The sequence below is a fragment of the Hydrogenophaga sp. NH-16 genome (assembly GCF_004006415.1).
Taxonomy (GTDB): domain Bacteria; phylum Pseudomonadota; class Gammaproteobacteria; order Burkholderiales; family Burkholderiaceae_C; genus Hydrogenophaga; species Hydrogenophaga pseudoflava.
In genome coordinates this window covers 3,421,427-3,477,118 of sequence record NZ_CP029344.1, presented here as the reverse complement: position 1 = coordinate 3,477,118, position 55,692 = coordinate 3,421,427, and the positions used below count along the sequence as shown (strand labels likewise).

At 66.7% G+C, this 55,692-nt stretch carries 54 protein-coding genes and 1 other RNA gene (2 of these 55 only partly in view); 36 read left to right on the top strand and 19 right to left on the bottom strand.

Going from position 1 to position 55,692, the window contains the following annotated elements:
• From DD542_RS16745 to DD542_RS16705, 9 genes are all read left to right on the top strand, one after another.
• A protein-coding gene (locus DD542_RS16745; protein WP_004629250.1) for a helix-turn-helix domain-containing protein crosses the window boundary here: on the top strand, positions 1–327 show its 3' portion. Its footprint begins 135 nt before the window's first position; the window shows 327 of its 462 coding nt (coding positions 136–462); its start codon lies off the left edge, out of view; the stop codon is at positions 325–327.
• A gap of 4 nt (positions 328–331) precedes the next feature.
• Positions 332–904 carry a PIN domain-containing protein gene (locus DD542_RS16740; RefSeq protein WP_115044013.1) on the top strand — a complete coding sequence of 191 codons (573 nt, stop codon included), beginning with the start codon at positions 332–334 and terminating at the stop codon, positions 902–904.
• Between the two features lie 19 nt (positions 905–923).
• A complete protein-coding gene (locus DD542_RS16735; RefSeq protein ID WP_004629245.1) occupies positions 924–3,176 on the top strand; it encodes a hypothetical protein in 2,253 nt (750 codons plus the stop codon).
• Positions 3,173–4,390 carry a hypothetical protein gene (locus DD542_RS16730; RefSeq protein ID WP_115044009.1) on the top strand — a complete coding sequence of 406 codons (1,218 nt, stop codon included), beginning with the start codon at positions 3,173–3,175 and terminating at the stop codon, positions 4,388–4,390. The genes DD542_RS16735 and DD542_RS16730 overlap by 4 nt, the downstream gene beginning before the upstream one ends.
• A gap of 104 nt (positions 4,391–4,494) precedes the next feature.
• The gene (locus DD542_RS16725) at positions 4,495–4,686 is read left to right on the top strand and encodes a hypothetical protein (RefSeq protein WP_127806420.1); all 192 of its coding nucleotides are present in this window, start codon (positions 4,495–4,497) and stop codon (positions 4,684–4,686) included.
• Positions 4,686–5,135, top strand: coding sequence for a DUF2924 domain-containing protein (locus DD542_RS16720; protein WP_009238673.1), 450 nt, complete (start codon positions 4,686–4,688; stop codon positions 5,133–5,135). The genes DD542_RS16725 and DD542_RS16720 overlap by 1 nt, the downstream gene beginning before the upstream one ends.
• The gene (locus DD542_RS16715) at positions 5,132–6,511 is read left to right on the top strand and encodes a recombinase family protein (protein ID WP_127806419.1); all 1,380 of its coding nucleotides are present in this window, start codon (positions 5,132–5,134) and stop codon (positions 6,509–6,511) included. Before DD542_RS16720 ends, DD542_RS16715 begins: the two co-directional genes overlap by 4 nt.
• A complete protein-coding gene (locus DD542_RS16710; protein WP_127806418.1) occupies positions 6,511–6,882 on the top strand; it encodes a site-specific recombinase resolvase in 372 nt (123 codons plus the stop codon). The genes DD542_RS16715 and DD542_RS16710 overlap by 1 nt, the downstream gene beginning before the upstream one ends.
• The gene (locus DD542_RS16705) at positions 6,879–7,352 is read left to right on the top strand and encodes a hypothetical protein (RefSeq protein WP_127806417.1); all 474 of its coding nucleotides are present in this window, start codon (positions 6,879–6,881) and stop codon (positions 7,350–7,352) included. Before DD542_RS16710 ends, DD542_RS16705 begins: the two co-directional genes overlap by 4 nt.
• A gap of 307 nt (positions 7,353–7,659) precedes the next feature.
• Here DD542_RS16705 and ssrA read toward each other — a convergent pair.
• From ssrA to ompA, 5 genes are all read right to left on the bottom strand, one after another.
• Positions 7,660–8,048: a transfer-messenger RNA gene (ssrA, locus tag DD542_RS16700) on the bottom strand.
• A 14-nt stretch (positions 8,049–8,062) separates the two neighbouring features.
• Positions 8,063–8,734 (bottom strand): phosphoglycolate phosphatase, encoded by a 672-nt coding sequence (gene gph, locus DD542_RS16695; RefSeq protein WP_079365239.1) that lies wholly within the window; start codon positions 8,732–8,734, stop codon positions 8,063–8,065.
• Positions 8,731–9,438: a bifunctional 2-polyprenyl-6-hydroxyphenol methylase/3-demethylubiquinol 3-O-methyltransferase UbiG gene (gene ubiG, locus DD542_RS16690; protein ID WP_127806416.1), complete on the bottom strand. Its 708-nt coding sequence runs from the start codon at positions 9,436–9,438 to the stop codon at positions 8,731–8,733. The genes gph and ubiG overlap by 4 nt, the downstream gene beginning before the upstream one ends.
• A gap of 17 nt (positions 9,439–9,455) precedes the next feature.
• Complete coding sequence (locus tag DD542_RS16685) at positions 9,456–10,412, bottom strand: hypothetical protein (protein ID WP_127806415.1); 957 nt, start codon at positions 10,410–10,412, stop codon at positions 9,456–9,458.
• Between the two features lie 800 nt (positions 10,413–11,212).
• Positions 11,213–11,875 carry an outer membrane protein OmpA gene (ompA, locus tag DD542_RS16680; RefSeq protein ID WP_127806414.1) on the bottom strand — a complete coding sequence of 221 codons (663 nt, stop codon included), beginning with the start codon at positions 11,873–11,875 and terminating at the stop codon, positions 11,213–11,215.
• Positions 11,876–12,125: 250 nt separating this feature from the next.
• On the opposite strand from ompA, the gene gyrA reads away from it, so the two are divergent.
• The 9 genes from gyrA (at position 12,126) to lapB (ending at position 23,629) form a co-directional block, all read left to right on the top strand.
• A complete protein-coding gene (gene gyrA, locus DD542_RS16675; RefSeq protein ID WP_079365242.1) occupies positions 12,126–14,762 on the top strand; it encodes a DNA gyrase subunit A in 2,637 nt (878 codons plus the stop codon).
• Positions 14,759–15,868: a 3-phosphoserine/phosphohydroxythreonine transaminase gene (serC, locus tag DD542_RS16670; RefSeq protein ID WP_066155791.1), complete on the top strand. Its 1,110-nt coding sequence runs from the start codon at positions 14,759–14,761 to the stop codon at positions 15,866–15,868. The genes gyrA and serC overlap by 4 nt, the downstream gene beginning before the upstream one ends.
• Positions 15,865–16,965, top strand: coding sequence for a prephenate dehydratase (gene pheA, locus DD542_RS16665; protein ID WP_066155788.1), 1,101 nt, complete (start codon positions 15,865–15,867; stop codon positions 16,963–16,965). The genes serC and pheA overlap by 4 nt, the downstream gene beginning before the upstream one ends.
• Before the next feature lies 1 nt (position 16,966).
• Complete coding sequence (locus DD542_RS16660) at positions 16,967–17,863, top strand: prephenate dehydrogenase/arogenate dehydrogenase family protein (RefSeq protein WP_066155785.1); 897 nt, start codon at positions 16,967–16,969, stop codon at positions 17,861–17,863.
• 13 nt (positions 17,864–17,876) lie between these two features.
• Complete coding sequence (locus DD542_RS16655) at positions 17,877–19,895, top strand: bifunctional 3-phosphoshikimate 1-carboxyvinyltransferase/cytidylate kinase (protein WP_127806413.1); 2,019 nt, start codon at positions 17,877–17,879, stop codon at positions 19,893–19,895.
• Positions 19,896–20,076: 181 nt separating this feature from the next.
• The gene (gene rpsA, locus DD542_RS16650) at positions 20,077–21,753 is read left to right on the top strand and encodes a 30S ribosomal protein S1 (protein ID WP_066155779.1); all 1,677 of its coding nucleotides are present in this window, start codon (positions 20,077–20,079) and stop codon (positions 21,751–21,753) included.
• Positions 21,754–21,783: 30 nt separating this feature from the next.
• Positions 21,784–22,158 (top strand): integration host factor subunit beta, encoded by a 375-nt coding sequence (locus DD542_RS16645; RefSeq protein WP_347232055.1) that lies wholly within the window; start codon positions 21,784–21,786, stop codon positions 22,156–22,158.
• A 33-nt stretch (positions 22,159–22,191) separates the two neighbouring features.
• On the top strand, positions 22,192–22,494 hold the full coding sequence (locus DD542_RS16640; protein WP_066155775.1) for a lipopolysaccharide assembly protein LapA domain-containing protein: 303 nt from the start codon (positions 22,192–22,194) through the stop codon (positions 22,492–22,494).
• Positions 22,484–23,629: a lipopolysaccharide assembly protein LapB gene (lapB, locus tag DD542_RS16635; protein WP_066155772.1), complete on the top strand. Its 1,146-nt coding sequence runs from the start codon at positions 22,484–22,486 to the stop codon at positions 23,627–23,629. The genes DD542_RS16640 and lapB overlap by 11 nt, the downstream gene beginning before the upstream one ends.
• Here the strand turns inward: lapB and DD542_RS16630 are convergent.
• Positions 23,599–24,303, bottom strand: a complete 705-nt coding sequence (locus DD542_RS16630; RefSeq protein ID WP_127806411.1) for an aspartate/glutamate racemase family protein — start codon at positions 24,301–24,303, stop codon at positions 23,599–23,601. The two genes, lapB and DD542_RS16630, sit on opposite strands and share 31 nt — an antisense overlap.
• 50 nt (positions 24,304–24,353) lie before the next feature.
• Between DD542_RS16630 and DD542_RS16625 the strand changes: the two genes are divergently transcribed.
• Positions 24,354–25,622, top strand: a complete 1,269-nt coding sequence (locus tag DD542_RS16625) for an FAD-binding oxidoreductase (RefSeq protein WP_127806410.1) — start codon at positions 24,354–24,356, stop codon at positions 25,620–25,622.
• Positions 25,623–25,631: 9 nt separating this feature from the next.
• Here DD542_RS16625 and DD542_RS16620 read toward each other — a convergent pair whose 3' ends face one another.
• Genes DD542_RS16620 through DD542_RS16610 form a run of 3 tightly spaced genes read right to left on the bottom strand, consistent with a single transcriptional unit; the run spans position 25,632 to position 28,415 of the window.
• Positions 25,632–26,927, bottom strand: coding sequence for a TRAP transporter large permease subunit (locus DD542_RS16620; RefSeq protein ID WP_127806409.1), 1,296 nt, complete (start codon positions 26,925–26,927; stop codon positions 25,632–25,634).
• Positions 26,920–27,426, bottom strand: coding sequence for a TRAP transporter small permease (locus DD542_RS16615; RefSeq protein WP_127806408.1), 507 nt, complete (start codon positions 27,424–27,426; stop codon positions 26,920–26,922). The genes DD542_RS16620 and DD542_RS16615 overlap by 8 nt, the downstream gene beginning before the upstream one ends.
• A gap of 14 nt (positions 27,427–27,440) precedes the next feature.
• On the bottom strand, positions 27,441–28,415 hold the full coding sequence (locus tag DD542_RS16610; RefSeq protein WP_127806407.1) for a TRAP transporter substrate-binding protein: 975 nt from the start codon (positions 28,413–28,415) through the stop codon (positions 27,441–27,443).
• A gap of 169 nt (positions 28,416–28,584) precedes the next feature.
• Between DD542_RS16610 and DD542_RS16605 the strand changes: the two genes are divergently transcribed.
• From DD542_RS16605 to DD542_RS16590, 4 genes are read left to right on the top strand one after another with little or no spacing between them, the layout of a single operon-like run.
• Positions 28,585–29,133 carry a winged helix DNA-binding protein gene (locus DD542_RS16605; protein ID WP_066155760.1) on the top strand — a complete coding sequence of 183 codons (549 nt, stop codon included), beginning with the start codon at positions 28,585–28,587 and terminating at the stop codon, positions 29,131–29,133.
• Between the two features lie 5 nt (positions 29,134–29,138).
• Entirely contained in the window at positions 29,139–29,882 is a 744-nt protein-coding gene (gene pxpB, locus DD542_RS16600; RefSeq protein ID WP_127806406.1) for a 5-oxoprolinase subunit PxpB, read from the top strand.
• On the top strand, positions 29,879–30,931 hold the full coding sequence (locus DD542_RS16595; protein ID WP_127806405.1) for a biotin-dependent carboxyltransferase family protein: 1,053 nt from the start codon (positions 29,879–29,881) through the stop codon (positions 30,929–30,931). The genes pxpB and DD542_RS16595 overlap by 4 nt, the downstream gene beginning before the upstream one ends.
• Positions 30,928–31,695, top strand: a complete 768-nt coding sequence (locus tag DD542_RS16590; protein WP_127806404.1) for a 5-oxoprolinase subunit PxpA — start codon at positions 30,928–30,930, stop codon at positions 31,693–31,695. Before DD542_RS16595 ends, DD542_RS16590 begins: the two co-directional genes overlap by 4 nt.
• 37 nt (positions 31,696–31,732) lie before the next feature.
• Here the strand turns inward: DD542_RS16590 and DD542_RS16585 are convergent, their stop codons facing one another.
• A complete protein-coding gene (locus DD542_RS16585; protein WP_127806403.1) occupies positions 31,733–33,100 on the bottom strand; it encodes an XVIPCD domain-containing protein in 1,368 nt (455 codons plus the stop codon).
• The gene (locus DD542_RS16580; RefSeq protein ID WP_127806402.1) at positions 33,097–33,663 is read right to left on the bottom strand and encodes a hypothetical protein; all 567 of its coding nucleotides are present in this window, start codon (positions 33,661–33,663) and stop codon (positions 33,097–33,099) included. Before DD542_RS16580 ends, DD542_RS16585 begins: the two co-directional genes overlap by 4 nt.
• 337 nt (positions 33,664–34,000) lie before the next feature.
• Here DD542_RS16580 and DD542_RS16575 point away from each other — a divergent pair, with 337 nt between their 5' ends.
• The 13 genes from DD542_RS16575 (at position 34,001) to DD542_RS16515 (ending at position 47,289) form a co-directional block, all read left to right on the top strand.
• Complete coding sequence (locus DD542_RS16575; protein WP_066155745.1) at positions 34,001–34,999, top strand: recombination-associated protein RdgC; 999 nt, start codon at positions 34,001–34,003, stop codon at positions 34,997–34,999.
• Positions 35,000–35,021: 22 nt separating this feature from the next.
• Positions 35,022–35,405, top strand: a complete 384-nt coding sequence (crcB, locus tag DD542_RS16570) for a fluoride efflux transporter CrcB (protein WP_127806401.1) — start codon at positions 35,022–35,024, stop codon at positions 35,403–35,405.
• A 43-nt stretch (positions 35,406–35,448) separates the two neighbouring features.
• The gene (locus DD542_RS16565; RefSeq protein ID WP_127806400.1) at positions 35,449–36,327 is read left to right on the top strand and encodes a restriction endonuclease; all 879 of its coding nucleotides are present in this window, start codon (positions 35,449–35,451) and stop codon (positions 36,325–36,327) included.
• A gap of 168 nt (positions 36,328–36,495) precedes the next feature.
• Positions 36,496–36,876, top strand: coding sequence for a hypothetical protein (locus tag DD542_RS16560; protein WP_127806399.1), 381 nt, complete (start codon positions 36,496–36,498; stop codon positions 36,874–36,876).
• The gene (gene nosZ / locus DD542_RS16555) at positions 36,873–38,807 is read left to right on the top strand and encodes a TAT-dependent nitrous-oxide reductase (protein WP_127806398.1); all 1,935 of its coding nucleotides are present in this window, start codon (positions 36,873–36,875) and stop codon (positions 38,805–38,807) included. The genes DD542_RS16560 and nosZ overlap by 4 nt, the downstream gene beginning before the upstream one ends.
• A gap of 164 nt (positions 38,808–38,971) precedes the next feature.
• Positions 38,972–41,545, top strand: coding sequence for a NosR/NirI family protein (locus tag DD542_RS16550; RefSeq protein ID WP_241559806.1), 2,574 nt, complete (start codon positions 38,972–38,974; stop codon positions 41,543–41,545).
• Positions 41,546–41,586: 41 nt separating this feature from the next.
• Positions 41,587–42,837, top strand: coding sequence for a nitrous oxide reductase family maturation protein NosD (locus DD542_RS16545; protein WP_241559805.1), 1,251 nt, complete (start codon positions 41,587–41,589; stop codon positions 42,835–42,837).
• A complete protein-coding gene (locus DD542_RS16540) occupies positions 42,818–43,762 on the top strand; it encodes an ABC transporter ATP-binding protein (RefSeq protein ID WP_127806396.1) in 945 nt (314 codons plus the stop codon). Before DD542_RS16545 ends, DD542_RS16540 begins: the two co-directional genes overlap by 20 nt.
• Positions 43,759–44,586 carry an ABC transporter permease subunit gene (locus DD542_RS16535; RefSeq protein ID WP_127806395.1) on the top strand — a complete coding sequence of 276 codons (828 nt, stop codon included), beginning with the start codon at positions 43,759–43,761 and terminating at the stop codon, positions 44,584–44,586. Before DD542_RS16540 ends, DD542_RS16535 begins: the two co-directional genes overlap by 4 nt.
• Positions 44,583–45,140, top strand: a complete 558-nt coding sequence (locus tag DD542_RS16530; protein WP_127806394.1) for a nitrous oxide reductase accessory protein NosL — start codon at positions 44,583–44,585, stop codon at positions 45,138–45,140. The genes DD542_RS16535 and DD542_RS16530 overlap by 4 nt, the downstream gene beginning before the upstream one ends.
• 2 nt (positions 45,141–45,142) lie before the next feature.
• Positions 45,143–45,775 carry a nitrous oxide reductase accessory protein NosL gene (locus tag DD542_RS16525; RefSeq protein ID WP_127806393.1) on the top strand — a complete coding sequence of 211 codons (633 nt, stop codon included), beginning with the start codon at positions 45,143–45,145 and terminating at the stop codon, positions 45,773–45,775.
• An 82-nt stretch (positions 45,776–45,857) separates the two neighbouring features.
• Positions 45,858–46,274, top strand: coding sequence for a c-type cytochrome (locus tag DD542_RS16520; protein WP_066155725.1), 417 nt, complete (start codon positions 45,858–45,860; stop codon positions 46,272–46,274).
• Between the two features lie 19 nt (positions 46,275–46,293).
• On the top strand, positions 46,294–47,289 hold the full coding sequence (locus tag DD542_RS16515; RefSeq protein WP_127806392.1) for an FAD:protein FMN transferase: 996 nt from the start codon (positions 46,294–46,296) through the stop codon (positions 47,287–47,289).
• A 21-nt stretch (positions 47,290–47,310) separates the two neighbouring features.
• Here the strand turns inward: DD542_RS16515 and DD542_RS16510 are convergent, their stop codons facing one another.
• From DD542_RS16510 to DD542_RS16475, 8 genes are all read right to left on the bottom strand, one after another.
• Complete coding sequence (locus DD542_RS16510; protein WP_127806391.1) at positions 47,311–47,862, bottom strand: Rrf2 family transcriptional regulator; 552 nt, start codon at positions 47,860–47,862, stop codon at positions 47,311–47,313.
• A 121-nt stretch (positions 47,863–47,983) separates the two neighbouring features.
• Positions 47,984–48,430: an OsmC family protein gene (locus DD542_RS16505; protein WP_066155715.1), complete on the bottom strand. Its 447-nt coding sequence runs from the start codon at positions 48,428–48,430 to the stop codon at positions 47,984–47,986.
• Positions 48,431–48,494: 64 nt separating this feature from the next.
• Positions 48,495–51,314 carry a formate dehydrogenase subunit alpha gene (gene fdhF / locus DD542_RS16500; RefSeq protein ID WP_127806390.1) on the bottom strand — a complete coding sequence of 940 codons (2,820 nt, stop codon included), beginning with the start codon at positions 51,312–51,314 and terminating at the stop codon, positions 48,495–48,497.
• Positions 51,311–53,077 (bottom strand): NADH-ubiquinone oxidoreductase-F iron-sulfur binding region domain-containing protein, encoded by a 1,767-nt coding sequence (locus DD542_RS16495; RefSeq protein ID WP_127806389.1) that lies wholly within the window; start codon positions 53,075–53,077, stop codon positions 51,311–51,313. Before DD542_RS16495 ends, fdhF begins: the two co-directional genes overlap by 4 nt.
• A 58-nt stretch (positions 53,078–53,135) precedes the next feature.
• Complete coding sequence (locus tag DD542_RS16490; protein WP_127806388.1) at positions 53,136–54,092, bottom strand: LysR substrate-binding domain-containing protein; 957 nt, start codon at positions 54,090–54,092, stop codon at positions 53,136–53,138.
• Between the two features lie 229 nt (positions 54,093–54,321).
• Positions 54,322–54,621 (bottom strand): hypothetical protein, encoded by a 300-nt coding sequence (locus tag DD542_RS16485; RefSeq protein ID WP_079365265.1) that lies wholly within the window; start codon positions 54,619–54,621, stop codon positions 54,322–54,324.
• A 22-nt stretch (positions 54,622–54,643) separates the two neighbouring features.
• A complete protein-coding gene (locus DD542_RS16480; protein ID WP_066155703.1) occupies positions 54,644–54,898 on the bottom strand; it encodes a MoaD/ThiS family protein in 255 nt (84 codons plus the stop codon).
• A gap of 7 nt (positions 54,899–54,905) precedes the next feature.
• Positions 54,906–55,692 carry the 3' portion of an FAD-dependent oxidoreductase gene (locus DD542_RS16475; RefSeq protein WP_127806387.1) on the bottom strand. Its footprint extends 569 nt past the window's final position, so the window shows 787 of its 1,356 coding nt (coding positions 570–1,356); its start codon lies off the right edge, out of view; it ends in the stop codon at positions 54,906–54,908.

Genomic DNA, 55,692 nt, shown 5'->3' with positions numbered 1-55,692 from the left:
GGCGCAGTGCACACCGTGTCGATCCCGACGTCGGCCCTGCGCCTGCTGCTTGATGTGCTGACCGAGATCGGCCAGGGCAACGCCGTATCCATCATTCCGATCCATGCGGAGCTGACGACGCAGGAAGCCGCCGACGTGCTCAACGTCTCCCGGCCTTTCCTTGTCCAGTTGCTGGAGAAAGGTGACATCCCGTTCCACAAGATCGGCACCCATCGCCGCGTGCGTTACCAGGATGTGATCGCCTACAAGAACCGCATCGATGCGGAACGCCGCAAGGCGCTGGATGAGTTGGCGGCCCAGGCCCAGGAACTCGGCATGGGGTACTGACTGGATGAGTTCGCACTTCACCGTCGTCTATGACGCCTGCGTGCTCTACCCGGCACCGTTGCGCGATCTGTTGATGCATCTGGCGCTGTCGGATCTGTACCGGGCGCGCTGGAGTGACACGATCCACGACGAGTGGACGCGCAACGTGCTGGCCAGTCGGCCCGATCTCACAGCCGAGCAGTTGAACCGAACACGCCAGCTGATGAACAGCCATGTCCGCGACAGCCTGGTCACCGGGTTTGAGTACCTGATCCCGTCGATCCAACTGCCCGACGCGGACGACCGTCATGTGGTGGCCGCCGCGATTCACTCGGGCGCGAGCCTGATCGTGACCTTCAACCTCAAGGACTTCCCGCCTGAGGCGCTCAAACCCTACAACCTCGTGGCCCAACACCCCGACGACTTCATCGTCGACTTGCTGGATCTGTTCCCGGCGGGTGTGTTGGAGGCCGTAGCTCACCATCGGCGCTCACTCAAGAACCCGCCCAAGACAGCAGATGAATACCTGGACACCCTGCAGGCGCAGGGCCTGACTCAATCGGTGGCGGTCATGCGCCAATGGACTGTGGCCATGTAAACGGCCGAAGGGAGAATCAATGGGCAAGAAGACCCTGACCAACGCGCACTGCCTGCTCGAACTGATCGAGAAGGCGCATGTGACCAACCTCAAGCGCTTCAGCGGTCTGCAGGAGTGTCAGGCACTGGCCCGAGGATTTGACTGGTCGCAAGACGCGGAGACACTCCCCACCGCACTGATCGAGCACGTCCGGCACCTTCGCAAAGAGCAACGTGACCCCGCCGAACGCGAGGCACTGCGCATCCTGCGCCTGGCTTCGCCCAGAGGTGCGCAGATTCTCACCACCGTCGCAGACCAATTGCACGACAACGAGCTGATCGCTGCCTTTCTGGCCGAAGACGGCGGCGAAATCGGTCGTTCGGTCTGGATGCGCACCCACTCCGATGACGCGGCGCGACTGTTTGATGTTGCCGAATCGATCCTGAACACCGGCGACATCCGGGGCAACAAGCGCCTTTTTGATGCCTTTGACATCCCCTGCGATGACGCACCACCGTTCATCTGGAACGACGCCATCAAGAAGGATCTGGAGTCGCAGCTCACCAGCACCATGCGGCTGGCCGAGCCCTGCGAGGTCATCCATGTGCAGATGGCCGAAGAAAAGAAAAACGGCGACACCCAGCTGACGCATTACCTGGTGGTGCGTTTTGCGGGTGACCAGGTCACGGCTGTGCAGATGCTCAACCGCAGCCGCAAGAGCTTCTGCTACTTCCCTGCGCGGGACGCGACCCTTGTCTACGCCCCTGACCGCAAGGTGGTGGAGGTCTATGCGCACACCCTGTCGACACGGGCCCCACTGGCCAATGTGCTGTCCAAACACGGTTTCAAGGCTCCGCTGTCGAGCCGACCGCTCAATCGCTCACGGTATGACCTGTCCCGCTTCGCGCTGCCACTGAAAGACACGAAACCCAAACTCGATGGCGTGCGCGTCGAGCGCCTTTATCTCACTGAAGCGAAGGCCTTGCTCGGGCACGCGACCGATACCGTCTCGCTGCACATCGACAGCTGCGCGGAACTGCACGAAGTCATCCATGAACATTGGAGCAACCACCCGTTCTCGCAACCCGGTGCCATCCTTGGCGTGACCCTGGTGGCCGACTTGGTGTTCGATGGCGAAACGGCTGAAACGCCGCTGTCCATCGTGCTGGCCGAGCCCGGCCGATGCAGTCTGCAAGGCGAGAAAGACGCACGCTTGCGGCAGGCTGGGACGCAGTTGCTCGAAGCCTTGGGCGTGCTCAAGCCCCTGCACCCGGGGTCAGGAATCGATGACCCGAAACTGGTGGTGCAGGTCGCACGCCTGCTGGAGTACGCCACCAACACGATGGACGGCTTCGCCCTGGCGCAACTTGGTATCGACATCGACCGCTTCGAGGACGAGGGCATCATCACGGAGGGTGACCGGATCATCGAGAAGGTCGTCGAACTGGCAAACGGTGAGCACACCAGCGTCAAACTGGAGCGCTGTGCCGATGGCAATCAGGTACGTTACCGCGATCCACTGACGGGGGCGGATGTGGTGCTGCCCGCCAAGCACGCCCGGCGCTGGAAGGTGCACCTGAACTGGCTGCGCGAGGAGATCATCACGGCGCTGGGCACTGCACTGCAGAGTGTGCGTGGCAAGCACCAGGACGAAGAGCCGATTTTTCTGGGGGAGCTTGATATCGATGGCCATGACATTGCGCTGTACTTCGCGGCCAAGATGTCCAGCGAGCGCCAGTACGCCAAGGTCGATACCGCCTTGCGCCTGCGTCCACGCAGCGTCCCCGGCATCCTGCTGACCACGGCATCGGAACCCTTTCCGTTTGCCGGAACTAACGTGGTGATACCCATCGAGGACGTGCTGTCTGCTGCTGGTGCAACGACGGCCATCGACTTGGCGCAGTTGAAGCTGGCCTATCGCCACGGGCAACTGGCTGCCATGGGCGGCACCTCGGTTGCGCTGAAGCTTTCTCCGGATGGGTATGCCGCCACGCTATACCTCCCTGGACAAGCACCGTGGAAGGTGACGAACAAAGCCAAGATCATGGTGCTGCAGCGTTTGGTCGATGCCCATGCAGCGGGCTCGCCGCACGTGAACACCAAGAAGCTGATGGAGGACACGGGCTGCGCTTCGCCATCCAACCTGTTCACCAGTAAAAACTCACCGTGGCGCAACTACCTCGTTCGGGTCAAAGGCTCGCATGCCTGGCAATTGAATCTGCCGACCGTTGACGCCCCTGTCGAGGACGATGACCAGCCAGAAGCCGCCTCCGAAGTCATGGAGGATGCATGACCGGCGTCGCGTACAAATGGCAGTTCGCATCACGGTTTCGGCGGCATGCCTTCGGCTGGCGTTCGGACACGCCCATCCAGCGCATCAAGGAGGCCTTGGCCGAGATCAAGCAGGTGGCCCGCAAGGAGCCGGTGCTGGCCGCCGAGGGTGCCGTTACCTTGCTGGAGAAGATCTCGCCCGCACTGGAGCAGGTAGACAGCTCCTCCGGGGCGCTGGGCTCCGCCGTGAACAAAGCCATCGAGACCCTGGTGCCCCTCATCGTCAAGGCCAACGTCGAGCCCAAACAGCGGCAACGCTGGCTGGATCGGTTGTGGCAGGCGTTGCAGGACGATGAAATACCCTACATCGAACTGCTGGGCGACCACTGGGGTGAACTGTGTGTGACGCCGGACATGGCCTCGCGCTGGGCCGATGAGTTCATCCCTGTCGTTGAAAGCGTGTGGAGTCCGAGCGCATCTGGGCATGGCTACTTCAAGGGCACCAGCGCCTGTCTGTCCGCGCTGTTCGCGGCAGGTCGTCATGACGAGTTGCTGGCCCTGATCGACAAGGCGCGGTTCAAGTGGTGGCACGACCGACGCTGGGGGGTGAAGGCCTTGGCCGCGATGGGCAAGAAAGCCGAGGCGATCCGTTATGCCGAGGACTCACGCGGACTCAACGATCCGGGCTGGCAGATCGCTGAGGCCTGCGAGGCCATCCTGCTGTCGTCAGGCTTGGCCGATGAAGCCTACCGGCGCTATGCCATCGAGGCCAACCAAGGCACCACGAACCTGGCCACCTTTCGTGCCATCGCCAAGAAGTACAGCCACGTTCCACCGGAGCTCATACTGCGGGATCTGGTCGCCAGCACGCCCGGCACAGAAGGCAAATGGTTCGCTGCGGCCAAGGATGCGGGCCTGTTTGCGCTCGCCGCTGAACTCGCCAATCAAAGTCCTACTGATCCCCGGACCTTGACCCGCGCCGCCAGAGACTTCGCAGTCGACCAACCGCAGTTCGCCATCCATGCCGCTCTGTCAGCGCTGCGCTGGATTGCGCGTGGCCACGGTTATGAGATCACCGGCGCAGACATCCTGGACACAGCCCATGCCTTGCAGCAGGCGAGCACGCAGGCGGGTGTCGATCAGCAGCCACTGTCAGCCTTGCTTGCACCGATTTTGGCTGAGGCGCCGCCACGCCATCTTCTGCATCAGGTGCTGTCGCCATTCGTCAAAGCGTAGCGACCAGCGCCCGCCCATCGAGCCGCGCCGATTAATCAGCGTTGAGATTTACTTCGGAAAATCGGGCTCACTATCCCTGACGGTTGCAATTCCTCGGAGCCGTCATGAAGAACCTCGAACTTGCATCTCCCTCGGAGATGAGCGCCAGCGCCCGTGCTGGCGAAATCGCCGCCATCCTTGCGGCTGCCATCGTCCGCACCCTCGTCGCGGATGAGCCAAAACAGAGAGAAGTTGGCCTTGGCTTCCTGCCCGACCAGCGCGTTCATACAACCCCCTATCAAGAGGAGAAGTTGTGATGAACGAGAAACAAGCATCCGTCGCGGCACGGATCGCGGAGCTGGCCTGCCTGCCGATGTCCGAGCTCTGGACGGTGTGGGATCGGTACTTTCCGCGCCGTCCGGACTACCCCAATCGCACGCACGTCGAGTCCCGCCTCGCCTACAAGCTTCAGGAGGAAGCCTTCGGTGGCCTTGCGCCCGAAACCAAGCAGCGCCTGGAAGCCATCGGCGCAAAACACTCCAAGATCAAGTTGCGGGCCAAGCCGCGCGAGTTCGATTTCGCGCCGGGCACGATCCTGCTGCGCGAATGGGGCGAACGCGAGCACCGGGTGACAGTCACCGCCGAGGGGCTGTTCGAGTACCAGGGGCGCAATTTCAAGAGCTTGACGGCGGTGGCCCGCCACATCACGGGCGCGCACTGGTCGGGGCCGCTGTTCTTTGGCCTGAGCAAGGGAGGTGCGCGATGAGCGAGATTGCCGCTACCCGCGCCCGCAAGCGCTGCGCCGTCTACTGCCGGGTGTCCTCGGATGAACGGCTTGACCAGGAGTTCAACTCCATCGACGCGCAGAAGGAGGCGGGCCACGCTTTTGTGGCCAGCCAGCGATCCGAGGGGTGGATTCCGGTGGCCGACGACTACGACGACCCCGGCTTCTCTGGCGGCAACACGGATCGGCCGGGGCTGAAACGCCTGATGGCGGACATCGAGCGCGGCCAGATCGACATCGTGGTGGTCTACAAGATCGACCGCCTGACGCGCAGCTTGGCCGACTTCTCCAAGATGGTTGAAGTGTTCGAACGCCACGGGGTGTCCTTCGTGTCGGTCACCCAGCAGTTCAACACCACCACCTCGATGGGTCGGCTGATGCTCAACGTCCTGCTGTCCTTCGCCCAGTTTGAGCGTGAGGTCACCGGCGAGCGCATCCGCGACAAGATCGCCGCCGCCAAGCGCAAGGGGATGTGGATGGGCGGCGTCCCGCCCCTGGGTTACGACGTCGACAACCGCCTGTTGGTCATCAACGAGGCCGAGGCGGCAGTGGTGCGTCGCATCTTCGAGGAGATGCTGACCATTGGTTCTCCAACCCAGATCGCCGTCAATCTGACTGCCGACGGCATCACGACCAAGGCCTGGACGACGCAGGAGGGCCAGACCCGCAGCGGCACGCGCATCGACAAGAAGTACCTGCACAAGCTGCTGCGCAACCGCATCTACCTGGGGGAGTTGTCGCACAAGGGGAACTGGTACCCCGGCGCTCACCCGCCGATCATCGACCAAGAGCTTTGGGACAAGGTTCACGCGGTGCTGGCCAGGGATGGGCACGCCCGTTCGGTGGAAACCAAGATCCGGTCGCGTACCGACGCCTTGCTGCGTGGCCTGCTGTACGCCCCCTCGGGCGAACGGATGTACCCGACCTACTCGCGCAAGAACGGGCGCAAGTACCACTACTACGTGTCCAAGTCGGAAAGCCGGTTCGGCGCACCGGGCAAGAGCTACGAACGCCTGCCCGCGCAGGAGATTGAGGCGGCAGTGGTGGCCCAAATCCGCACCGTGCTGACCAGCCCGGAATCCATCGCATCGGTGGTGCGCCACATCCAGCGCAACGGTGGTCAGGTCGACGAGGCCACCACGGTGATGGCGATGGGACGGCTCAACGACGTGTGGGATCAGTTGTTCCCGGTCGAACGCCACCGCATCGCCAACCTGATGATCGAGCGCATCGATCTCGTCCACGTCGGCGAGGTGCAGGGCATCAAGGTGAAGTGGCGGGAGCTGGGCTGGGACGCCCTGATCGGTGAGTTCGCCCCGAGGGGCATCGGCGCGGAGCTGGTGGAGGTCGAAGCCTGATGGACGACACACTGGAAACCTTCGTGCCCCTGACGTTTCGCCGCCGGGGCGCGCGGCGGGTGGCCGCCGACGAGCGCCACGTTCACGATGTGACGCTGCTGGAGGGGGTGGCACGCGGTTTCTACTGGCAGCACCTCGTGGACACCGGCGAGATGAAGAGTGGTTCGGAGATCGCCCGGGCCGAAGGCTTACACCCCTCGGTCACCAACGAACTGATGCGCCTGAGCCTGCTCGCGCCCGACATCCTCGAACTGCTGATGACCGGACGGCAGCCGCGCCGGATGAACCTGATCTGGTTCCAGCGCAACCCGCTGCCGGTCGATTGGGAGGCGCAGCGCCAGATCGTGAAGCGCTTCGAGGAGGACGCATGAGCAAGAAGCACCGGGGCCGGTTCAAGGGTGATCCGGTCACTTATCAACTGCCGAGCCCGGCTGGCGGCGTACAACTGGAAACGTTCGTACCCTGGACACTGGTGAAGCGGGGCTTGAAGAAGCAGGTCATCACGCCCTTGGACGCGCCACAGGAATTTCTGTCCGAGGCCACCCGGGAGCGAGAAGCCCGGTCGGCCGCGCAGGACACCGCGTTGATGCGGGCACTCGGACTGGCGCACCACTGGCAACGCCTGCTGGATGAGCAGCGGGCGGCATCAGTAGCCGAGATCGCCGAGGCCGAAGGCATGGACGTGACGCAGGTACGCCGGGTCATGCGGCTGACGCTCCTGGCCCCGGATGTCGTGGAACGGCTGGCGGGTTCGCCCGACGCCGTACTGGAGAAGGTGATGCGCCGCCCCTGGCCCAACGCCTGGGGCGACCAGATGCGCGTGCTCGCGCCACCCGGGTGAGCGCGTTGCACCCAGCGCCAGCAACCGCCTGCGGGCGGTTTTTTTTCGGCCGCTCGGGACTCGGTCGCCACCGCTACAGGAGTTGCCAACCACAACCGACCGCCTCTAAACCCGCGCCAGCAAAGGAAGTGGCCTCGAGAACGCTCGCGTGACCACCAGAGAAAACGGAGAACAGAGAGGCGTCGGCGGGGGCGAAAACGCCGCCTTCGCAGGGGTAGCGCTCGCGAGGCCAGGCCCGAAAACCGCGCCAACACTGGGGGAACGGGCAAAAAAAATCCCAACCGATGAGGGTTGGGATTTTGGGTATTGGTGGAGCTGGGGGGATTTGAACCCCCGTCCGCAAGCCTTCTTCGAGCAGTTCTACATGTGTAGCCGTCTGTTTTGGATCTCACCCCCTGAGCCGCGCAGCGGCACGCTGCCCAGGACGCCAGCAACCTTGGATCTCACCGCGCGACAAGTTGCCCGTCGCGCGACCAGCCTATGTAAATAACTTTGCAGCCTGGACCCTCACAGCTTGCGCTGATCAGACCCTTGCCCAGCCCATAGGCCTGCTGTTGCAAAGCTCACCGGCAATTAAGCGGCGAGTGCGAAACGTTCGTCGTTTGCAGTTAGTTTTTTTCTGCTGTTTTACGAGGTGACAGAACCTCGACATGCCCTGCTGCGTGTCCGAACCCACGTCGAAACCAGTGCAGCCCCTTGGAATCGGTAGTTTAAGGCAGTCCCAGCCATTTCAAGAGCCCAAGGGGCACCTCAATGATTTCGTCCGCGCCCCAGGTCGACACGTCGGCCTCTGGCCCCAGGTAGCCGTACATCGCAGCCACCGTGCGCATTCCCGCGGCGCGACCGGCCTGGATGTCGCGAATGTCGTCGCCCACGTAGAGGCAATCCGCGGGCGAAACCCCGATGCGGCGGGCTGCTTCCAGCAGTGGCTCGGGATGGGGCTTGGTGTGTGGCGTGGTGTCGCCGCTGATGACGGCGGCAGCCCTGGCAAACAGCGGCATGGACTGGGTCAGCGGCCGGGTGAAGCGCTCGCCCTTGTTGGTCACCACGCCCCAGAAGAGGCCCTGCTCCATCAGCCTGCCCACCAGCCTCTCGACACCGTCGAACAGACATGTCTGCAGCAGCAACCGGCTCTGGTAGTGATCGAAAAATTCCTGCTTGAGGTCTTCAAAGCCGTGATCGCCAGGTCCGGTATCGAAAGCCACCCGCAACATGCCGCGCGCACCAGAGCCCGAATGCGCGCGGTAACGATCCAGGGGAATTGGCGTCAGTTGGCGGCTGATGCGCATGGCGTTGGCAGCACCCGCCAGATCGGGAGCACTGTCGATCAGGGTGCCGTCCAGATCGAACAGCACCGCGCGAACGCCAGCAAAAGACGTCATGGCTTGCGGCTGGACACCAGGTAGTTCACGCTGGTGTCGCTGCTGAGCCAGTAGCGCTGGGTCAAGGGGTTGTATTCCATGCCCCGGGTTTGCTCAAGAGACAAACCCGCTGCGCGGCAATGCGCTGCCAGCTCGCTCGGACGGATCATCTTGGCGTATTCGTGCGTGCCCTTGGGGAGCATGCGCAACAGATACTCGGCGCCGACAATTGCAAACAGGAACGATTTGGGGTTGCGGTTGATGGTCGAAAAAAAGACCCAGCCGCCGGGCTTCACGAGCGCGGAACACGCGCGGACAACCGAAGAGGGGTCCGGGACATGCTCGAGCATCTCCATGCAGGTCACCACATCGAAGCCGGCGGGCTGCTCCTGCGCCAGCGCCTCGGCACTGATCTCGCGATACGACACGTTCTGTGTTCCGGCTTCCAGCGCATGCAACTGCGCGACCTTCAACGCCTTGGTTGAGAGATCAATGCCCGTGACGTCCGCGCCCTTGCGCGCCATGGAGTCTGACAGGATGCCGCCACCGCATCCGATGTCCAGAACGCGCTTGCCCGCCAGCGACACCTGGCCATCAATCCAGCCCAGTCGCAAAGGGTTGATCTGATGCAGAGGCTTGAACTCGCTGTCAGGGTCCCACCAGCGATGAGCCAGATCGGAGAATTTGGCCAGTTCGGCCGGGTCGGCATTGACGTTGTTCATGATTTCATTGTCCCATGTGCTCAGGGCGCCAGCCCCAGTTCGGAGGCGAAGTGCCTGCGCTCCCTCTGGACATCGGCGTGTGTAATGCAGAGCTTCTCCGGCGACAGACCGAGGCGTTGAACCTGCTGCCGGTAGTCGGCATTCTGATATGGGTCGGCCACCACATAGCCGGCCCGGCTTTCACAACGGCCATGGACCGTGCAATCCTGCCAAGTGGCGCCAAACAAGATACGGCCGTCGCGCGTGAATCCAGGAAAAGCGCTCGCCAGCACCTGCGTGCGCTCGTCATCAATGCGAAACACCTGGTCCTGCAGCGGGGCGCGCCGGTCCACGAAGTACACGCTGGCGTTGTCGGTATAGGCCAGCATCGCGGAGTCAAGGCCCGGGAATGAGAACACGGCCTTCCCCGGCGAAGCCTTGAGGTCCATCCGAGGCTCACAACCATGATCCGCACCCGGAATCACGGACGACAGCCCATACACACGCATCGATGGTTGACCCACCCGTGGGTTGATGGGTATGGCTGAAAACTCGCGCCCATCCACAGAAATCATGGGCAAGGTGTACACCCCACCGTCGACGGCCCGCCTAGAGCCACAGATGAACTGGGGGCCGGTGTCGGACACGACCTCTGCCGCCCGGCCATCGTCGAGGATCGCGATGGTCCTGACCTGCAACGGCCCCGTGCCCTGACCGGACCGGTCGCCTTGCGGCCAACTCATGGACCTGATCCAGACGAGGGACGGATCTGGCACATCGCGGGCATCCAGTTCGGATGCAGCCGCGTAGAAGCCCCGCATGCCCCCCTGGAAAAGCGGTTTGGCACCCGCCTCGGAACGCAGCACGTCGCGCAGACGGAAATGGCGTCCATCCACATCCACCAAGTATCGCCAGCTGCCCTGCACCGGAAAGGCCTCGTTGCTCAAGGGCGTCCGGTAGGCTCGGATACGACCATCCGGCCCGGAAGGCAGTTCCATCAACGACACCTCTCCGAGGCGTTTGCCTGAGTACGAGCGCAACACAAACCGCCCGTCAGGGCTGATGCGTTCATAGGTGCCCAAGGCGGGTACGCCGTTCGCGTCAGTCCCCACGACCGCGGCGTCCAGGGGCAGGTAGCTGACCGCGGGAATGCAGGAAGACCCGGTGACGCCTGCGGACCAAGCCAGGCCAATGCAGCAGGCCAGAGTCCACGGGACCATTCGTCGCAAGACCGCCGGAGTCATGGTCTGCGCCCCTCCCTGGGTTGCTGCAGCGACCACAACCGCCAGCGCAAGGAATCCACCCAGGCTTGATTCGGCATCACACCCCAGATCGGCCAGGCATGCATCCCACCTCGGTCCAGCACCCTGCTGTATGGAAAGTGATTCGGATGCCCCAACGATCCGGCACACGCGTCGGGCACCCGGACCACATCGGCCATCTCGCGGACCGACCACCCGGCCCTTTGTGCCGCCAGGACACCCTCATCATTCGTCAGATCTGGCGCCCACCAGGCGACAGTATCAAAACCCTCTGCCTCCGCAGCAGCCCTCATTCGGGGCCACTCGGTCATGCTGTAAACCATCCTGGGCGACAACACAGCTACCACGACCGGGCGCTGAATGCCCGAGGGCACAACGACGTCGAGGCATTCTGGCGAGAGGACAAGTGCCTCACCCGCATACAACGGTGCCGTCAGGATACTGGCGAAGCCCAGGACACAGCATCGGGCGCCCAGCAAAAAGCCCCAGGCATTTGCACGCCTGGGGCTTTTTGAAAGAAACGAGACCGGCAAGTCTTACTTGTTGGTGCGGGTGCCCACCACCTCGACTTCCACGCGGCGGTTCTTGGCACGACCTTCCTTGGTGCCGTTGTCTGCCACCGGCTGGCCTTCGCCCTTGCCTTCGGTGTAGACGCGGTTGCTTTCGATGCCCTTGCTCACCAGATAGGCCTTGACGGCTTCGGCACGACGCACGGACAGCTTCTGGTTGTATCCGTCGGTACCGGTGGCATCGGTGTGGCCAACAGCGATCACCACTTCCAGGTTAATGCCCTTGACCTTGTCGGCCAGATCGTCCAGCTTGGCCTTGCCTTCAGGCTTCAGAACAGCCTTGTCGAAATCGAAGAAGGCGTCGGCGGCGTAGGTCACCTTGGTGGCAGCAGGGGCCGGTGCGGGAGCGGGGGCCGGTGCGGGCGCCGGAGCCGGGGCAGCAGCAGGTGCGGGTGCCGGAGCAGGCGCGGGGGCCGGCACGATGGCGCCGTCACAGCCCTTGGCTGCAGTGGCGGGCGTCCAGTTGGCATCGCGCCAGCACAGGGTGCCATCACCGTTCTTCCATTGGAGGTTGCCATGGCCGCTGCGCCAGTTGTCGTTCGTCGCAGTACCGCTCGAGGGAGCAGCGAAAGCAGCCGATGCCATGGCGGCGGTTGCGAACAGCATTGCCACTGAGTTCAGTTTTTTCATGGTTTTCCTCTTGGAGTAAGCCGCAGACGGCTGATTTCTGATTGAACGCGCTCGAGGTGACCACCACCTGTAACGCTCAAATCATTGTGCCACAAGCCTCTGGAATACCAAGGTCGGCGCGGGGACAAGGTCGCCCACAACGCTCGTCCGCACGTTGCCCACACACAACATGACACCAACCGAACCGGCGGCCGACCCGTCTACTAAAATTGTTGGCTTTCCCTCTCCGTCACGGACCCCTTCAAAGCTCATGACCCAGTTCGCCAAAGAAACCCTGCCGATCAGCCTTGAAGAGGAAATGCGCCGCAGCTATCTCGACTACGCGATGAGCGTGATCGTGGGGCGCGCCTTGCCGGATGCCCGGGACGGCCTCAAGCCTGTGCATCGCCGCGTTCTGTATGCCATGCATGAGCTCAACAACGACTGGAACCGCCCATACAAGAAGTCGGCCCGCATCGTTGGCGACGTCATCGGCAAATACCACCCGCACGGCGACAGCGCGGTGTACGACACCATCGTTCGCATGGCACAGGACTTCTCTCTGCGCCACATGCTGGTGGACGGTCAGGGCAACTTTGGCTCGGTGGATGGCGACAACGCCGCGGCCATGCGCTACACCGAAATCCGCATGTCCAAGATCGCGCACGAGATGCTCGCGGACATCGACAAGGAAACGGTGGATTTCGGTCCGAACTACGACGGCTCCGAAAAAGAGCCCCTGGTGCTGCCGACCCGCTTGCCCAACCTGCTGGTCAACGGCTCGGGCGGTATCGCGGTCGGCATGGCCACCAACATCCCGCCGCACAACCTCAATGAGGTGGTGGACGCCTGCCTGCATTCGCTGAAGAACCCGGACTGCTCCATCGACGAGCTGATGGAGATCATCCCGGCACCGGACTTCCCCACCGGCGGCATCATCTACGGCATCAACGGCGTCAAGGACGGCTACCGCACCGGCCGAGGCCGCGTGGTGATGCGCGCCAAGGTGCATTTTGAGGACATCGACAAGGGCCAGCGCCAGGCGATCATCGTTGACGAGATCCCGTACCAGGTCAACAAGAAGACGCTGCAGGAGCGTATCGCCGAACTGGTGCACGAGAAAAAGCTCGAAGGCATCAGCCACATCCAGGACGAGTCGGACAAGTCTGGCATGCGTCTGGTGATCGAGCTCAAGCGCGGCGAAGTGCCCGAGGTCGTGCTGAACAACCTGTACAAGCAGACGCAGCTGCAGGACACCTTCGGCATCAACATGGTGGCGCTGATCGACGGTCAGCCCAAGCTGTGCAATCTCAAGGATCTGATCACCGTCTTCCTGGAGCACCGCCGCGAGGTCGTCACCCGCCGCACCGTCTTCAACCTGCGCAAGGCGCGCGACCGCGGCCACGTGCTTGAAGGCCTGGCTGTTGCTCTTGCCAACATCGACGAATTCATCAAGATCATCCGCGAGAGCCCCACGCCACCGGTGGCCAAGGCCGAGCTGATGACCCGCTCGTGGGACAGCCAGCTGGTGCGCGAGATGCTCACCCGCGCCAAGGCCGACGGCGGCACCGTCAACGCCGACGACTACCGCCCCGAGGGCCTGGAACGCGAGTTCGGCATGCAGGGTGATGGCCTGTACCGCCTGTCCGAGACGCAGGCCCAGGAAATCCTGCAGATGCGCCTGCAGCGCCTGACCGGGCTGGAGCAGGACAAGATCGTCGCCGAGTACAAGGATGTGATGGCCGAGATCGACGATCTGCTGGACATCCTGGCCAAGCCCGAACGCGTCTCGACCATCATCAGCGAGGAACTGGTGGCAGTGAAGAACGAGTTCGGCCAGACCAAGCTCGGCGCGCGCCGCAGCGAGATCGAGCACAGCGCTCAGGACCTCTCGACAGAAGACTTGATCACGCCCACCGACATGGTGGTGACGCTGTCCCACAGCGGCTACATCAAGAGCCAGCCGCTGTCCGAGTACCGCGCGCAGAAGCGCGGCGGCCGGGGCAAGCAGGCGACCGCCACCAAGGAAGACGACTGGATCGACCAGCTCTTTATCGCCAACACGCACGACTACATCCTGTGCTTCTCCAACCGCGGCCGGCTCTACTGGCTCAAGGTCTGGGAAGTGCCCGCCGGCTCGCGCGGCTCGCGCGGCCGACCGATCGTCAACATGTTCCCGCTGCAGGAAGGCGAGAAGATCAACGTGGTGCTGCCGCTGACCGGCGAGTTCCGCAGCTTCCCCGAGGACCACTACGTGTTCATGGCCACCAGCATGGGCACGGTCAAGAAGACGGCGCTGACCGAGTTCAGCAACCCGCGCAAGGCCGGCATCATCGCTGTCGACCTGGACGAAGGCGACTTCCTGATTGGTGCGGCGCTGACCGACGGTCAGCATGATGTGATGCTGTTCAGCGACGGTGGCAAGGCCGTGCGGTTCGACGAAAACGATGTGCGCCCGATGGGTCGCAATGCGCGCGGCGTGCGCGGCATGATGATCGAAGACGGCCAGAGCGTGATCGCCATGCTGGTGGCCGAGGACGAACAGCAGAGTGTGCTGACCGCCACGGTCAACGGGTACGGCAAACGCACGCCGATCGGCGAATACACCCGCCACGGCCGCGGCACCAAGGGCATGATCGCCATCCAGCAAAGTGAGCGCAACGGCAAGGTCGTGGCCGCCACGCTGGTGCACAGCGATGACGAGATCATGCTGATCACCGACAAGGGCGTGCTGGTGCGCACCCGGGTGAGCGAGATCCGCGAGATGGGCCGCGCCACCCAGGGTGTGACGCTGATCGCGCTGGACGAAGGGGCCGAGCTGTCGGGTCTGCAGCGCATCGTGGAAAACGATGCCAACGCACCCGAAGCAGCAGAAGGAAACGACGACGTGGCGGGTGACGCCGAATGACCCAGCGCCCCTACAACTTCTCGGCCGGCCCGGCCGCGATTCCAGAAGAAGTGTTGCAACAAGCCGCTGCCGAGATGCTGAACTGGAATGGTTCCGGCATGGGCGTGATGGAGATGAGCCACCGCGGCAAGGAGTTCATGTCCATCGCGGCGCAGGCCGAGGCCGACCTGCGCGAACTGCTCGCCGTTCCAGCCCACTTCCGCATCCTGTTCATGCAGGGCGGGGGACTGGCGGAAAACGCGATCGTGCCGATGAACCTGTCTCGCGGAGGCACCGTTGACTTCGTCGTGACCGGCGGCTGGAGCCAGAAGTCGGCCAAGGAGGCCCGCAAGTACGCCACCGCGAACGTTGTCGCAAGCAATGAAGCCGACGGTCATACCACCCTGCCCGCCCCGGCTGGCTGGAAGATCAGCCCCGGTGCACAGTATGTGCACATCTGCAGCAACGAGACCATCCACGGTGTGGAGTTTCACGAGCTGCCCGATCTCAAGGCCCTGGGCAGCAATGCTCCGTTGGTGATCGACTTTTCGTCGCACGTTGCGTCCCGTCCGGTGGACTGGGCGCGCGTGGGCCTGGCCTTCGGTGGAGCTCAGAAGAACCTCGGTCCGGCGGGTGTGACGCTGGTGGTGGTGCGCGAGGACCTGCTGGGCCAGGCTCTGTCGATCTGCCCGAGCGCATTCGACTACCGTGTCGTGGCCGACAACGCGTCCATGTACAACACCCCGCCCACCTACAGCATCTACATGGCCGGGCTCGTGTTCCAGTGGCTCAAGCGCCAGAAGGAAGGTGATTTCACCGGTATCGCCGCCATGGAGGCGCGCAACTTGGGCAAAGCCAACCTGCTCTACAACTTCATTGACCATTCCCAGTTCTACGTGAACAAGGTGGCCAGAGACTGCCGTTCTCGCATGAACGTGCCCTTCTTCCTGCGCGACGAGAGCCGCAACGATGCCTTCCTCGCGGGGGCGAAAGAGCGCGGCCTGCTGCAACTCAAAGGCCACAAGTCGGTGGGAGGCATGCGTGCCAGCATCTACAACGCAATGCCACTGGCGGGCGTGCAGGCACTGGTGGACTACATGCGCGATTTTGAGAAGACCTGCGCATGAGCCAGCAACCCGTTCAGTCCGAGGCGCTCGCTGGTCTGCGCGTGCAGATCGACAGCATCGACCAGCAACTGCTGTCCCTGCTGAACCAGCGCGCCCGTGTCGCCGAACAGGTGGGCGAGATCAAACGGGCCGAAGGCTCGCCCTTCTTCCGCCCTGACCGTGTGGCCCAAGTGATCGACAAGATCCAGAACGCCAACCAGGGCCCGCTGCTGAACCAGCACGTGGCGTCCATCTGGCGCGAGATCATGTCGGCCTGTCTGGCGCTGGAAGCCCCGCAGCGCGTAGCCGTGCTCGGCCCCGAAGGCACGTTCACCGAACAGGCCGCGATCGAGTTCTTCGGCAGCGCCGCCAACCTGATCTACTGCAGCAGTTTCGACGAGGTGTTCCACGCGACCGCCGCAGGCACGGCCCAGTTCGGTGTGGTGGGTGTCGAGAACTCCACGGAAGGCGTGGTGGCCCGTTCGCTGGACCTGTTCCTGCGCTCACCCGTGCATGTGGTGGGCGAGGTCAGCCTGCTGGTGCGCCACAACCTGCTGCGCCAGGTGAACAACCTGGACGCCGTCGAGGTGGTGCTGGCCCACCCGCAGGCGCTGGCCCAGTGCCAGGGCTGGCTCACACAGCACCTGCCCAGGGCAGAACGGCGCGCCGTTTCAAGCAACGCAGAAGGCGCGCGGCTCGCTGCCACCAACCCGGCCTGGGCGGCGATTGCAAGCGAGCGCGCCGCGGCGCAGTTCGGCCTGCACATCGTCTCGCACGCCATCCAGGACGAGGCCTACAACCGCACACGCTTCCTGGTGATCTGTCTGCCGCAGACCCTGGCCACGCCGCCCGCCTCCGGGCGCGACTGCACCAGCCTCGTGGTGTCGGTGCCGAACCGCCCGGGTGCGGTGCACGACCTGCTGGTGCCGCTGAAGAACAACGGTGTCTCCATGACGCGGTTCGAGTCCCGCCCGGCCAAGTCCGGCCAGTGGGAGTACTACTTCTACATCGACCTCGCGGGTCACCCCTCGCAGCCCAACGTGGCAGCAGCCCTGAAGGAGCTGCAGGGCCTGTGTGCGTTCTACAAGGTGCTGGGTGCCTACCCGGTCAGCGAATGACATGAACGCCCCTCCTCTCAAATTTGAACAACTGGGCCTGATCGGCTGCGGCCTGATGGGTGGATCGTTTGCGCTGGCCATGAAGAAGGCCGGGCTGGTCAAGCGTGTCGTCGGGTACAGCAAGTCGCCATCCACCACCGAACGCGCCCGCCAGATGGGTGTCATCGACATTGAGGCGCCTTCCGCCCTGCTCGCCGTCTCGGGCGCCGATCTGGTGCTGGTCGCCGTTCCGGTGTCAGCAACCGAAGCCACCTTCAAGGCAATCCGCCACCTGCTGACCAAGGACACGCTGGTGATGGATGTGGGTTCGACCAAAAGGGAAGTCATCGACGCGGCACGGCGCGTGCTCAAGGATCAGGTGGGCGTGTTCGTGCCGGCGCACCCGATCGCAGGCAAGGAGCTGGCGGGCGTCGAGAACGCCGACGCGGACTTGTACCAGGGCCGCCAGGTCATCCTCACCCCCATCGAACGCACCCAGACAGTTCAACTGGAGAAGGCGGCCCAGCTCTGGGCGGCTCTGGGCTGTCATGTGCAGCGCATGTCGCCCGAGGCACACGATGCCGCCTACGCTGCGGTCAGCCACCTGCCGCACATGATTGCGTTTGCACTCATGAACGCCATCGCGGGTCATGAGCACGGCAAACAGTTCCTCGCCCTGGCCGGCCCCGGTTTCCGCGACTTCACGCGGATCGCCGCCAGCGACCCCAGCGTCTGGCGCGACATCCTGCTGTCCAACCGCGAGGAATTGATCGCACAGTCCCGACAGTTTCAGCGCGCTCTGCACGCGTTCGAGTCCGCCATCGCTGCAGGCAATCCAGACGCGCTCGAAGCACTGATCGACAAAGCCAGCCAGACCCGCTCGCGGTGGCGCATGAGCGCCCACAAGCCCCAGAGCTGACCTCCTCCAGCGCATGTACGCCATTGCCCATCTCGACATCCCGCCTCTGGCCAGCGCGGGCGGCACCGTCCGCCTGCCCGGATCCAAGAGCATCTCCAACCGTGTGCTGCTGCTCTCGGCCCTGAGCGCCGGCCACACCGACATTGCCGACCTGCTCGATTCGGACGACACGCGCGTCATGCTGGCCGCCTTGGACCAATTGGGTTGCCGCATTGAACAGCGCCCCGACAACCTGCTGCGCGTGCACGGTCTGGGCGGTCAGCTGCCGGTGAAAGGGGCCGCACTGTTCCTGGGCAATGCCGGCACCGCCATGCGGCCACTTACCGCGGCGCTTGCGCTGCTGGCCGCCGAGCAGGGCGGGTGTTTCGAGCTGAGCGGCATCCCGCGCATGCACGAGCGGCCCATCGGCGACCTCGTCGACGCGCTGCGCCAGCTGGGTTGCCCGGTGGACTGCCTCGGTCAGGAGGGTTACCCGCCGCTGCGCCTGGGCAATGGCACACCTTCTGTGCTTCGTCTGGACCAGCCCATCCGGGTGCGGGGCGACGTTTCCAGCCAGTTCCTCACGGCGCTGCTGCTGGCCCTGCCGCTGGTGGCGCGCGAGCGCCCGGTGGTAATCGACGTAGTCGGCGAACTGATTTCCAAGCCCTACATAGAGATCACGCTCAACCTCCTGGAGCGGTTTGGTGTGCACGTGCAGCGCGACGACTGGTCTCGATTCACGATCCCCGCCGGCAGCCGCTATGTGTCGCCCGGGCTGGTCCACGTCGAAGGAGACGCCTCGTCGGCGAGCTATTTCATCGCCCTGGGCGCGCTGGCACCCGCCCGTGAGGGCACCGATGGCGTGACCATCGAGGGCGTGGGTTTGTCGTCCATACAGGGCGACATCCGGTTCGTCGAGGCGGCCCGGATGATGGGCGCCGAGGTGACGGGCGAAGCCAACCGCCTGCACATCCGGCGCGGCCAGTGGCCCCTCAAGGCCATCGACCTGGACTGCAACCACATCCCCGACGCCGCCATGACGCTCGCGGTGATGGCGCTCTACGCCGAAGGCACCACCACGCTGCGCAACATCGCGAGCTGGCGCGTCAAGGAGACCGACCGGATCGCGGCAATGGCCATCGAATGCCGCAAGCTGGGAGCGACAGTCGAGGAAGGTGCAGACTTCATCCGCGTCACGCCGCCCGCCCGCTGGACGGGTGCGAGCATCCACACCTACGACGACCACCGCGTCGCCATGTGCTTTTCGCTGGCCGCCTTCAATCCGGATGGTGTCACCGTGCGCATCGAAGACCCGAAGTGCGTGGCCAAGACCTTCCCGGACTACTTCGAAACCCTGTTCGAGCTGTGTGCCACACCGGCGGCGCACATCCCTGTGATCTGCATTGATGGCCCTACCGCCTCAGGCAAGGGCACGCTGGCGTCCGAGGTTGCCAAACGACTGGGTTTTCACCTGCTGGACTCCGGGGCGCTCTATCGCGCCACGGCCCTGGCCGCACAAGACGCCGGACTGGACCTGGATGATGAAACGGCCCTCGCCCGCCTGGCAGCCCATCTGCCCCTGGCCTTCCGGGACCACCGCGTGTTCCTTGCCGGCCGGGACATCACCGATCCGTTGCGGCTGGAATCCACCGGAGGCATGGCCTCCCGGGTGTCCCAGCACCCGGCGGTGAGGGCGGCGCTGCATGGCCTGCAGCAAAGCTTCCGGCGCCTGCCGGGGCTGGTGGCCGATGGGCGCGACATGGGCACGGTGATCTTCCCGGACGCAGGCCTGAAGGTGTTCCTCACCGCCAGCGCCGAACAACGGGCCCAGAGACGCCATAAACAATTGATTTCCAAGGGAATTTCTGCTAACATCGATGACCTTTTGGCTGACCTCAAGGCGCGCGACCACCGGGACATGTCCCGTGCACACGCACCCTTGAAGCCCGCGGAAGACGCCCAGTTGCTGGACAACTCGGACCTGAGCATCGAGGCCTCGGTGCAACTGGTTCTTGACTGGTGGCAAGGCACAACGGCGGTTCCAGGCAACTGAACCGCCTTTTTCGATGGCCCAGAAGGCACCGCCGGGTGTTCACAGCCCGCAGGCCCCATGGTTCTTTCACTTAACCCGCGGTGTCACGCACCGCAACGTCAACGCCGCCCACACGTCGATTCCTCGCGCACCCTCCTTCGGTGCTGCTGCTGTCCGACGCCAGGTGGTCATAGGAAATTCAATGTCTGAATCTTTTGCCGCCCTCTTCGAAGAGTCCCTGAAGCGCGCAGAAATGCGCTCGGGTGAGGTCATCACCGCCGAAGTCGTGCGCATCGAGCACAACCACGTGGTGGTCAACGCCGGTCTGAAGTCGGAAGCCTACGTGCCTCTGAACGAATTCAAGAACGACCAGGGCGAACTCGAAGTCCAGGTCGGTGATTTCGTGTCCGTGGCGATCGACTCCGTCGAAAACGGCTTCGGCGACACCCTGCTGTCGCGCGACAAGGCCAAGCGTCTGGCCTCCTGGATGGCCCTGGAAAAGGCCCTGGAATCTGGCGAGTTCGTCACAGGCACGACCTCCAGCAAGGTCAAGGGCGGCCTGAAGGTCATGGTCAACGGCATCAGCGCCTTCCTGCCGGGTTCGCTGGTCGACAGCCGTCCCACCAAGGACCTGACCCCCTACGAGAACAAGACCCTGGAATTCAAGGTCATCAAGCTCGACCGCAAGCGCAACAACGTGGTGCTGAGCCGCCGCGCTGTGGTGGAAGCCTCCATGGGCGAAGAGCGCGCCAAGCTGATGGAAACCCTGAAGGAAGGTGCCATCGTCAACGGCGTGGTCAAGAACATCACCGAATACGGTGCGTTCGTGGACCTGGGTGGCATCGACGGCCTGCTGCACATCACCGACATGGCATGGCGCCGTGTCCGTCACCCGAGCGAAGTGGTGACGGCTGGCCAGGAAATCACCGCCAAGATCCTGAAGTTCGACACCGAGAAGCACCGCGTTTCACTGGGTCTGAAGCAGATGGGCGACGACCCCTGGATGGGCGTGGCCCGCCGCTACCCGCAAGGTACCCGCATGTTCGGCAAGATCACCAACATCGCCGATTACGGCGCGTTCGTGGAGCTCGAACCCGGCATCGAAGGCCTGGTGCACGTTTCCGAAATGGACTGGACCAACAAGAACGTGGCCCCGTCCAAGCTGGTGTCGCTGGGTGATGAGGTCGAAGTCATGGTGCTGGACATCGACGAAGACAAGCGTCGCATCTCCCTGGGCATGAAGCAGTGCCGCGCCAACCCCTGGCACGAGTTCGCCGAGCAGACCAAGCGCGGCGACCGCGTCAAGGGCCCGATCAAGTCGATCACCGACTTCGGCGTGTTCGTGGGTCTGGCCGCCGGTATCGACGGTCTGGTGCACCTGTCCGACCTGTCCTGGAACGAGCCGGGCGAAGCCGCCGTGCGCAACTTCAAGAAGGGCCAGGAAGTCGAAGCCATCGTGCTGGCCATCGACGTCGAGCGCGAGCGCATCTCCCTGGGCATCAAGCAGCTCGACGGCGACCCGTTCACCACCTTCGTGTCGGTCAACGACAAGGGCTCCGTGGTGACCGGCAAGGTCAAGACTGTGGACGCCAAGGGCGCCGAGATCGACCTGGGCGAAGACGTCATCGGCTACCTGCGCGCCTCGGAAATCTCCCGCGACCGCGTGGAAGATGCCCGCAACGTGCTCAAGGAAGGCGACGAAGTCACGGCCGTGGTGGTGAACGTGGATCGCAAGACCCGCAACATCCAGCTGTCGATCAAGGCCAAGGACATGGCCGACCAGAACGAAGCCATGGCCAGCCTGAACCAGAACACGGGCAACGCCGGCACGACCAACCTGGGCGCCCTGCTCAAGGCCAAGCTGGACAGCAACAACTGAGATCCAGCCTGAGGCTTCTGCCGGTGCTTCATGCACCGGCAGGGCCCGGCGCTGTTCCGGACACATCAACGCCCGAGTTCAGTCATGACCCGCAGCGACCTTGTAGAAGCACTGGCCAGCCGGTTCAGCCAGCTCACCCACCGCGATGCAGAGTTCGCCGTCAAGGCGATCCTGGACGCGATGGGCGATGCCCTGGTGAAAGGCCACCGGATCGAGATCCGGGGGTTCGGCAGCTTCTCTGTCAACCGCCGCTCGCCCCGCATCGGACGCAATCCGCGCTCGGGCGAGAGCGTGATGATCCCCGAGAAGCGGGTGCCCCACTTCAAGCCTGGCAAAGCCCTGCGCGAGCAGGTGGATGCCAAGACGGCGGAGATCCTGGGTCGAGAGCCGAAAAACATGGCCTGATCGCTACAATCGTCCCACCACAGAGGGGATGATTTGAAATACCTGACGTGGCTGCTCAATGCAGCCATTTTTTTTGTTCTGTTCGCCTTCGCGCTGAACAATCAGGACACGGTCACCATGCACCTGTTCTTCGGAGCCCGCTGGCAGGCCCCGCTGGTGCTGATTCTTCTGTGCGCCTTGCTCCTGGGCGTGGTGCTGGGTGTGGTGGTGATGCTGCCGCTGTGGCTGCGGGCGCGTCGGCGTTCAGCAGCCCGACCGGCGACCGCACCCATACCCTTGCCTCCCGCCGTCCCGGACGCAGTGTCCACCGCGTCCCGCCCCCCGAATGGAACTTGACCTGACCTGGCTCCTCTGGGGCCTTCCCCTGGCCTTTGCACTCGGATGGCTGGCCTCACGCCTGGACCTGCGTCAGTGGCGCATGGAAAGCCGCCAGACGCCCAAGGCCTATTTCCGGGGCCTGAACCACCTGCTCAACGAACAGCAGGACCAGGCCATCGACGCCTTCATCGAGGCGGTGCAAGGAGACCCCGACACCGCCGAGCTGCACTTCGCACTGGGCAACCTGTTCCGCCGCCGCGGCGACTACGACCGCGCCGTGCGGGTGCACGAGCACCTGCTGGCCCGCGCCGACATCGGCCGCAAGGACCGCGACCGCGCCCAGCATGCGCTGGCGCTGGACTTTCTCAAGGCGGGCCTGCTGGACCGTGCCGAGTCCGCCCTGCACAAGCTGGAAGGGTCTGCCTACGAGGGCGAAGCCCTGATGGCGCTGCTGTCGATCGCCGAACGCTCGCGCGACTGGCCCCAGGCGCAGATCCTCGCCCAGCGCCTGGAGGACACCCACCAGGGCAGCTTCACGCCCCGCCTTGCGCACTACCTCTGTGAAGAGGCCGAGCTGGCCATGAGCCAGGGGGACGCCGCGGAGGCCCAGCGCCTGCTCAACAAGGCGGTGGAGCGCGCGCCGCAGATGGTCCGCGGCTGGATGGCGCTGTCGGCGCTGAAAGCGCAGCAGGGCGACACCAAGGGTGCATTCGACACGCTGCTGCAACTGGTGCGCCATGCGCCGCAGGGCTTTCCGCTGGCGGCGCGACCCATCGCCGACCTTTCAATCGCCACCGGGCGCCAGCAGGAAGCCATCGCCCTGCTCAACGAGGCGCAGGCCCACGGCCCCTCGCTGGACATCACCGAGGCGCTGGCCACGCTCAGCGGCAGCGCGACAGCGGCCCGGAGGCACTACCTCAGCCACCTGGAGCGGGAACCTTCCCTGGTGGCGGCCACCCAGTGGCTGGCTGGCGAAACCCTGTCGGACCCCGCTGCCCAGAAGCGGGTCCAGGCGGCGCTCGAACATGCGGCCGCTCCGCTCAAGCGCTACCGCTGCGCCGCCTGCGGCTTCGAGGCACGCCAGCACTTCTGGCACTGCCCGGGCTGCCAGAGCTGGGACAGCTACCCGGCTCGCCGCGTCGAAGAACTCTGAGCACGGCGCCAGACGGCCAGCAGCCAGGTCTCCAGGTCGTGTACCGGCCGACCGGTCGCCGCTTCGACGGCCGCACGGTAAGGCGGCATGTTGGTGCACTCCAGCACCACGGTCCGCACCTGCGGGTGCCGCGACACCAGCCTCATGGCCGCCGCCACCACATCTTGCTGCGCCTGCGCCAGGTCCAGCACCGTGTCATCGGCGAGGATGCTTGATTGCAGCTCGCAGCCGGGAGCGAGGCCTTGCACGGGTGTTCCGGCGGGCACACCGGCCTTGCGCAGCAGGGATGGGTGCAGCGAGGCCGCGTCAAAGGTGACGATGCCCGGTGCGGGCAGGTCGGCACATTGCAGCAGGCTGGAGGTGATCACGGGCACCGGGACCACGGCCTGCAGTTCGGCCTGCCACCCGGCGAGGAAACCGCAGCTGGTGGAGATCAGGCGTGCACCGTCATCCGCCAGAGAGCGGGCCGCGTCGATGAACGGGCCGAGCAGTGCCGGGTCCTGTTGCTGCACCACGCGCCGTGCCGATGCCCCTGGCACGACACGCAGCCGGGCCGGGATGCCGGCCCGCGTCCAGGTCTGCGGACAGCCGATGTCGCCGGGCGGACGCGGGAAGCGCGTGTCGAGCACGATCACGCCGAGAAAGGCCTTTTCACCGCTGTCCGAACCATTCATGGCGATAAGCTGTGCGTCCACATCCGAAGCAACAAGAAGGTGATTGAAGCATGACGCAGGCCAGACCAGGGCAGCGCGCTGTGGTGCTGGGCGCCGGCATGGTGGGTATTGCCTGTGCCCTCTCGCTGCGCCAGCGGTCCATGGACGTCACGGTGCTCGACCCGCTGGGTCCCGGCGCCGCCACCTCGCATGGCAACGCGGGCGTGCTGGCGCGCAGTTCGCTGATGCCGTTCAACCACCCAGGGCTGTGGGCCCAGCTGCCGGCGCTGCTGCGCGGGAAAAACCCGGGCTTTCGCTACCACCTGCCGTGGGTGCTGGGCCAGTGGCGCTGGGGGTTGTCGTTTCTGGGCCATGCGCGGGCTGCCGACTTTCAGGAAACCACCACCGCGCTGGACGCGCTGATCCGCCACTCCGGCACCGTCCACCGGCGCTGGATGGCCGAGGCGGGCATCGCACACCGCCGCCGCGACGACGGCTGGCTGTTTCTCTACCGCAGCGAGGCCGCTTTCGACAGTGGCGCCTTCGGGCGCGAGACGCTGGCGCGCTTCGGCGTGGCCACACGCGTGCTGGATGCGGCCGCGCTGCACGAGCTGGAGCCCCACCTGAAGCCAATGTTCCCGCGCGCGCTGTGGGTGCAGGAAGCCAGCTCGGTCGACAGCCCCGGCGAGGTGGTGCGCAGCTATGCGGCCTGGCTCCAGGCGCTCGGCGGCGCGGTGCGCACGGACGAGGCCACCGGGCTGCATCGCCACAGCGGCGGCTGGACGGTTCACACCCGCAGCGGCACACCGCTCGAAGCCGACCATGTGGTGGTGGCGCTTGGCCCCTGGTCGCGCGACTTCCTGCGCGGGCAGTTCGGCCTGCGCCTACCCATGGGCTTCGAGCGCGGCCAGCACCGCCACTTCCACCCCGCCGAGGGTACAGTGCTGTACCGGCCGGTGTACGACACCGCTGGCGGCTACGTGCTGGCGCCGATGGCGCAGGGGCTGCGGCTGACCACGGGTGTCGAGCTGAACGCGCAATTCGCGCCGCCCCACCAGGCGCAACTCGAGGTGGCCGAACGCACTGCGCGGGAAGCGATGCCGCTGGGTGACCGCACTTCCGACCCCGACTGGCTGGGCAGCCGCCCCACCCTGCCCGACTGCAGGCCGATGATCGGTGAATGCCCGGGGCAGGAGGCGCTGTGGCTGGCGCTGGGTCACCAGCACATCGGCTTTTCCACCGGCCCGGGCACCGGCGAGTTGCTGGCGCAACTGATGCTGGGCGAACCGAGCGCCATCGACCCGCACCCGTTCAGGCCGCAGCGCTTCCTGCGCGCCTGAACAGCGTGCTCACATGTTCCCCGGCAGCCACATCACGATCTGCGGGAACCAGTACAGCAGGGTGACCGCCAGCACCATCAGCAGGAAGTATGGCATGCAGACCCGCGCAATCCAGTTGATTTCGCGCCGCGTCATGCCCTGCAGCACGAACAGGTTGAAGCCCACCGGCGGCGTGATCTGCGCCATCTCGACCACGATCACGATGAAGATGCCGAACCAGATCAGGTCGATGCCTGCGGCCTGCACCGTGGGAATGATCACACCCATGGTCAGCACGATCATCGAGATGCCATCGAGGAAGCAGCCGAGCACGATGTAGAACAGCGCCAGCGCGACCAGCAGCAGGCCGGGCGACAGGCCCAGCGAGCCCACCCATTCGGCCAGGTGGCGCGGCAGGCCGATGTAGCCCATCGACAGCGTCAGGAAGGCCGCGCCCGCAAGGATCAGGGCCATCATGCAGTACAGGCGCGTGGCGCCCAGCAGCGCATCCCTGAAGCTCTGCCACGAGAGCGACCTCTGGTAGGCCGACAGCAGCAGCGCACCGACGACGCCGATGGCCGCCGCCTCGGTCGCAGTGGCCACGCCGACATAGATCGAGCCGATCACACCGCCGATCAGCAGGATCACCGGAATCAGCTCGCTGGACGCGCGCAGCTTCTCGCCAAAGCTCATGCCGGCGTCGGCCTCGGGAATCTTGTCAGGGTTCATCAGCGCCCAGACCATCAGGTAGCCGCTGAACAGCCCCGCCAGCAGCAGCCCGGGAACGACGCCTGCGACGAACAGCTTGGCGATCGACACCTCGGCTGCGACACCGTAGACGATCATCACGATCGAGGGCGGAATCAGCAGCCCCAGCGTGCTGGCGCCACCCAGCGAGCCGATCACGCGCTCGGGCGGGTAACCGCGCTCGGTGAGCTCGGGAATGGTCATCTTGCCGATGGTGGCGCAGGTCGCGGCCGAGGAGCCGGACACCGCGGCGAAGATGGTGCTGCCCAGGATGTTGGTGTGCAGCAACCGGCCCGGCAGCGCATTCACCCAGGGCGCCAGCCCCTTGAACATGTTCTCGGACAACTTGGTGCGGAACAGGATCTCGCCCATCCACACAAACAGCGGCAAGGCGGTGAGTGTCCAGCTGCTGGCCGAGCCCCAGATGGTGACCGCCATGGCGTCGCCCGCGCTGCGCGAGGAGAACAGCTCCATGCCGATCCAGGCTACGCCGGCCAGCGTCAGGCCGATCCAGACCCCACTGCCCAGCAGCAGGAACAGCGCGACGATCAGAAAACCGGTGACCAGCATCTCATTCATGGCGCGTCTCCGGTCCGCCGATGTGCTGGCGCTGGCCGCGCAGTTCCAGCACCCATTCGTCCACAAACGCGATGAACAGCACCAGCGTGCCCAGCGCCATGCCCAGCTGCGGAATCCACAGCGGCGTGGCGTCGTTGCCGGTGGAGATGTCGTTGAACTCGTGCGACTGCATCACCAGCCGCAACGAGAACCAGGCAAACAGGCCGGACAGCAGCACCGCCGCGCTCAGCGACCACAGCTCCATGCCCCGGCGCGCACCGCCTGTGAGCTTGCCGAGCACCAGCGTGACGCGGATGTGCTCGTTGCGCTTGAGCGTGTGCGCCAGTGCCAGGAAGCCGGCCGCCGCCATGCTGTAACCCGCGTAGGCGTCGGTGCCCGGCACATGGAAATGGAGCTGGCGCCCCAGCACCGACAGCAGCACCATGACCAGCACGCCGATCATGAACACCGCCGCGAGCCAGGCGCAGCCGTCGTACAGAGCGTCGAGCGCGCGCCGCATGCTACCGCCGCCGCTCACTTGCGGAACGCGTCGACCAGGGCCTGGCCCTCAGGACCCGCCTTGTCCAGCCACTCCTTGAGCATGGTGTCGCCAACCTTCTTCATGTCGGCCTTGAGCGCCGCGGGCGCGGGGAGGATCTGCATGCCGCCGGCCTTGAGCTTGTCCAGGCTTTCGGTGTTGGCCTTCTTGCTGGCGTCCCAGCCGCGCGTCTCGGCGTCGGCAGCCGCCTTGATGACCGCGTCCTGCGTGGGCTTGTCCAGCGCGTCGAAGGCTTTCTTGTTCACCAGCAGCGCGTTCTTGGGCAGCCAGGCCTGGGTGTCGTACCAGTACTTCACGTGCTCGTAGAGCTTGGCGTCGGCGCCGGTGGAGCCGCTGGACATCATGCTTTCGGTCACGCCGGTGGCGAAGGCCTGGCTGACTTCGGCGGCCTGCACCGTCACCGGCTGTGCGCCCACCAGTTCGGCGATGCGGGCGGTGGCGGGGCTGTAGGCGCGCCACTTGATGCCCTTGAGGTCGGCGGCGCTGTTCAGCGGCTTCTTGCTGTAGACACCCTGCGGCGGCCACGGCACGGCGAACAGCACCATCATGCCCTGCTCGGCCAGTTTCTTCTCCAGCAGCGGGCGCTGCGCCTTCCACAGCTTGGCGGCCTCGTCGTAGCTGTCGGCCACGAACGGAAGGCCGTCGGCGCCGAACAGCTGCCACTCGTTCTGGTAGTTCACCAGCAGGATCTCGCCGGCCTGCGCCTGGCCACCCTGCACCGCGCGCTTGATCTCGGGCGCCTTGAACAGCGCGGCGTTGGGGTGCACCGTGATCTTGAGCTTGCCGCCACTTGCCTTGTCCACGTCGGCCACGAACTGGTTGATGTTGACCGTGTGGAAATTGCTCGCCGGGTAGGCGGTGGCCAGGTCCCACTTGGCCTGGGCGAACGCCGAGGTCGAGAGGCCGATGACAGCGAAGGCCATGGAGAGTTGGAAAGCGCGACGTTTCATGAAAGCTCCAGTTGCAGGTTGAACAAACCGCGGCACCGACCGCAGAAGACGGGTGCATGCACTGTAGGGGGCATGGCAACAGATTGTGACCAGTGTTTTCCCTTATTGTTGACAAATCGTTGGTAAATTGTCGTCAAATACAGCACCCGCCTACCACGGAAACCGACCCATGGCCAAGTCAGCCCAAGCAAGCAGCACGCCAGTCACCGCCGCACCACGATCGCCCATCGTGTCCTCTGCGCACCTGGTCTCGCCCCAGAGCGCGGAGATGAGCGAGTTCGAGTTCGGCCTGATCGTGGCCAGCAACGCCTTCCACCGCTGGGTGGTGCACTGCATGGCCGCCGCCGGGCTGAAGGACCTGATGCCGCTGGACGTGCTGGTGCTGCACCACGTGACGCACCGCGCGCGCGACAAGCGCCTGTCCGACATCTGCTTCATCATGAACATCGAGGACACGCACCTGGTGAACTACTCGCTCAAGAAGCTGGCGAGCCTCGGCGTGGTGGCATCGAGCAAGTCGGGCAAGGAAGTGACCTACGCGGCCACCGAGTCCGGCAGCGCCTTCGTCCAGCGCTACCGCGAGATCCGCGAGCAATGCCTGATCCAGGCGCTGCACGCCGACGATGCACTGAACAAGGACATCGGCGAGCTGGCGCGCCTGCTGCGCGTGCTCTCGGGCATGTACGACCAGGCCGCCCGGTCGGCGGCGTCGTTGTGAGCGTCATGACCCCACGTCTGCTGCCCCTGGGCGACAGCGCCTGGACGGTGGAGTTCGGCCACGCCATCGACGCGGCGACCAACGCGCGCGTCATGGGCCTGGCCGGGCGGGTCGCGGCCGCGCGCCAGAACGATCCGCTGCTGGCTCCGGTGACCGATGTGGTGCCGACCTTCCGCTCGCTCACGGTGCATTTCGACCCTTGGGCGGGCGACGCCACTGCCTTGGGCCGGCAATTGCTGTTCATGGCGCAGGAGGGTCAGCAGACCACTGTGCAAGGACGCCAGTGGCAGCTGCCCGTGTGCTTCGACGACGACTTCGCACCCGACCTGCCGCGCGTGTGCGAGCTGAAGCAACTGACCCGGTCCGAGGTGATCAGCCAGCTGCTGGGCGCCGCTTTCCGGATCTACATGCTCGGCTTCCAGCCCGGCTTCCCCTACATGGGCGGACTGCCACCCACGCTGGTCACGCCACGCCTGCCCTCGCCGCGACAGAAGGTGCCCGCGAAGTCGGTGGCCATCGCGCTGGACATGTGTTCGGTCTATCCCTGGGAGAGCCCGGGGGGCTGGAACCTGCTGGGGCGCACGCCGGTGGTGCTGTTCGACCCGGCGCAGACCGAACAACCCGCCATGCTCGCCGCAGGCGACGAGGTGCGCTGGACCGCGGTGGACCGCGCCACCCACGACCGGCTCGCGCGCGAGATCGCCAACGGCCTGCCGCGCGAGACCTTCCTGAAAGAGTCTGCGACATGAGCGGCCAGCTGGAAGTCCTGCAGCCCGGCATCGGCACCACCGTACAGGACCGGGGCCGTCCGGGCCACCGGCACCACGGCCTGCCGCTCTCGGGCTGGCTCGACGCGCCGCTGGCCCGGGCCGCCAACGCGCTGCTAGGCAACGATCTGAACGCGGCGGTGCTGGAGCTGCGCGGCGTCGGCACGGCGCTGCGGGTGAAGCGCGGACCCGTGCGCGTCGCGCTGGCCGGCCGCATCGGCGCGCAGCGCATGCGAGAGGACGGCGCCCGCACGCCCCTGCCCGCCTGGCAGACCGCCACGCTGCACGAGGGCGAGACCCTGCAGCTGGGCAGCGCCGACAGCGGCTGCGCCTACCTGGCGGTGGCAGGCGGCATCGCCCTGGCGCCGGCCTTCGGCAGCCGCGCCAGCTACTGGCGCGCCGGCCTGTCGGGTGTGCTGGGCCGCGCCTTCCAGCCGGGCGACGTGCTGCCCTGCGGCGAGACCGGCAGCGGCGACCCGCGCGAGTGGCGCTGCCGCTCGCCCTGGGAGCCCGAGACCGGCCCGATCCGCGTAATGCCTGGCCCGCAGGACGACCATTTCACCCCCGACGCGTTGGCGAGCTTCTTCGCGCAGGACTGGCAGGCCACACCCGCACAGGACCGCATGGGCCTGCGTCTGGAAGGCGAGGCACTCGCGCACACCAGCGCAGACGCCGCCGACATCGTGTCCGACGGCGTGACGCCGGGCGTGATCCAGGTGCCGGCCAACGGCCAGCCCATCGTGCTGCTGGCCGATGGCCAGACCGTGGGCGGCTACCCCAAGATCGCGACCGTCATCACCGCCGACCTGCCGCGGCTGGCGCACCTGCGGCCGGGCACCCGCGTGCGCTTCGCGGCCGTGACGGCCGAACAGGCGCACGAGGCCTTGACCGCCCAGCGTGTGCGCTGGCAGCAGTGGCTGGCGGGCCGCGAAGCCTTCCTGCCGCCGGGCCACATCGACGAGGCCGCGCTCTACGGCCGCAACCTGATTTCCGGCATGCTCGCCACCCACCCCGGAGAGGACACACCATGAGCCCCATCAACCTCAACGCCGATCTCGGCGAAAGCTTCGGTGCCTGGACCATGGGCAGCGACGCCGAACTGCTGCAGGTGATCCACAGCGCCAACATCGCCTGCGGCTTCCACGCCGGCGACCCGGTGGTGATGCGCGAGACCGTGCGCCTGGCCATCGCCAACGGCGTGAGCCTGGGCGCACACCCGGCCTTCCCCGACCTTCAGGGCTTCGGCCGGCGGGTGATGCAGCTCTCGCCCAGGGAACTGGAAGCGGCCATCCTCTACCAGGTCGGCGCGCTGCAGGCCATGGCCACCGCGGAAGGCGGCCGCGTGACCCACGTCAAGCCACACGGCGCGCTCAACAACATGGCCTGCGCCGATGAGGCGATGGCGGCCACCGTGGCGCGCGCCATCAAGGCACTGGACCCACAACTCATCCTGCTCGCGCCCGCGCTCTCGGCGCTGGAGCGCGCGGGCGAGGCGGCTGGCCTGCGCGTGGCGCGCGAGGTGTTCGCCGACCGCACGTACCAGGCCGACGGCCAGCTCACGCCGCGCTCCCGGCCCGGTTCGGTGCTGCACGACGCCGCCGACTGCGTACGGCATGTGCAGCGCATGCTGGAGGCCGGCGGCATCGTCACCGCCGACGGCCAGCACCTGCCCACGCCCATCCACAGCATCTGCGTGCACGGCGACGGCCCCGGCGCCGTGGCCGCTGCGCGGGCGATCCGCACCGCGCTGGAAGCGGCTGGCCACCGCCTGGCGGGCTTGCCGGCACTGGTCTGAGGCGGTCCTTCGAGAACCAGGGTGGGCGTTGCGAGGCTCAAGCCCTGACCGGCGCCTGTCTGTCCTGGGGCTGAACAGCCGCCACCTCGGCGGCCGGGTCCGGAGCCGCGGCCAGCCGCTGCAACGATTCATCCGCAGGCCTGTTGGCCGCCTGCCGTGCATCGACGGCCCCCTCCTTCAAGCCGAGGCCATCGAACTCCGCGACGCGGATCTGGCCCCCATCCGCACGCAAGTGGGTGATGCGCGACAGACCGGCCTCCCGCGCGCCCAGCGCCACCGCGTGCACCGTGTTCTCCATGCCCTGGTCCCAGGGCAGTCCGTGCTGGTCGGCCAGCCGCTGCACATGGCCCCGGCTGTCGTCGAGCAACCGCCGGGTCGGTTCGGGCAAGGCCGCCGGGTCCAGGGCGGCGCCTTTGCGCGGCTCGCGCTGGGCAGGTTCACCCGGTTCGAGCGGTCCGCGGATGGTGTCGATGGCGTCGCGGGCGTTGCCATCGAGGCCGCGAGACACCGCCGTCAGCACGCCACGCATCTGGCGCACGTCCCGGCGGTACTCGCCGATCTGCACCGACTGCTGCTGCGCCAGGCTGCGCGCCTGCGGATTGGCAAGGATGGAGCGGTCGGGCTGGCCGCCGGCGTCCACCTCCACGAAGTGGTGCATGCTGTGGCTGCCCCCCAGCGCCACCGCCGCGCCAAGGGTGCTGGGCGGGGTGGTGCCCGTGGCCATATTGATGGGCGAATAACCCTTCAGCGCGTCGCTCCAGTGGGTGTGGTTGTCATAGCCCTTGGACAGCAGCGTCTTCACCTCCTCGGGCCGGGCATAGATCCGTGTCTCTCCAAAGTGCGGGCTGGCCGCGCTCACCGCGTCGCCCGCCATCATGTGGTTGATGACCGAGTGCCCACCCTCGGGAATGCGCCGGCTCAGGCTGACCGCCCCATAGGCGTTGAAGGTTTCGCCTTTGAGACCGAAGTGGTGGGCGCTGACCTGGGCCAGCGTGCCGCCCAGGGAGTGACCGGTGGTGGTGACGGGCGATGGTGGCAACCCCTTCCTGGAAGCGTCCTTGGATGCCATATCGAGTGCGTCACGCGTCAAAGAAATCGCGTCCTCTGCTTGCAGGTTGGAACGCGCGAGCACCATGCCACCGTCGGCCAAAGCGCCGTCTTTGAAGGCCTCTCGGTCGAACTCGGTTCCTCGATGGGCCACAACCAACTCACCTGTGTCGCGGCGCTGGTAAATCGTGCCCTGGTACCCGGTCCCGGGGTTGTCCACATGGGCTCGCACGAAGAACCGAACACCACCCGAATCCACGTAGGGCGCGTCTTTGTCGTTGCTCGCATAGCTTCGAGCAGATGTGCCCCTGTACACATGAAACGACAGGTCGGCGTATTGCTGCGACGTGACGCTCATGGCTTGGCCTTCACTTTGGCAGTGATGGAGAACAGGTTGTTACGGTGCGTCGGGCCGAAGCCTTCGGGGCTCCTATCACCTGCAGCGCTGTTTCCCCCGGGCCCAGGAAGCCGCGGATAGTCCCCCTTCCAGAAGTACTGCCGGTAGCTTGCTCCATCCACAAATTCTTTGGCATCCAGCGACATGCCATACCGGGTGTCTTCCTCTGACGTGCCGGCAGCAAAGCCCGCCCCCGCGCCACCCATCTCCCAGCGGCACACCCCCTTGCCGTAGTAGTCCTCGTCCAGCATGGCATCCAGCGCCACCGTCATCACGAAGCGATTCGGACCAGCGGATGTGACGGGCAGGCTCAGACCTTTGAACGGCGTGCCCCAGGTGCCTGCCCAGGCATTGGTGACAAAGGTGCAGTTGGGCGCCTGTGGCGCGCTGTAACCGGCGCTGCCCCGCACAGCCATCAGCGGCCCGGGGGCATCGTGGATCTCGAACGTGACCTCGAACACCCGACGGGGCGAGGGATTGAGCTTGAAGAGGTGGGCCTGTTCCGACTGGTCGTTCTTCTGCACGCCGGTGGGCTGACCGGTCGCAGCGGATGCGCCCTGCGCAGGCGCGGCTGGGGCGGTGGGTTGGCACGCCATCAGCGTCCCCCACATGACGGTGGCGCAGGCCAGACGGGCGCCGCGGTTGAAAGGCAACTCATGCACACACACCTCCTTGATGTTTTGCTGGCAGGGTCGCTGGTGCACATCTGTTGGCCGCCCTGCCCGATCTGTTCCGCCGGCAGTATAGGCAAACGCCCGGGCACGCCAACCGGCTCGGTATCATCGAACGCCCAGATCCCAGGCCTCTCCTGCCGCCGGCAGGGGAGGTCGGCCGCTGACGGCCTGCAACCCAAGGAAACACGTGTTCAAGAATGTGACGATCTACCGCATCGCGCCCGGCTGGGACGCGACGCTGGAGTCGATGGAGGCCGCGCTGGACGCGGCGCGTTTCGTGCCCTGCAGCGCCTCGCAGGACAAGTCGGTCGGCTGGGCCGAACCGCGTGGTGAGGAGCATGGCCCGCTGGTCGAATCCGTGGCCGGCCAGCGCATCCTCAAGCTGGTCATCGAGACCAAGGCTGTGCCCGGCAGCGTGGTGAAGGAAAAGGCGCAGGAAGCGGCCGACCACATCGAGGCCACCACCGGCCGCAAGCCCGGCAAGAAGGAAACCAAGGAACTGCGCGAAGACGCGCTGCAGGCACTGCTGCCCCAGGCCTTTCCGCGCCGCGGCAGCGTCTGGGTCTGGTTCGACATGAAGAACGGCCTGCTGGTCACCGACGCCGGCAGCCAGGGCAAGAACGACGAGGTCGTGACCGCGCTGGTGCGCGCCTTCGACGGCCTGGCCCTCACCCTGCTGCAGACCGCCATGACGCCGCAGACCGCGATGACGCAGTGGCTGGCGACCACCGAACCCGAGAACGACTGGCCCGAAGGCTTCAACGTCGAGCGCGAGTGCGAGCTCAAGTCGGCTGACGAAGAGAAATCGGCCGTGAAGTTCACGCGCCACCACCTGCTGACCGACGAGGTGCGCAAGCACCTCACCGAAGGCAAGCTGCCCACGCGGCTGGCACTCAGCTGGGAAGGCCGCATCGGCTTCACGCTGACCGAATCCATGCAGCTGAAGAAGCTGGCCTTTCTGGAAGGCGTGTTCGACGACCGGCCCAACGACGACGAGAGCGGTTTCGACACCGACGTGGCCCTGGCCACCGGCGAGCTGAGCCAGTTGATCCCGGCGCTGATCGGAGCCTTGGGCGGCGAGATCGAGCCCGGCGCGGCGCTGCCGGGTGCAGAGCCCGCGTCGGCGCCGGCCAAACCCAAGCAGGAAGCCGTCACCGCCGTGGGCGACGGCGACGCGCCGTTCTGACACGCTCAGCGGCGCCTGATCCATGCTGCAAATCGTTGCCATCAGCCTCGGAGCGAGCGTCGGCGCGCTCTCGCGCTGGCAGCTGAGCCTGTGGCTCAACCAGGGCCACGCCATCCTGCCCTGGGGCACGCTGGCCGCCAACTGGATCGGGGCCTGGCTGATCGGCGTGGCGGTGGTGTTTTTCCAGAGCCAGACGCAGCTGGACCCGGCCTGGCGGCTGGCCCTGGTCACCGGCTTCCTCGGCGCGCTCACCACCTTCTCCACCTTCTCGGCCGAGGTGGTGTCCATGCTGCAGCACGCGCGCTACCTGCTGGCCCTGGGCACCGCGGCGCTGCACCTGCTGGGTTCGCTCGCGCTCACGCTGCTGGGCATGAAGATGGCCGGCACCTGGTGGGGGCAGTCCTAAGCCAAAACAACACGAACACATCGACACATCGGGAGAAATAGCATTGGCGACCAAAGACAAAAAGGAAGAAGGCGCTCAGTTCGTTCGGTATTTCGGCCCGCTTCTGGATGCGCTCAGAAGCCTTGGGGGGTCGGCCAAACCCGACGAGGCGGTGGACCAGGTCGCACAGGCTTTGCAAATCTCTGACGACGTCCTCAATGAGACGTTGCCATCAGGCGGATCGAGGTTCCGCAACCAAGTGGCCTGGGCACGGTTCTATCTCGTTCGCGAAGGACTCATTGACTCATCCAAGCATGGAGTCTGGAGCCTTACTGAAAAGGGCTTCAAGGCCTTCCTCACCCAAGATCAGGCACGGAACCTGTTTCTGAAATGGGTCAAGATTTTCCAAGAGCAGCGAAAGCAAAAAGAACAGCACGAGCCCGTCGCAGAGCAAGTGGCAGAAGGCACAGGCGCTGTTTCCAAGGACTACCGCGAAGAAGTGCTGGATGTCCTGCTGAGTCTTCCTCCGGCCGGATTCGAGCGACTTTCGCAGCGACTTCTCCGTGAAGCCGGGTTTACACAGGTTGCGGTCACTGGTCAGAGCGGCGACGGAGGCATCGACGGTTTTGGCATTCTGCAAGTCAATCCGCTGGTTTCTTTCAAAGTGCTGTTCCAGTGCAAGCGCTACGCCAAGTCGGTCGTGCCATCGCAAGTACGAGACTTCCGTGGAGCCATGTCGGGGCGAGCCGACAAGGGAATCATAATCACCACAGGCACCTTCACGGCAGAGGCCAAGCGAGAGGCCACCCGAGATGGCGCACCCCCCATCGAATTGATCGATGGAGAGAAGCTCATCGACATGCTGGAATCGCTCGAACTCGGTCTGAAGCCCGTGACCACTTTCGAGGTGGCACACGCTTTTTTCAACGAATTCAAAGCTTGATCCCCGCGTAGCCGGCTACTCCAAATCGTCAAATTTAGTAGATTCCGTCTCCCCTGACACGGCTTCACTGACGTCTGCGCACCACACCACCGGGGAGCGCAATTGACGAATGTCAATTGCCCTTAAAGATTCATTTTCCATGAAGCATATCGGACCTATAGTCCGCCCATGCTTTTCCTGAGCCGACTCCGCAGCCGCTGCCAATGCCCCGTGCTGTGGTACCTGCTGGTGAGCTGGTCGCTGGTGTTCGCCTCACCACTGATCCAGCCGCCGCAGAGCACCACGGTCTGCAGCAGCACCGGCCTGCAGTGGGTGGACCTCGACAACGACGGCGCACCGGCGACCACCGGTCACGCCCTGGACTGTGCGCTGTGCCTGCCGACGGCGCTGCCCTCCCCGTCTTCCCTCGGTGACGCCTGGTTGCTGGACTTCGGCCACCACCAGCGTGCCATCGCCACGGCCACACGCCACCCCGTTCCCGAGGCCACGCCGCCACCCGCGCGCGGGCCACCCCGTTTCCCAAGCCCAACCCTAGAGGTTTTCACATGAAAGACGACAACATTTCCAACGATCAAGACCGCGCCGCCTGGGGGCGCCGCAAGTTCCTGAACACCGCCGCGCTGGCGGGCCTGTCCATCGGCGCCGTGGCCTGCACCGACAAGACCGCAGGAACAGCCGCCGCACCCGCCGCCCCGGCAGCCCCCGCCGATGCGGCGCACGCTGCTTCGGGCTCCGCCGCCGGCCACCTCAAGCCCGGTGAACTCGACACCTACTACGGTCTCTGGAGCGGTGGCCACACGGGCGACATGCGCGTGCTGGGCATGCCCTCCGGCCGCGAACTGCTGCGCATCCCCTGCTTCGTACCCGACGCACTGGTCGGTTGGGGCATCACCAACGAATCCAAGGCGATCATGGGCACCAAGGCCGATGGTTCGCTGCGCTACACCGTCGCCGACACGCACCACACCCACGCCTCCTACAAGGACGGCAACTACGACGGCCGCTACGCCTGGATCAACGACAAGATCAACAGCCGCCTGGCCCGCATCCGCCTGGACTACTTCGTCTGCGACAAGATCACCCAGCTGCCCAACGTGCAGGGCTTCCATGGCATCTTCCCGGACAAGGCCGACCCGGTCGATCCGGCCATCAACTACACCACACGCGTGTTCTGCGGCGCCGAGTTCTCGATCCCCCTGCCCAACACGGGCACCGAGGACAGCAGCAAGTACCGCTCGATGTTCACCTGCGTGGACGCCGAATCGATGGAGGTGCGCTGGCAGGTGCTGATCGATGGCAACTGCGACCTCACCGCCACGTCGTATGACGGCAAGCTGGCGGCCACCAACCAGTACAACATCGAAATGGGCGCCAAGTACGAGGACATGATGTCCGCCGAACGCGACGCCTGCCTGTTTTTCAACATCGCCCGCATCGAAGAGGCCGTCAAGGCCGGCAAGTTCAAGACCATCGGCACATCGAAAGTGCCCGTGGTGGACGGCACACACGAAGCCAACAAGGATCCCAAGACGGCGCTGACGGCGTATGTCTCGGTTCCCAAGAACCCCCACGGCGTGAACGCCAGCCCCGACGGCAAGTACTTCATCTGCGCGGGCAAGCTCTCGCCCACCGCCACGGTGATCGAGCTCAGCAAGGTGCTGGAGTGGTTCGACGGCAAGCTTGAAAAGCTGGACGACGCCATCGTGGCCGAGGTTGAACTCGGCCTGGGCCCGCTGCACACCGCCTTCGACGGCCGCGGCAACGCCTACACCACGCTGTTCCTGGACAGCCAGGTGGTCAAGTGGAACGTGGACGCCGCCATCAAGTTCCATGCCGGCGACAAGGCCGCCAAGTACGTGGTCGACCGCATCGACGTGCACTACCAGCCGGGCCACATCAACGCCTCGCAGTCCGAGACCAAGGCCGCCGACGGCAAGTACCTCGCCGTGGGCTGCAAGTTCTCCAAGGACCGCTTCCTGCCGGTGGGCCCGCTGCACGCCGAGAACGAACAGCTGATCGACATCTCGGGCGAGAAGATGGTGCTCATGGGCGACCACCCGGTGCGCGGCGAGCCGCACGACTTCATCATCTTCAAGCGCGACCTGGTCAAGCCCAAGCAGGTCTATTCGCTCGACGACTTCCCGAACGCCGTCAAGGACCCGAAGGAGTCGGGCGTGTTCCGCAACGGGAAGAAGGTGACGGTGAAGATGACCTCGCAGGCGCCGGCCTTCAGCCTGCGCGAGTTCAAGGTCAAGAAGGGCGACGAGGTCACGCTGATCCTGACCAACCTGGACAAGATCGAGGATCTGACCCACGGCTTCGCGATCCCCAACTACAACGTGAACTTCATCGTCAACCCGCAGGAAACGGCGTCGGTCACGTTCATCGCCGACCAGCCGGGCGTGTTCTGGTGCTACTGCACGCACTTCTGCCACGCATTGCACCTGGAGATGCGCTCGCGCATGATCGTGGAAGCGTAACGACGGGCCGATGAGGCCCCTTCCCCGCCAGGGGAAGCTGTCCGCCGGCGGCGGTGCATCACCGTGATGCCCCGCCGCCGGCGACAACAGAGAGATTGAAGATGTCGACTGTTCGCCTGCTGGCCTCTGCGCTGGCCGCCTTCTGGCTGGGTCTGCTGACCCTGATGCCCGTGGACCGTGTGGCCCACGCCCAGTCCTACGAAGCCAAACTCCCCGACGACCTGGCCAGCCACCCCGCGCTGTGCGAGCGCGTGCCCTGCACCGAGGTGTTTCCCGGCGCCCAGGCCTTCTCGGCCCGCATGGGCCAGCCGCCCTATGTCGAGGCCTATGGCGAGGCCGACCCGCAGCAACCGGGCAAGCGCCGGCTGCTGGGCTATGTGATGCTGTCCACCGACATCACCGACACACCCGCGTATTCGGGCAAACCGGTGGTGACCCTGATCGGCATGGACCTGCAGGGCCGCTACGTCGGCGTCAAGGTGCTCAAACATTCCGAGCCCATCCTGCTGCTGGGCATTCCCGAAAAGGCGCTCGTCGATTTCAACAACCAGTACCTGGGCAAGTCGGTCAAGGACACGATCGAGGTCGGTCCCTCGCGCCCGGACGAGAACGTGCTGGGCGTGGACGCCATCTCCGGCGCCACGGTGACCGTGATCGCACAGAACCAGGTGATGCAGCTCTCCGGCTCGGCCGTGGCGCGGCAGGTCGGCATCATCGCGCCGACGGTGCGGGAGCCGGCCCGCTTCGCGGAACAGAAACGCCGCTACCGCTGGAACGAACTGGAACAGATGGGCGCGGTGCAGCGCCTGCGCGTGATGCCCGAACAGGTCGGGCTCGACCGCAGCCCCGAACCCTTCATCGAACTGTGGTTCGGTGACCTCAACCACCCCGACACCGGCCGCAGCCTGATCGGCGAGCGCGGGTTCGAGAACCTGCACGACCAGCTCAAACCGGGCGACAACGCCTTCTTCGTCATCCGCACCGCGGGCCAGGAGTCGTTCAAGGGCTCGGGTTTCGTGCGCGGCGGGCTGTACGACCGCATCCAGGTCAAGCAGGGCGCGGACGCCTTCACCTTCCGCGACCTGGACTACCTCAACCTCTACGGGCTGGAAGCGGACGGTGCGCCCTCGTCCACCGAGTCCGGCATCTTCATCATCCGCAAGGGCGCGTTCTCGGCTGCCCACCCCTGGCGCCTGGCCTTCCTGGGCAACCGGGTGGACCGCGCGACCGGCCACCGCAGCTTCGCCACCTTCGAAGCGCGCTACTGGCTGCCCGACGAACTGCTGCAGGGCGGCCGGCCGGTGGTGCAGGAACCTGAGGCGCCCTGGGTTCGCATCTGGAAATCCCGCGCCGTCGAGATCGCCCTGTTCGCGGCGCTGCTGGTCGCCGTCACCGTGGTCTATGCGCTGCGCGACCAGCTCACCCGCCGCTCCACGCACAAGAACAAGTGGCCGGTCAACGTCTTCAAGTACAGCGCCTGGGCCCTGTCGATCACCTTCGTCGGCTTCGGCGTCATGGCCCAGCCCTCGATCACGCAGGTGCTGACCTGGTTCCATTCGCTGCTGTTCCAGTGGACCTGGTCGCTGTTCCTTTCCGACCCGTTCATCTTCGTGTTCTGGATCTTCATCATCGTCACCGTGTTCCTGTTCGGGCGCGGCCTGTTCTGCGGCTGGATGTGCCCGTTCGGCTCGCTGTCGGAGGCGATCTACAAGGTGGCCGGCAAGATCGGCCTCAAACGCTGGCAGCGGCGGGTGCCGCAGCGCCTGCACGACCGGCTGAAGTGGCTGAAGTACGCGATCTTCTTCGGCCTGCTGGTGGTGTCGATGTTCTCCATGGGCCTGGCCGAAGTGCTGGCCGAGGTGGAGCCATTCAAGACCACCTTCCTGGTCGGCATCACCAACCGCAGCTGGCCCTATGGCCTGTTCGTGGCGGCGATCCTGGGCCTGTCGATCTTCATCGAGCGGCCGTACTGCAAGTACATCTGCCCGCTGGGCGCCTCGCTGGCCATGCCCAGCACTTTCCGCTGGTTCGGTCTGCGGCGCAAGCAGGACTGCAACAGCTGCAAGGCCTGCGCCGTGGGCTGCGGTGCCCAGGCCATCGACGCCGACGGCCGCATCGACCACCGCGAGTGCCTGCACTGCCTGGACTGCATGGTGCTCTACACCGACGAGAAGGGCTGCCCGCCGCTGGCCAAGGAACGCAAGCGGCGCGAGCGCGACGGCCTGTTGATCACGCCCATTGGCCGGGACGGCTACTACATCCCGCTCACGGTGATCCCCGCGGTATCGCAGGTCAGCGCCAAGGCCGCACAAGGTCCGGACCCCCGCATGCCCACGCCACCGGCCCAGCCCTGGCCGGGCGGCCGAGCCCCTGGTGTGCGCGGTCTCTGGCAGGAGCTGGTGCACCACCTCTGGCCTTGGAGCCGCGACGGCTGGCAGAACCAGCGCGCCCTGGCCTACGCCGGTCTGTCGCTGGCGCTGGCGGCCACCGCGGCCTGGGTGCTGGCGGCCGATGGCCGGCTCTCGGCCAGCGCCATCATCGGCTGGTGGTTCGGCTGGAGCGTGTACGAGGTGCTGATCCGCATGCAGGGCAAGCGCGTGGTCAAGGACGGCCCCTGGTGGCGTGCGCGCTACCGCGAGGCCAACTGGATGGACATGCTCAGCTACGTCGGATTCAAGAACCTGCTGATCGGCGCCACGCTGTTCCTGCTGCTCAAGTCGCTGGGAGCGCTGGCGTGACCCACTGGCCTGTGCAACTGCGTGCGCGGTTGCGTGCGTGGCTGGCAGTGGCCGGCCTCGCGCTGGCCGGCCCGTCCTGGGCCGCGGTCTGGCCCGTGGCGCCCGGCGCGGACCTGCAAGCCGTGGTGGCGCAGGCGGCGGCCGGGGACGTGGTCGAGGTGCAGCGCGGCTTCTACGCGGTGAACCTGCGCATCGACAAGCCACTGACGCTGCGCGGCGTCGGCCGCCCCACGCTCAGCGGAAGCGGCCAGGGCGACACCATCCGCGTCACCGCGCCCGACGTGCTGATCGAAGGCCTGATCGTGCGCGACTCGGGCACCAGCCTCAAGGACCAGAACGCGGGCATCTACCTACAGCCCGGCGCGCACCGTGCGGTGGTGCGCCGCTGCGACCTGACCTACAACCTGTTCGGCCTGTGGATCGAGAAGGCCGACGACGTGCGCATCGAACACAACATCATCACCGGCCTGCGCGATTTCAACTCCGCGCAGCGCGGCAACGGCATCCAGCTCTACAACACCAAGGGCGCGCGCATCGTCGGCAACCACATCGGCTTCGTGCGCGACGCGCTCTACGTCGACGTCTCGCACCACGCCGAGTTCCGCGGCAACCGGCTGCACCACAGCCGCTACGGCACGCACTACATGAACTCGTACCACAACCTGTGGGAAGACAACGACAGCTACAACAACCGCGGCGGCCTGGCGCTGATGGAGGTGCGCGACCAGGTGGTGCGGCGCAACCGCACCTGGGGCAACACCGACCACGGCATCATGCTGCGCACCATGCAGGACTCGGTGATCGAGGGCAACGTGGTGGCCGACAACGACCGCGGCTTCTTCATCTACGACGTGGAGTACGTGACCCTGCGCGGCAACCTGGTGGTGAACAACCGCGTCGGCGTGCACCTCTCGGCCGGCTCCACGCGCAACCAGGTGGTGGGCAACGACTTCATCGCCAACCGCGAGCAGGTGCGCTACGTGGGCGCGCGCGACGAGCCCTGGGGCCGGCCCGAGCCAGGCCAGGGCAACCACTGGAGCAACTACCGCGGCTGGGACCGCAACGGCGACGGCGTCGGCGACGTGGGCTACGAGGCCAACGACCTGGTCGACCGCCTGCAGTGGCGCCACCCCATCGTCCAGCTGCTCATGGGCAGCCCCGCCGTGGAGGCACTGCGCATCCTCGGCCAGCAATTCCCCGTCCTGCGCGTGCCCAGCGTGGTCGACCCCCACCCGGCCATGGCGCCGGCCCACCCCCAATGGAGCACCTGGCGTGAACACACACAGCGCTGATGCCTTGCGCCTGGAAGGCGTGACCAAGACCTACGGCAGCGCCAAGGCGCCGCTGAACGCGCTCGACGGCGTGGACCTCACCGTGCCCAGCGGCCAGTTGTTCGGCCTGATCGGCCACAACGGTGCGGGCAAGAGCACCCTGTTCAAGCTGGTGCTGGGCCTGATCCGCCCGAGCCGCGGCCAGATCCGCATCAGCGGCAGCCTGGTCAACGGGCCAGACTTCCGCGCGGTGCGCCGCACGCTGGGCTACCTGCCCGAGAACCTGGTGCTCTACGACAACCTCAGCGGCCTGGAGACGCTGCGCTTCTTCGCCCGCCTCAAGGGCGCGCCGGAGCGCCAGTGCGGCGAGCTGCTGGACCGCGTGGGGCTGGGCCAGGCCGGGCAGCGGGCCGTGCGCGAATACTCCAAGGGCATGCGCCAGCGCCTGGGTTTCGCGCAGGCCCTGCTGGGCGAACCGCGCCTGCTGCTGCTGGACGAACCCACCACCGGTCTGGACCCTTCCGCCATCCGTGCTTTCTACGAGCAGCTGGACGCGCTGCGCGAGCAGGGCGTCACGCTGGTCATCAGCTCGCACATCCTGGCCGAGCTGCAGCAGCGCGTGGACGCGCTGGCCATGCTCAGCAACGGCCGCGTCTGCGCGCAGGGTTCGGTGCAGTCGCTGCGCGAGCGCTCGCGCATGCCCCTGAACTTCGTGCTGACCGGCTCGCCCGGGCAGTTGCACGCGCTCGACCAGCAGCGGCCCGACGCGCTGGCGGGCGCCGCGCTCGACTGGCAACCCGTGGCCGCCGACCAGCGCGTGCTGCGCTGCGACCGCGCCCACAAGATGGCCGTGCTGCACTGGCTGGGCCAGGCCGGGCTGGCCGACCTGCAGGTGCAGGAGCCCTCGCTGGAAGACGTGTACTTCGGTCTGAAGGAGGCCGCATGACCCCCGCCCTCACCTGGCACCAGATGCAGGCGCTGGCCGCCAAGGAATTCCGCGACCGCCTGCGCAACCGCTGGGTGCTCGCCGTCGCCGTGGTGTTCACCGCGTTCTCGCTGCTCATCACCTACTTCGGCTCGGCCGCGCAGGGCCAGATCGGCCCACGCTCCATCGAGCTGACCATCGCCAGCCTGGTCAGCCTGGTGATCTACCTGATCCCGCTGATCGCGCTGCTGCTGGGCTTCGACGCCATCGTGGGCGAGCGCGAGCGCGGCTCGCTGGACCTGCTGCTGGCCCTGCCCATCACCCGGCTGGAACTGCTGCTGGGCAAGTACCTGGGCCTGGCCGCGGCGCTGACGCTGTCCACCGTGGCCGGCTTCGCGCTGGTGGCGGGCGTGCTGTACCAGCGCTTCGGCCTCGGCGCGCTCTACCACTACGCCGGCTTCGTGCTCAGCTCGGTGCTGCTGGGTCTGGCCTTCCTGAGCCTGGCGGTGCTGCTGTCGGTGCTGGCGCGCGACCGCACCCGCGCCTCGGGCCTGGCCATTGCGCTCTGGTTCGGCCTGGTGCTGGTGTTCGACCTGCTGCTGCTGGGCCTGCTGGTGGCCACCGGCGGCCAGGTCGGCGGCGAGGCCTTCGCCTATCTGCTGCTGCTCAACCCGGCCGACATCTTCCGCATCCTCAACGTGTTTTCGCTCGACGACGCCCAGCGCCTGTACGGCCTGGCCAGCATCCTGCCACCGGCCATGGGCCAGGTGGGCGGGCTGACGGCCGCCATGCTGGCCTGGATCGCCGGGCCCCTGCTGATCGCTTCCTGGAGATTCCGCGCATGAACCCCGACCTCCCCTTCGTGAACCGCCGCCGCCTGCTGTGCGGCTGCGCCGGCCTGGCCGGCCTCGCCGCCCTCAGCCTCGCCGGCTGCGGGCAGGACACTGCCTCGTCCGCGCAGGCCCAGGCGCCGGCCGAGATCCAGCCGCAGTCCAGCTGCTCGCTCGACGGCATGCTGCTGTCCGACTACCCAGGCCCCAAGGGCCAGATCCGTTTTGCCAACGTGGCCGAGGTGCAGTGGTTCTGCGACACCACCGAACTGCTGTCCACCCTGCTCGCGCCCGAGCAGGTGCGCACCGTGGTCAGCGCCTTCGTGCAGGACATGGCCAAGGCCGACTGGGAACAGCCCCGCGGCCACTGGATCGACGCCCGCCAGGCGGTCTATGTGCTGGGCAGCCGGCGCAAGGGTTCGATGGGCCCCACCGCGATCAGCTTCGCCAGCGATGCCGATGCGCAGGCCTTCGTGCAGCAGCAGGGCGGCCGGGCGCTGCGCTTTGCCGAGATCCAGCCCGCGATGGTCGATCTCAGCGGCGGCGCGCAGCAAGACACGCGCATGTGAGCATGCTCGAACGACGCAGCATCCTGGGACTGACGGTGGCGGGTGGCGCGGTCCTGCTGACCGGCGCGGCCCAGCGCTGGTGGCCGCCCGGCGCGTCCCGCGCCGCACCGGGCACGGCGCCGCCGGACGACATCTGCCTGGTCGCGCCGCCTTTCGCGTTCGATCCGGCATCGGGGCTCCCGATGGCGGCCGCGCGCCCCATTCCCGAGCACGCGCGCTGCCCGGTCTGCGGCATGTTCCCGGCCCGCCAGCCGCGCTGGGCGGCGCAGGTGATCTTTTCCAACGGCGACGTGCAGTACCTCGACTCGCCGCTCAGCCTGTTCCTCTACCTGCAGAACGTGCCGCGCTACACGGTGGGCCAGCAGGCCAGCCGCATCCTCGCGATGTACGCCACCGACCTGGAGACCGGCGCCTGGGTGCCCGCGCAACAGGCCGTGTACGTGCACGGTTCGCGCACCCTGGGTCCCATGCGCTCGGGCAACCTGCCCGCGTTTGCCAGCGCGTCCGCGGCCGCGGCCTTCATCGCCCGCCAGGGCGGCACCGCCGTCGGTGCCGACGCGTTGCGGCGCACGCTGCCGTCCGAGCTGCAGCGGCTTGCCCCGCAGACCCACGAGGGCCACGGCGCCGCGGTTTGATCACCGTCAAGTCAAGTTTTTAAGATTCATATTGAATGCATATTAAAATCTGCTCGTCTCCTCTTCTTCAAAGAAAGCTCCCATGAACGCACGACACCTCCTGCTCTCCCTCGGCTGCGCCCTGACCCTGGCAGCCTGCGGCGACAAGCCCGCCGAAGCCCCTGCCGCCAGCACTGCACCGGCCGCTCCTGCAGCGGCTCCCGCCGCCCCTGAGGCAGCCCCGGCCCCTGCACCGGTGGCCGAAAACGCGGTCGGCAAGAAGGTGTACGGCAGCACCTGCGCCCTGTGCCACGCCGCTGGTGTGGCCGGCGCCCCCAAGCCCGGCGACAAGGCCGACTGGGGTCCGCGCATCGCCCAGGGCAACGACACGCTGTACAAGCACGCCCTGGAAGGCTTCACTGGCGCCAAGGGCATGATGCCCGCGCGCGGCGGTGGCGCATCCCTGACCGATGACGAGGTCAAGGCCGCGGTCGACCACATGGTCGCGCTGTCGCAGTAACCGATCACCGGGCCACGCCATGAACCTGCACCGACGCCACCTCCTCTCCGGCCTGGGCCTGCTCGTGGCCGGCTGGAGCCTCCATCCGGGCCTGGCCCTGGCCGGGGTCCGGCGCGACAGCCGGGTACTGATGGGCACGCGGGTGGACATGGTGGTTCCTGACGCGCCGGACGCCGCGAGCGCCATCGAGGCCGCCTGGGCCGAGATGCAGCGGCAGGAACGCCTGATGAGCCGCTACCGCAGCGAGAGCCTGGTCTCTGCCCTGCACCGGCAGGCAGGCCGTGGATCGGTGCAGGCACCGCCCGAGCTGCTGGCCGTGTTGCGGCAGGCCGCCGCGCTGTCCGAGCGCACGCGCGGCGATTTCGACATCAGCGTCGGTGCCTACGACGGCTGGTCGTTCGACCCCGCGCAGCCCCGCCGCCCCTCGGTACAGGAGCTGGTGGAAGAACGCCGGCTCGTGAACCACCGCGATGTGCGCATCGAGGGCGACCGCGTGCGGCTGGCCCGCCCCGGCATGCGCATCGACCTGGGCGGCGTGGCCAAGCTGCCCGTGCTGCAGGCCGGCATGCAGGTGCTGGAACACCACGGCATCCGCCACGCCATGATCAACGGCGGCGGCGACGTGCTCACGCGTGGCCAGCTCCACGGCCAGGACTGGCGCGTGGGCCTGCGCGATCCGCGCGCACCCGAGAAGCTGCTGGGCGTGGTGACGCTGCGCGACGGCTGCGTCGCGTCTTCGGGCGACTACGAGCGCAGCTTCCGGCAGGCCGGCCGCCGCTACCACCACGTGCTGGACCCGCGCACCGGCTGGCCCACCGAGGGGGTGCGTGGCGTGGTGCTGGTGGCCCGCGACACGGCCGCCGTCAACGGCATCGGCGCGGCCGCCATGGTCGGAGGCCCGGCGCGCGGCCTGGACCTCATGGCCTCGCTGCCGGGGGTCGACAGTCTGCTCGTGGACGCTGCGGGCGAGGTGCACACCCGCGGCCGCATGGCGCAGCGGCTGCAGGCCGCCTGAGCGCCCCGCCCCTCCGGGGCTTCAACCCTTGGCCGTCTTGCGGGTGGGCGCCGGGCGGACCGGCTTTTTCGGGGCGGGCGCCGCTTTGGCTGCCGGGCGCTGCAGCGCCGCCATCTGGATCGGGATCAGGTGCGGCAACTGCCCCGCCACCGCAACCGACCGCGCCGTGGGCGCCAGCAGGTCGGACAGCGTCACGCCATCGAGCGCCACCAGAAAAGCCTGCATGGCCTGACCCAGCGCACCCTTGAGCCGGCAATAGCCGTTCAGGCGGCAGGTGTTGTGCTGGACATCGAAACACTCGACCAGGTTCAGGTCGGGCTCGGTCTCCCTGATCACCTGCCCCAGAGTCAGCCGGCGCGGGTCGGCCATCAGCCGCAGGCCGCCCCCACGCCCCCGGGTCGTGGCGAGCCAGCCATGGCCGGCGAGGATCATCACGATCTTGGTCAGGTGGCTGCGAGAGATGCCGTGCGCCTCGGCAATCTCGCTGACGGTGGGCGGCTGGGCACGGCCTTCGCAGGCCGCGCAGTACATCAGCACACGCAGGCTGTAATCGGTCCACTGGGTCAGTCGCATCGGTTCACCGTCTCGATCGGATACAGGCCGGGGTAGCCTGAGGCATCACTCTACCCCGATTGTCCAGGCGGACGGCGACCGACTATTTGATGCAGCGCACCTGCCGCGCATCGTCGGCTGATCAACCCTTGAGCACGGCGCCCGCGCCGTCGCGCACCTGCAGGTCGATGGCGATGCCCTGGCGCACGCTCATGGACACGGTGCAGAACTCCTCGAACTGCGCGAGCACGCGGTCCAGGTGCTCCAGTTCGGCGGCGGTCTTGCCCAGCTCCAGCTGCACATGGATGCGCTGGATGCGCAGGCGCTTGTTCTCGTTGCGACCCATCTCCGGTGTGGCGGTGGCGATCAGCGCGCCCGGGTCCTGCTTGAACTTCTGCAGCGAGAACAGCAGGCTGGCGCTGAGGCAGTTGGCCACCGCGGCCAGCAGCATGTGGTCGGGTGCGGGCCCGGCACCCTGCCCCAGCGGCGCGGGCTCGTCGGCCAGCAGTTGCGGGAGGGTCTCGCCGAAGTCGACCAGGAACTGGTAGCCGGACTGGCGGGTGATGGTGACACTGGCGTTGTCGCTCATGGCGTTTTCCGATGGTGTGGGACAAGTGGCTTCATCTTAGCCATTCTCCCGGGGGTATGAAGATTCACCCCGCCTTCTGCACCGACACCGCGCAGTACTTGAACTCCGGGATCTTCCCGAACGGGTCCAGCGCGGCGTTGGTCAGCAGGTTGGCCGCGGCCTCCGAGTAGGCGAACGGGATGAACACGCAGCCGGCGGCGGTGCCGTCGTCCTGCCGCGCGCGCAGCGTCACCTCGCCGCGGCGCGAGCGCACGGTGATGCGCTCGCCCGGCCTCACACCCAGCCGCGCCAGGTCGGCCGCGGCCAGGCTGGCCGTGGCCTCGGGCTCCAATGCGTCGAGCACGGTCGCGCGGCGCGTCATGCTGCCGGTGTGCCAGTGCTCCAGCTGGCGGCCGGTGATCAGCACCATCGGGTAGTCCGCATCGGGTGTCTCGTCCGCCGGCACCAGCTCGGTCGGCACCAGCCGCAGCCGGCCGTCCTCGGTCGGGAAGCGGTCGATGAAGACGATGGGGTGGCCCGGGTCGTCGTCGCTGAGGCAGGGGTAGGTCACGCTGCCCTCGCGCTCCAGCCGCTCCCAGCGGATGCCGCCGATGGCCGCGTGCATGGCCTGGCGCATCTCCTCGTAGACGGCCGCCACGCCGTGGTGCTCGCCCTCGTAGCGCCACGACAGACCCATGCGCTGCGCCATCTGCTGGATGATCCAGAGGTCGGCGCGCGCATCGCCCGGCGGGTCGATCGCCTGGCGGCCCAGCTGCACCATGCGGTCGGTGTTGCTCACCGTGCCGGTCTTCTCGGGCCAGGCGCTGGCGGGCAGGATCACGTCGGCCAGCCAGGCGGTTTCGGTCATGAAGATGTCCTGCACCACCAGGTGTTCCAGCGAGGCCAGCGCGTGCCGCGTGTGGTTCAGGTTGGGGTCGCTCATGGCCGGGTTCTCGCCCATGATGTAGAGACCGCGCAGCTTGTGCGGGTCGCTCTCGTCGGCCAGTGCCTTGTCCATCAGCTCGACCACGGTGTAGCCCGGCGCTCGGTCCAGCGGCGTGCCCCAGAAGTCTTCGAACCAGGCGTGGGCCGAGGCGTTGACCACCCGCTGGTAGTTGGGGAACATCATCGGGATCAGGCCGGCGTCGCTTGCGCCCTGCACGTTGTTCTGGCCGCGCAGCGGGTGCAGCCCGCTGCCCGGCTTGCCGATCTGGCCGGTGATGGCGCACAGCGCGATCAGGCTGCGCACGTTGTCGGTGCCGTGCACGTGCTGGCTCACGCCCATGCCCCAGAGGATCATCGCCGCCTTCGCGGTCGCGAACGCGCGCGCCACCTCGCGGATCGTCGCCGCGGGAATGCCGCAGACCGGCGCCATCGCCTCGGGGCTGAAGCGGGCGACGCTCTGGGCCAGCTCCTCGTAATGGGAGGTGCGCCGGGCAATGAAGTCCTGGTTCACCAGCCCCTCGTCGATCACGGTGTGGATCATCGCGTTGAGCAGCGCGACATCGGTGTCGGGCCGGAACGGCAGCGTGCGCCAGGCGTGCTGGCCGATGTCGGTGATGCGCGGGTCGGCCAGTACGATGCGGGTGCCGTTCTGCGCGGCGTTCTTCATCCAGGTCGCGGCCACCGGGTGGTTGACCGTGGGGTTGGAGCCGATCACCACAATCAGCTCGGCGTGCGCCACGTCGTTGACCGGGTTGCTCACCGCGCCCGAGCCCACGCCTTCGAGCAGGGCCGCGACGCTGGAGGCGTGGCACAGGCGGGTGCAGTGGTCGACGTTGTTGGAGCCGAAGCCGGTGCGCACCAGCTTCTGGAACAGGTAGGCCTCTTCGTTGGTGCCCTTGGCCGAGCCGAAACCGGCCAGGCTCTTCGGTCCGTGGGTGTCGCGCAGCGCCTTGAGCTTTCCTGCGGCCAGCGCCAGCGCCTCGTCCCAGGTGGCCTCGCGGAAGGTGTCGCGCCAGTCGGCGTCGCGCGCGGGGATCGCGTCGCCGTGTTTGGGCACACCTTCGCGGCGGATCAGCGGCACCGTCAGGCGGCCGGCGTGGTGCACATAGTCGAAACCGAAGCGGCCCTTGACGCACAGGCGGCCGTGGTTGGCCGGGCCGTCGCGGCCTTCGACCGCCACGATCTGGCCGTCGCGCACCTTGTAGCTGAGCTGGCAGCCCACGCCGCAGAACGGGCAGACCGAGTCCACCGAGCGGTCCACCGCCTGCGACCCCACCAGGCTCTTGGGCGAGAGCGCGCCGGTCGGGCAGGCCTGCACGCACTCGCCGCAGGCCACGCAGCTGCTCGCGCCCATTGGGTCGCCGAGGTCGAACACGATCTCGGCGTGGCCGCCGCGGCCGGCGAAACCGATCACGCCATTGACCTGTTCCTCGCGGCAGGCGCGCACGCAGCGCCGGCACTGGATGCAGGCGTCAAGGTTCACCGCCATCGCAGGGTGCGAGAGGTCGGGCGCCGGCTGCTCGCGCCGCAGTGCCTGCAGCGCGGGCCGCACCGAGACCGCCTCGCGCTGCGCCCAGTCGCTCAGCTCGCCGTGCGGCTGGCGACCTTCGGCGTCGATCCACTGGTGGCCCTGGTCGGGCATGTCGGACAGCAGCAGCTCCAGCACCATCTGACGCGACTTCTTCGCGCGCAGGCTGTCGGTCAGCACCTTCAGGCCGGGCGTCACGCTGCGGCAGCAGCTGGCGGCCAGCGTACGCTCGCCCGCCACCTCGACCACGCAGGCGCGGCAGTTGCCATCGGGCCGCAGCGGGTCGCTGTGGCACAGGTGCGGCAGCTCGGTGCCGTGGCGCTTCGCGGCGTCGAAGATCGATTCGCCTTCAAACGCCTCGACCTCACGGCCATCGAGCTCGAAATTCAGCTTCACCGGCATCAGCTGCTCGGGGCTCAGCGGGCGGTTCATGCTGCACCTCCGACCTCGTGCGCAAAGTGCTTCAACACCGAGCGGATCGGGTTGGGAGCGGCCTGGCCCAGGCCACAGATCGAGGCGTCGCCCATCACGTCGGCGAGGTCGCGCAGCGTGTCCTGGTCCCAGGTGTCGGACGCCATCAGGCGCGCGGCCTTGTCGGTGCCGACGCGGCAGGGCGTGCACTGGCCGCAGCTCTCGTCCTTGAAGAAGCGCATCACGTTGAGCGCGGCCTCCCGCACGCTGTCGTGCTGGCCGAGCACCATCACCGCCGCCGAGCCGATGAAGCAGCCGTGCGGCTGCAGGGTGTCGAAATCCAACGGGATGTCGGCCATGCTGGCCGGCAGGATGCCGCCGCTGGCGCCGCCGGGCAGGTAGGCGTGGAGCGTGTGGCCCTCGGCCATGCCGCCGCAGAACTCGTCGATCAGCTCGCGCAGCGTGATGCCCGCGGGCGCCAGCTTGACGCCGGGCTCGCGCACCCGGCCGCTGACGCTGAAGCTGCGCAGGCCCTTGCGGCCGTGGCGGCCGTGCGAGGCGAACCAGTCGGCACCGCGCTCGACGATCTCGCGCACCCAGTACAGGGTCTCGAAGTTGTGTTCCAGCGTGGGCCGGCCGAACAGGCCGACCTCGGCGATGTAGGGCGGGCGCAGGCGCGGTTCGCCGCGCTTGCCTTCGATGCTCTCGATCATCGCGGACTCCTCGCCGCAGATGTAGGCGCCCGCGCCGCGCCGCAGCTCGATGGTGGGCAGCGGGTACGGCGGGTCGGCCTGCAGCGCGGCGAGCTGTTCCTGCAGCAGCGCGCGGCAGTCGTGGTACTCGTCGCGCAGGTAGATGTAGACCTTGTCGATGCCGACCACCGCCGCAGCAATCAGCACGCCTTCCAGGAAACGGTGCGGATCGCGTTCGAGGTAGTGGCGGTCCTTGAAGGTGCCGGGCTCGCCTTCGTCGATGTTCACCGCCATCAGGCGCGGCGCCGCGAAGCCGCGCACGATGCGCCACTTGCGACCGGCCGGGAAACCGGCCCCGCCCAGGCCGCGCAGGCCGGCGTGCTCCAGCGTCTGGATCAGGGCCTCGGGGTCGTGCGCTCCCTGCGCCACCGCCGTCGCCAGCCGGTAGCCGCCGCCGGCGCGGTAGGCCGCCAGATCGACAAACTCCGGCACGCGTTCGCGCGGCAGGATTTCACCCGCCAGCGCCCGCTGCGCGAGCGCCTCGACCCTGGACTCGTTGGCGTGCGGCACCGCCGCCTGCGCCACCTGGGCCACGGGCGCCTGGGCGCAGCGCCCCAGGCAGGGCGCCGCCTGCACACGCACGCCCTCGCCCAGCCGGACGCGCAGGCGCTGCAGCAGCTCACCGCCGCCGGCCAGGCTGCAGCTGAGCGAGTCGCAGACCCGCACCGTGACCGCCGGCCCGATCTGCCCGTCGCGCAGGACCTCGAAGTGGTGGTAGAAGCTCGCCACCTCGTAGACCTCGGCCACCGGCAGGTTCATCTCCTGCGCCAGCGCCACCAGCAGGGCCTCGGGCAGGCCGTGGTGCGCGTCGTTGATGCTGTGCAGGTGTTCGATCAGCAGGTCGCGGCGGTGGCCCTCTTCGGGCCGCTCGCCGATCAGGGCGCGCAGCGCCTGCAGGGCCTCGGGCGTGGCCTGGCGGCCCTTGAGCCGGTCGCGGGCCCGCTTCTGCGGACGTGCGTCGTGCGGACGGACCTCAGCGACGGGGCCGCTCGAAGGGACGATCGGGATGGTGCGAATGGCGGACGAACTCATCGCCGCACTGTGTCGGTTGCGCAGCGCGCCGTCAAATTGGTTTGGGACATGGGTTCATTCAAGTCTTGAATGAACCGCTGGTGGCGGCCAGCTCGGCGCGCCATTCCGCATCGCGGGCCAGCGCCAGCGCGGCCTCCTGCGTGCGCGTGAGCGCCACCTCGCGGCGCACCAGGAAGCCGACCGGGGTCTGCACCTCGGGTTTCACCAGGGGCCGGAACAGCAGACCCGGCTGTTCGCGCAGGCTGGAGACCAGTGCGCCAGGCATCACGCTCGCCAGCGGGCCGGTGCGCACTGCCAGCGCCAGCGAGAGCACGGAGTTGGTCTCCATCACCGGCTTCACCGCCACACCCGCGCGGGCGAACGCGGCATCGACGATGCTGCGGTTGTGCATGTCGGGCGTCAGCAGGCAAAGATCAAATCCAACCGTGTCGGCCCAGGCCAGCGGCTCGCCGATGCGGCTGGGCGGCGGTGACTTGGCGCGCACCGCACGGGGCGCTTGGGTCACGAGGTAGAGGCGCTCCTGGTATTGCGGGAACACCTGGAAGCCACTGCCGCGGGCGCTGACGCGCTCCAGAAAGCCCAGGCCCAGGTCGAGCGTCAAGGCCTTCAGGCCCGACTCAATCTCGCCCGACGGCAGGGAGAGCAACACCGGCGCGATGCCGGGGTGGCGCGATTGCAGCAGTGCGCAGAAACGCGTGGCCACCGGCACGGCCGACGGCACCACCCCCAGCCGCAGGCTGCCCACGGGCTGGTCCTGCTGGCTGGCCAGGGACTGCTGCAGGGCTTCGTGTTCGCGCAGCATGCGCCGGGCAGACGCCAGCACCTGTTCGCCTTCGGGCGTCAGGCCCGAGTAGGTGCGGCCGCGGCGCACGATGGGCGTGCCCAGCTCCCGCTCCAGGGCGCGCAGCGCATTCGACAGCGCCGGCTGGGTGATGTGGCAGGCCTTGGCCGCGCGGTCGAAGTGGCGGTGGTCGTGCAGCGCCACCAGGTAGCGCATGGAGGTGAGCAGGTTCATGGCCCTGCAGCCTAGCAGGACCGCCCCCTCCGCGCGGGACTCAGTAGCGGACGTTGCTGCGGTCGATGGCGAACCAGGCTTTCGTAGGCCTTGCGTTTTTCGGCCGGCACATGGGCTGTGAGCAGGCCGGTTTTCTCTTCCGCCCTCAGCGACTTGTCCAGCAGGCGGCTGGCGCGGCTCTCGAAGCAGGACTCCGCGTTCAGGGCCCCGTTGACGATGACACGAAAGTTCAACCGCCGCCGCGCTGAAGGCTCAGGTCAAAGGGCTTCATGAACGTCCGCCGCTGGTCCGCATCCAGCCCGCGGAAGGCGAACACCACCTTCAAGCGCTGCATGCGCAGCAGCGCGATGCGGCGCTCGGGCAGGGGCTCCCAGGCGATGTCCAGCGCACCCGGGGGAATGTCCACAGTGATGCGCGCGCCCTCGCGCCTCCAGGCATGGGCCCCGAGCGCCCGCGGCATCCAGCCCAGCCACTCGGCCTCGCTGCAGCCGACGTCGCGCTCGAACCGTTCGGGGTAATCCGATTGCATGGGGACTGGTCCGCAGCGGCGCTCAGCCGCCGGCGATCGGCGGCCAGATGGCAAGCACGTCGCCCTCGCTCAGCGTCGCGCTCAGGCGCTGCTCGGGAGCGACGTACTTGCCGTTGACCAGCACCAGGTGCACCAGCTTCGGCGGCAGGCCGAAGGGTTCGATGATCTGGCTGATCGGCGCATCGGGCGCCACATCCAGTTCGATCTGGTTGCTGCGCCGGGCCTCGGGCGGCAGGTGGTCGGTGAGCGTGGCAAAGAGCTTGAAGGTGATCTTCATGCCCGGATCATGCCCTGCGCCGGTCATCGGCTGCACCACTCCAGTGGCCTTGGCCCTGCGCGGCGGACAGGTAAGCGTCCATCAGCTTCGTGGGGTCGGCGATCAGCCGGTCTTTCCACTCGCCCAGCTTCACCTGCCCCTCGACCAGGCCACGCATCACGCCCACGTGCTCGGTCCAGCCCACGCTGTTGCAGCCCACCATCTGGTCGCCCTTGAACTGCAGGCTCAGGTGCCGGTGGTTGGCCTTGTCGGTCAGCTCCACGTGCTGGCCGCCCGGCAGACCTTCCCAGTTGCCGAAGCTGCTGGAGATCAGGCCCAGGGTGTCGAGCACGTTGATCTGCGTCACGCCCATCAGCTCGGCCTGCTGGCCGACCATGTTCAGCGCCGCCACACGCGCCTGTTCGGCGGCGTTGGGCTGGATGGCGCTGACGATGGTCTTGCCACTGACCTTGTCGAAGGCCTCGGCGCAGTCGCCCGCAGCGTAGATGCCCGGCACGTTGGTCTGCAGGTGCTCGTCGGTCAGCACGCCGACCAGGCAGCGCACGCCGGAATTTTCCAGGAAACCGATGTTGGGCTTGACGCCGGTGGCGCTGATGACCAGGTCCGCGTCAAGCTGCTGACCAGTGGACAGGCGCACCGTCATCCGGCCACTGGGCATGGCGCTCTGGCCGATGCCGACCACTTCGGCGATCTTGCCCAGCAGGCCCTTTTCAGCGCCGGTGCCGCGTTCGATGGCCTCGACCCGTGCGCCGGTGTAGACCTTCACACCCTTGGTCTCGCACCAGTCCTTGATC

What these genes read in the sequence shown, in the direction of transcription:
- DD542_RS16740 (WP_115044013.1), top strand. Translation starts at nt 332, where the DNA reads ATGAGTTCGCACTTCACCGTCGTCTATGACGCCTGCGTGCTCTACCCG.
- DD542_RS16735 (WP_004629245.1), top strand. Translation starts at nt 924, where the DNA reads ATGGGCAAGAAGACCCTGACCAACGCGCACTGCCTGCTCGAACTGATC.
- DD542_RS16730 (WP_115044009.1), top strand. Translation starts at nt 3,173, where the DNA reads ATGACCGGCGTCGCGTACAAATGGCAGTTCGCATCACGGTTTCGGCGG.
- DD542_RS16725 (WP_127806420.1), top strand. Translation starts at nt 4,495, where the DNA reads ATGAAGAACCTCGAACTTGCATCTCCCTCGGAGATGAGCGCCAGCGCC.
- DD542_RS16720 (WP_009238673.1), top strand. Translation starts at nt 4,686, where the DNA reads ATGAACGAGAAACAAGCATCCGTCGCGGCACGGATCGCGGAGCTGGCC.
- DD542_RS16715 (WP_127806419.1), top strand. Translation starts at nt 5,132, where the DNA reads ATGAGCGAGATTGCCGCTACCCGCGCCCGCAAGCGCTGCGCCGTCTAC.
- DD542_RS16710 (WP_127806418.1), top strand. Translation starts at nt 6,511, where the DNA reads ATGGACGACACACTGGAAACCTTCGTGCCCCTGACGTTTCGCCGCCGG.
- DD542_RS16705 (WP_127806417.1), top strand. Translation starts at nt 6,879, where the DNA reads ATGAGCAAGAAGCACCGGGGCCGGTTCAAGGGTGATCCGGTCACTTAT.
- gph (WP_079365239.1), bottom strand. Translation starts at nt 8,734, where the DNA reads ATGACGTCTTTTGCTGGCGTTCGCGCGGTGCTGTTCGATCTGGACGGC.
- DD542_RS16685 (WP_127806415.1), bottom strand. Translation starts at nt 10,412, where the DNA reads ATGGAACTGCCTTCCGGGCCGGATGGTCGTATCCGAGCCTACCGGACG.
- ompA (WP_127806414.1), bottom strand. Translation starts at nt 11,875, where the DNA reads ATGAAAAAACTGAACTCAGTGGCAATGCTGTTCGCAACCGCCGCCATG.
- gyrA (WP_079365242.1), top strand. Translation starts at nt 12,126, where the DNA reads ATGACCCAGTTCGCCAAAGAAACCCTGCCGATCAGCCTTGAAGAGGAA.
- serC (WP_066155791.1), top strand. Translation starts at nt 14,759, where the DNA reads ATGACCCAGCGCCCCTACAACTTCTCGGCCGGCCCGGCCGCGATTCCA.
- pheA (WP_066155788.1), top strand. Translation starts at nt 15,865, where the DNA reads ATGAGCCAGCAACCCGTTCAGTCCGAGGCGCTCGCTGGTCTGCGCGTG.
- DD542_RS16660 (WP_066155785.1), top strand. Translation starts at nt 16,967, where the DNA reads ATGAACGCCCCTCCTCTCAAATTTGAACAACTGGGCCTGATCGGCTGC.
- DD542_RS16655 (WP_127806413.1), top strand. Translation starts at nt 17,877, where the DNA reads ATGTACGCCATTGCCCATCTCGACATCCCGCCTCTGGCCAGCGCGGGC.
- rpsA (WP_066155779.1), top strand. Translation starts at nt 20,077, where the DNA reads ATGTCTGAATCTTTTGCCGCCCTCTTCGAAGAGTCCCTGAAGCGCGCA.
- DD542_RS16645 (WP_347232055.1), top strand. Translation starts at nt 21,784, where the DNA reads ATGCACCGGCAGGGCCCGGCGCTGTTCCGGACACATCAACGCCCGAGT.
- lapB (WP_066155772.1), top strand. Translation starts at nt 22,484, where the DNA reads ATGGAACTTGACCTGACCTGGCTCCTCTGGGGCCTTCCCCTGGCCTTT.
- DD542_RS16630 (WP_127806411.1), bottom strand. Translation starts at nt 24,303, where the DNA reads ATGAATGGTTCGGACAGCGGTGAAAAGGCCTTTCTCGGCGTGATCGTG.
- DD542_RS16625 (WP_127806410.1), top strand. Translation starts at nt 24,354, where the DNA reads ATGACGCAGGCCAGACCAGGGCAGCGCGCTGTGGTGCTGGGCGCCGGC.
- DD542_RS16620 (WP_127806409.1), bottom strand. Translation starts at nt 26,927, where the DNA reads ATGAATGAGATGCTGGTCACCGGTTTTCTGATCGTCGCGCTGTTCCTG.
- DD542_RS16615 (WP_127806408.1), bottom strand. Translation starts at nt 27,426, where the DNA reads ATGCGGCGCGCGCTCGACGCTCTGTACGACGGCTGCGCCTGGCTCGCG.
- DD542_RS16610 (WP_127806407.1), bottom strand. Translation starts at nt 28,415, where the DNA reads ATGAAACGTCGCGCTTTCCAACTCTCCATGGCCTTCGCTGTCATCGGC.
- DD542_RS16605 (WP_066155760.1), top strand. Translation starts at nt 28,585, where the DNA reads ATGGCCAAGTCAGCCCAAGCAAGCAGCACGCCAGTCACCGCCGCACCA.
- pxpB (WP_127806406.1), top strand. Translation starts at nt 29,139, where the DNA reads ATGACCCCACGTCTGCTGCCCCTGGGCGACAGCGCCTGGACGGTGGAG.
- DD542_RS16595 (WP_127806405.1), top strand. Translation starts at nt 29,879, where the DNA reads ATGAGCGGCCAGCTGGAAGTCCTGCAGCCCGGCATCGGCACCACCGTA.
- DD542_RS16590 (WP_127806404.1), top strand. Translation starts at nt 30,928, where the DNA reads ATGAGCCCCATCAACCTCAACGCCGATCTCGGCGAAAGCTTCGGTGCC.
- DD542_RS16585 (WP_127806403.1), bottom strand. Translation starts at nt 33,100, where the DNA reads ATGAGCGTCACGTCGCAGCAATACGCCGACCTGTCGTTTCATGTGTAC.
- crcB (WP_127806401.1), top strand. Translation starts at nt 35,022, where the DNA reads ATGCTGCAAATCGTTGCCATCAGCCTCGGAGCGAGCGTCGGCGCGCTC.
- DD542_RS16560 (WP_127806399.1), top strand. Translation starts at nt 36,496, where the DNA reads ATGCTTTTCCTGAGCCGACTCCGCAGCCGCTGCCAATGCCCCGTGCTG.
- nosZ (WP_127806398.1), top strand. Translation starts at nt 36,873, where the DNA reads ATGAAAGACGACAACATTTCCAACGATCAAGACCGCGCCGCCTGGGGG.
- DD542_RS16550 (WP_241559806.1), top strand. Translation starts at nt 38,972, where the DNA reads ATGCCCGTGGACCGTGTGGCCCACGCCCAGTCCTACGAAGCCAAACTC.
- DD542_RS16535 (WP_127806395.1), top strand. Translation starts at nt 43,759, where the DNA reads ATGACCCCCGCCCTCACCTGGCACCAGATGCAGGCGCTGGCCGCCAAG.
- DD542_RS16530 (WP_127806394.1), top strand. Translation starts at nt 44,583, where the DNA reads ATGAACCCCGACCTCCCCTTCGTGAACCGCCGCCGCCTGCTGTGCGGC.
- DD542_RS16525 (WP_127806393.1), top strand. Translation starts at nt 45,143, where the DNA reads ATGCTCGAACGACGCAGCATCCTGGGACTGACGGTGGCGGGTGGCGCG.
- DD542_RS16520 (WP_066155725.1), top strand. Translation starts at nt 45,858, where the DNA reads ATGAACGCACGACACCTCCTGCTCTCCCTCGGCTGCGCCCTGACCCTG.
- DD542_RS16515 (WP_127806392.1), top strand. Translation starts at nt 46,294, where the DNA reads ATGAACCTGCACCGACGCCACCTCCTCTCCGGCCTGGGCCTGCTCGTG.
- DD542_RS16510 (WP_127806391.1), bottom strand. Translation starts at nt 47,862, where the DNA reads ATGCGACTGACCCAGTGGACCGATTACAGCCTGCGTGTGCTGATGTAC.
- DD542_RS16505 (WP_066155715.1), bottom strand. Translation starts at nt 48,430, where the DNA reads ATGAGCGACAACGCCAGTGTCACCATCACCCGCCAGTCCGGCTACCAG.
- fdhF (WP_127806390.1), bottom strand. Translation starts at nt 51,314, where the DNA reads ATGAACCGCCCGCTGAGCCCCGAGCAGCTGATGCCGGTGAAGCTGAAT.
- DD542_RS16495 (WP_127806389.1), bottom strand. Translation starts at nt 53,077, where the DNA reads ATGAGTTCGTCCGCCATTCGCACCATCCCGATCGTCCCTTCGAGCGGC.
- DD542_RS16490 (WP_127806388.1), bottom strand. Translation starts at nt 54,092, where the DNA reads ATGAACCTGCTCACCTCCATGCGCTACCTGGTGGCGCTGCACGACCAC.
- DD542_RS16485 (WP_079365265.1), bottom strand. Translation starts at nt 54,621, where the DNA reads ATGCAATCGGATTACCCCGAACGGTTCGAGCGCGACGTCGGCTGCAGC.
- DD542_RS16480 (WP_066155703.1), bottom strand. Translation starts at nt 54,898, where the DNA reads ATGAAGATCACCTTCAAGCTCTTTGCCACGCTCACCGACCACCTGCCG.